At 72.4% G+C, this 56,169-nt stretch carries 55 protein-coding genes (1 of these 55 only partly in view); 24 read left to right on the top strand and 31 right to left on the bottom strand.

Features of this window, described 5'->3' with window-relative positions; all coding sequences use genetic code 11:
• The 3 genes from DQ384_RS37455 to DQ384_RS37445 all read left to right on the top strand — a co-directional run.
• Positions 1-106, top strand: the end of a protein-coding gene (locus tag DQ384_RS37455) for a Bcr/CflA family efflux MFS transporter (protein ID WP_114033622.1). 1,160 nt of this gene lie to the left of the window's left edge; 106 of the gene's 1,266 nt are visible here — the last part of the coding sequence; its start codon lies beyond the left edge, outside the window; it ends in the stop codon at positions 104-106.
• 112 nt (positions 107-218) lie between these two features.
• Positions 219-629, top strand: a complete 411-nt coding sequence (locus DQ384_RS37450; RefSeq protein WP_114033621.1) for a hypothetical protein — start codon at positions 219-221, stop codon at positions 627-629.
• A gap of 260 nt (positions 630-889) precedes the next feature.
• Entirely contained in the window at positions 890-1,735 is an 846-nt protein-coding gene (locus tag DQ384_RS37445) for a sirohydrochlorin chelatase (RefSeq protein ID WP_114033620.1), read from the top strand.
• A gap of 94 nt (positions 1,736-1,829) precedes the next feature.
• Here the strand turns inward: DQ384_RS37445 and DQ384_RS37440 are convergent, their stop codons facing one another.
• Entirely contained in the window at positions 1,830-3,344 is a 1,515-nt protein-coding gene (locus tag DQ384_RS37440) for a glutamate-cysteine ligase family protein (RefSeq protein WP_220183352.1), read from the bottom strand.
• 247 nt (positions 3,345-3,591) lie between these two features.
• Here DQ384_RS37440 and DQ384_RS37435 point away from each other — a divergent pair, with 247 nt between their 5' ends.
• On the top strand, positions 3,592-4,710 hold the full coding sequence (locus DQ384_RS37435) for a hypothetical protein (RefSeq protein ID WP_114033619.1): 1,119 nt from the start codon (positions 3,592-3,594) through the stop codon (positions 4,708-4,710).
• A gap of 128 nt (positions 4,711-4,838) precedes the next feature.
• Positions 4,839-6,563, top strand: coding sequence for an L-arabinonate dehydratase (araD, locus tag DQ384_RS37430; protein ID WP_114033618.1), 1,725 nt, complete (start codon positions 4,839-4,841; stop codon positions 6,561-6,563).
• 97 nt (positions 6,564-6,660) lie between these two features.
• On the opposite strand, the gene DQ384_RS37425 is transcribed toward araD, so the two are convergent.
• A complete protein-coding gene (locus DQ384_RS37425) occupies positions 6,661-8,127 on the bottom strand; it encodes an MFS transporter (protein ID WP_245967055.1) in 1,467 nt (488 codons plus the stop codon).
• A 127-nt stretch (positions 8,128-8,254) separates the two neighbouring features.
• Here DQ384_RS37425 and DQ384_RS37420 point away from each other — a divergent pair, with 127 nt between their 5' ends.
• Together DQ384_RS37420 and DQ384_RS37415 are read left to right on the top strand one after the other, a co-directional pair.
• Positions 8,255-8,701, top strand: a complete 447-nt coding sequence (locus DQ384_RS37420) for a winged helix-turn-helix transcriptional regulator (protein ID WP_114033616.1) — start codon at positions 8,255-8,257, stop codon at positions 8,699-8,701.
• A 54-nt stretch (positions 8,702-8,755) separates the two neighbouring features.
• Positions 8,756-9,430: a GntR family transcriptional regulator gene (locus DQ384_RS37415; protein ID WP_114033643.1), complete on the top strand. Its 675-nt coding sequence runs from the start codon at positions 8,756-8,758 to the stop codon at positions 9,428-9,430.
• 90 nt (positions 9,431-9,520) lie between these two features.
• Here the strand turns inward: DQ384_RS37415 and DQ384_RS37410 are convergent, their stop codons facing one another.
• Together DQ384_RS37410 and DQ384_RS37405 are read right to left on the bottom strand one after the other, a co-directional pair.
• Positions 9,521-10,255: a ribonuclease activity regulator RraA gene (locus DQ384_RS37410; protein ID WP_220183350.1), complete on the bottom strand. Its 735-nt coding sequence runs from the start codon at positions 10,253-10,255 to the stop codon at positions 9,521-9,523.
• On the bottom strand, positions 10,252-11,166 hold the full coding sequence (locus DQ384_RS37405) for a dihydrodipicolinate synthase family protein (RefSeq protein WP_114033615.1): 915 nt from the start codon (positions 11,164-11,166) through the stop codon (positions 10,252-10,254). Before DQ384_RS37405 ends, DQ384_RS37410 begins: the two co-directional genes overlap by 4 nt.
• Positions 11,167-11,396: 230 nt before the next feature.
• Here DQ384_RS37405 and DQ384_RS37400 point away from each other — a divergent pair, with 230 nt between their 5' ends.
• From DQ384_RS37400 to DQ384_RS37380, 6 genes are all read left to right on the top strand, one after another.
• Positions 11,397-12,611 (top strand): extracellular solute-binding protein, encoded by a 1,215-nt coding sequence (locus tag DQ384_RS37400; RefSeq protein ID WP_114033614.1) that lies wholly within the window; start codon positions 11,397-11,399, stop codon positions 12,609-12,611.
• 52 nt (positions 12,612-12,663) lie between these two features.
• Positions 12,664-13,641, top strand: coding sequence for an ABC transporter ATP-binding protein (locus DQ384_RS37395; RefSeq protein WP_220183349.1), 978 nt, complete (start codon positions 12,664-12,666; stop codon positions 13,639-13,641).
• Positions 13,638-13,772 carry a hypothetical protein gene (locus tag DQ384_RS43880; RefSeq protein WP_281274184.1) on the top strand — a complete coding sequence of 45 codons (135 nt, stop codon included), beginning with the start codon at positions 13,638-13,640 and terminating at the stop codon, positions 13,770-13,772. Before DQ384_RS37395 ends, DQ384_RS43880 begins: the two co-directional genes overlap by 4 nt.
• Entirely contained in the window at positions 13,772-14,671 is a 900-nt protein-coding gene (locus DQ384_RS37390; protein ID WP_114033613.1) for an ABC transporter permease, read from the top strand. The genes DQ384_RS43880 and DQ384_RS37390 overlap by 1 nt, the downstream gene beginning before the upstream one ends.
• Positions 14,668-15,519, top strand: coding sequence for an ABC transporter permease (locus DQ384_RS37385; RefSeq protein ID WP_114033612.1), 852 nt, complete (start codon positions 14,668-14,670; stop codon positions 15,517-15,519). The genes DQ384_RS37390 and DQ384_RS37385 overlap by 4 nt, the downstream gene beginning before the upstream one ends.
• Before the next feature lie 111 nt (positions 15,520-15,630).
• Positions 15,631-16,821, top strand: a complete 1,191-nt coding sequence (locus DQ384_RS37380) for a TIGR03118 family protein (RefSeq protein WP_114033611.1) — start codon at positions 15,631-15,633, stop codon at positions 16,819-16,821.
• A gap of 251 nt (positions 16,822-17,072) precedes the next feature.
• Here DQ384_RS37380 and DQ384_RS37375 read toward each other — a convergent pair whose 3' ends face one another.
• From DQ384_RS37375 to DQ384_RS37365, 3 genes are all read right to left on the bottom strand, one after another.
• A complete protein-coding gene (locus DQ384_RS37375; protein ID WP_114033610.1) occupies positions 17,073-18,398 on the bottom strand; it encodes an extracellular catalytic domain type 1 short-chain-length polyhydroxyalkanoate depolymerase in 1,326 nt (441 codons plus the stop codon).
• Between the two features lie 262 nt (positions 18,399-18,660).
• Entirely contained in the window at positions 18,661-19,404 is a 744-nt protein-coding gene (locus DQ384_RS41855; RefSeq protein ID WP_181871629.1) for a hypothetical protein, read from the bottom strand.
• Positions 19,401-20,180: a bestrophin-like domain gene (locus DQ384_RS37365; RefSeq protein WP_114033609.1), complete on the bottom strand. Its 780-nt coding sequence runs from the start codon at positions 20,178-20,180 to the stop codon at positions 19,401-19,403. The genes DQ384_RS41855 and DQ384_RS37365 overlap by 4 nt, the downstream gene beginning before the upstream one ends.
• A 247-nt stretch (positions 20,181-20,427) precedes the next feature.
• Here DQ384_RS37365 and DQ384_RS37360 point away from each other — a divergent pair, with 247 nt between their 5' ends.
• Genes DQ384_RS37360 through DQ384_RS37350 form a run of 3 tightly spaced genes read left to right on the top strand, consistent with a single transcriptional unit; the run spans position 20,428 to position 22,967 of the window.
• On the top strand, positions 20,428-21,666 hold the full coding sequence (locus tag DQ384_RS37360; RefSeq protein ID WP_114033608.1) for a sensor histidine kinase: 1,239 nt from the start codon (positions 20,428-20,430) through the stop codon (positions 21,664-21,666).
• Entirely contained in the window at positions 21,657-22,298 is a 642-nt protein-coding gene (locus DQ384_RS37355) for a response regulator (RefSeq protein WP_114033607.1), read from the top strand. Before DQ384_RS37360 ends, DQ384_RS37355 begins: the two co-directional genes overlap by 10 nt.
• Positions 22,299-22,313: 15 nt before the next feature.
• Positions 22,314-22,967 carry a hypothetical protein gene (locus DQ384_RS37350; RefSeq protein ID WP_220183348.1) on the top strand — a complete coding sequence of 218 codons (654 nt, stop codon included), beginning with the start codon at positions 22,314-22,316 and terminating at the stop codon, positions 22,965-22,967.
• A gap of 6 nt (positions 22,968-22,973) precedes the next feature.
• On the opposite strand, the gene DQ384_RS37345 is transcribed toward DQ384_RS37350, so the two are convergent.
• From DQ384_RS37345 to DQ384_RS37295, 10 genes are all read right to left on the bottom strand, one after another.
• Positions 22,974-23,828, bottom strand: coding sequence for a GntR family transcriptional regulator (locus DQ384_RS37345; protein WP_114033605.1), 855 nt, complete (start codon positions 23,826-23,828; stop codon positions 22,974-22,976).
• Positions 23,829-23,907: 79 nt separating this feature from the next.
• Positions 23,908-24,672 (bottom strand): 3-oxoacyl-ACP reductase FabG, encoded by a 765-nt coding sequence (gene fabG, locus DQ384_RS37340; RefSeq protein WP_114033604.1) that lies wholly within the window; start codon positions 24,670-24,672, stop codon positions 23,908-23,910.
• Positions 24,673-24,709: 37 nt separating this feature from the next.
• A complete protein-coding gene (locus tag DQ384_RS37335) occupies positions 24,710-25,711 on the bottom strand; it encodes a phosphotransferase enzyme family protein (protein WP_114033603.1) in 1,002 nt (333 codons plus the stop codon).
• A gap of 225 nt (positions 25,712-25,936) precedes the next feature.
• Entirely contained in the window at positions 25,937-26,653 is a 717-nt protein-coding gene (locus DQ384_RS41850; RefSeq protein ID WP_245967054.1) for a hypothetical protein, read from the bottom strand.
• A complete protein-coding gene (locus DQ384_RS37320) occupies positions 26,646-26,930 on the bottom strand; it encodes a BMC domain-containing protein (RefSeq protein ID WP_114033600.1) in 285 nt (94 codons plus the stop codon). The genes DQ384_RS41850 and DQ384_RS37320 overlap by 8 nt, the downstream gene beginning before the upstream one ends.
• Before the next feature lie 70 nt (positions 26,931-27,000).
• Positions 27,001-27,249: a EutN/CcmL family microcompartment protein gene (locus DQ384_RS37315; protein WP_114033599.1), complete on the bottom strand. Its 249-nt coding sequence runs from the start codon at positions 27,247-27,249 to the stop codon at positions 27,001-27,003.
• Positions 27,249-27,752 carry a hypothetical protein gene (locus DQ384_RS37310; RefSeq protein ID WP_114033598.1) on the bottom strand — a complete coding sequence of 168 codons (504 nt, stop codon included), beginning with the start codon at positions 27,750-27,752 and terminating at the stop codon, positions 27,249-27,251. Before DQ384_RS37310 ends, DQ384_RS37315 begins: the two co-directional genes overlap by 1 nt.
• Positions 27,749-28,372, bottom strand: a complete 624-nt coding sequence (locus DQ384_RS37305; RefSeq protein ID WP_114033597.1) for a BMC domain-containing protein — start codon at positions 28,370-28,372, stop codon at positions 27,749-27,751. The genes DQ384_RS37310 and DQ384_RS37305 overlap by 4 nt, the downstream gene beginning before the upstream one ends.
• Before the next feature lie 2 nt (positions 28,373-28,374).
• Positions 28,375-29,949, bottom strand: coding sequence for an aldehyde dehydrogenase family protein (locus DQ384_RS37300; protein ID WP_114033596.1), 1,575 nt, complete (start codon positions 29,947-29,949; stop codon positions 28,375-28,377).
• Positions 29,946-31,211, bottom strand: a complete 1,266-nt coding sequence (locus DQ384_RS37295; protein ID WP_114033595.1) for a class-III pyridoxal-phosphate-dependent aminotransferase — start codon at positions 31,209-31,211, stop codon at positions 29,946-29,948. The genes DQ384_RS37300 and DQ384_RS37295 overlap by 4 nt, the downstream gene beginning before the upstream one ends.
• A 400-nt stretch (positions 31,212-31,611) precedes the next feature.
• Between DQ384_RS37295 and DQ384_RS37290 the strand changes: the two genes are divergently transcribed.
• Complete coding sequence (locus DQ384_RS37290) at positions 31,612-33,135, top strand: APC family permease (protein ID WP_220183347.1); 1,524 nt, start codon at positions 31,612-31,614, stop codon at positions 33,133-33,135.
• A 59-nt stretch (positions 33,136-33,194) separates the two neighbouring features.
• Here DQ384_RS37290 and DQ384_RS37285 read toward each other — a convergent pair whose 3' ends face one another.
• Entirely contained in the window at positions 33,195-35,285 is a 2,091-nt protein-coding gene (locus DQ384_RS37285; protein ID WP_114033593.1) for a phosphocholine-specific phospholipase C, read from the bottom strand.
• Between the two features lie 269 nt (positions 35,286-35,554).
• On the opposite strand from DQ384_RS37285, the gene DQ384_RS37280 reads away from it, so the two are divergent.
• From DQ384_RS37280 to DQ384_RS37265, 4 genes are all read left to right on the top strand, one after another.
• Positions 35,555-36,283, top strand: a complete 729-nt coding sequence (locus DQ384_RS37280; protein ID WP_114033592.1) for a MerR family transcriptional regulator — start codon at positions 35,555-35,557, stop codon at positions 36,281-36,283.
• Complete coding sequence (locus DQ384_RS37275; protein WP_181871628.1) at positions 36,280-36,714, top strand: PIN-like domain-containing protein; 435 nt, start codon at positions 36,280-36,282, stop codon at positions 36,712-36,714. The genes DQ384_RS37280 and DQ384_RS37275 overlap by 4 nt, the downstream gene beginning before the upstream one ends.
• A gap of 208 nt (positions 36,715-36,922) precedes the next feature.
• The gene (locus DQ384_RS37270) at positions 36,923-38,191 is read left to right on the top strand and encodes a C39 family peptidase (protein ID WP_114033641.1); all 1,269 of its coding nucleotides are present in this window, start codon (positions 36,923-36,925) and stop codon (positions 38,189-38,191) included.
• Between the two features lie 312 nt (positions 38,192-38,503).
• Entirely contained in the window at positions 38,504-38,851 is a 348-nt protein-coding gene (locus DQ384_RS37265; RefSeq protein ID WP_181871627.1) for a hypothetical protein, read from the top strand.
• Positions 38,852-39,129: 278 nt separating this feature from the next.
• On the opposite strand, the gene DQ384_RS37260 is transcribed toward DQ384_RS37265, so the two are convergent.
• The 12 genes from DQ384_RS37260 to DQ384_RS37205 form a co-directional block, all read right to left on the bottom strand.
• The gene (locus DQ384_RS37260) at positions 39,130-39,999 is read right to left on the bottom strand and encodes an HpcH/HpaI aldolase/citrate lyase family protein (RefSeq protein ID WP_114033590.1); all 870 of its coding nucleotides are present in this window, start codon (positions 39,997-39,999) and stop codon (positions 39,130-39,132) included.
• A gap of 16 nt (positions 40,000-40,015) precedes the next feature.
• Positions 40,016-41,122, bottom strand: coding sequence for a CaiB/BaiF CoA transferase family protein (locus tag DQ384_RS37255; RefSeq protein WP_425451553.1), 1,107 nt, complete (start codon positions 41,120-41,122; stop codon positions 40,016-40,018).
• A 125-nt stretch (positions 41,123-41,247) separates the two neighbouring features.
• Complete coding sequence (locus DQ384_RS37250; protein ID WP_114033588.1) at positions 41,248-42,138, bottom strand: ribokinase; 891 nt, start codon at positions 42,136-42,138, stop codon at positions 41,248-41,250.
• Positions 42,139-42,157: 19 nt separating this feature from the next.
• Positions 42,158-43,591, bottom strand: coding sequence for an ADP-ribosylglycohydrolase family protein (locus tag DQ384_RS37245; RefSeq protein ID WP_245967053.1), 1,434 nt, complete (start codon positions 43,589-43,591; stop codon positions 42,158-42,160).
• A complete protein-coding gene (locus tag DQ384_RS37240) occupies positions 43,588-44,829 on the bottom strand; it encodes an ADP-ribosylglycohydrolase family protein (protein ID WP_114033587.1) in 1,242 nt (413 codons plus the stop codon). The genes DQ384_RS37245 and DQ384_RS37240 overlap by 4 nt, the downstream gene beginning before the upstream one ends.
• Complete coding sequence (locus tag DQ384_RS37235; RefSeq protein WP_114033586.1) at positions 44,826-45,797, bottom strand: ADP-ribosylglycohydrolase family protein; 972 nt, start codon at positions 45,795-45,797, stop codon at positions 44,826-44,828. Before DQ384_RS37235 ends, DQ384_RS37240 begins: the two co-directional genes overlap by 4 nt.
• A gap of 18 nt (positions 45,798-45,815) precedes the next feature.
• Positions 45,816-46,835, bottom strand: a complete 1,020-nt coding sequence (locus DQ384_RS37230) for an ADP-ribosylglycohydrolase family protein (RefSeq protein WP_114033585.1) — start codon at positions 46,833-46,835, stop codon at positions 45,816-45,818.
• Positions 46,832-48,157, bottom strand: coding sequence for an ABC transporter substrate-binding protein (locus tag DQ384_RS37225; RefSeq protein ID WP_114033584.1), 1,326 nt, complete (start codon positions 48,155-48,157; stop codon positions 46,832-46,834). The genes DQ384_RS37230 and DQ384_RS37225 overlap by 4 nt, the downstream gene beginning before the upstream one ends.
• A 49-nt stretch (positions 48,158-48,206) precedes the next feature.
• Positions 48,207-49,025, bottom strand: a complete 819-nt coding sequence (locus tag DQ384_RS37220) for a carbohydrate ABC transporter permease (protein ID WP_114033583.1) — start codon at positions 49,023-49,025, stop codon at positions 48,207-48,209.
• Between the two features lies 1 nt (position 49,026).
• Complete coding sequence (locus DQ384_RS37215) at positions 49,027-49,953, bottom strand: carbohydrate ABC transporter permease (RefSeq protein ID WP_114033582.1); 927 nt, start codon at positions 49,951-49,953, stop codon at positions 49,027-49,029.
• Positions 49,950-50,978 carry a LacI family DNA-binding transcriptional regulator gene (locus tag DQ384_RS37210; protein ID WP_114033581.1) on the bottom strand — a complete coding sequence of 343 codons (1,029 nt, stop codon included), beginning with the start codon at positions 50,976-50,978 and terminating at the stop codon, positions 49,950-49,952. The genes DQ384_RS37215 and DQ384_RS37210 overlap by 4 nt, the downstream gene beginning before the upstream one ends.
• 188 nt (positions 50,979-51,166) lie before the next feature.
• A complete protein-coding gene (locus DQ384_RS37205; protein WP_245967052.1) occupies positions 51,167-52,132 on the bottom strand; it encodes a GNAT family N-acetyltransferase in 966 nt (321 codons plus the stop codon).
• Positions 52,133-52,257: 125 nt separating this feature from the next.
• On the opposite strand from DQ384_RS37205, the gene DQ384_RS37200 reads away from it, so the two are divergent.
• The gene (locus DQ384_RS37200) at positions 52,258-52,650 is read left to right on the top strand and encodes a hypothetical protein (RefSeq protein WP_114033580.1); all 393 of its coding nucleotides are present in this window, start codon (positions 52,258-52,260) and stop codon (positions 52,648-52,650) included.
• Between the two features lie 141 nt (positions 52,651-52,791).
• On the opposite strand, the gene DQ384_RS37195 is transcribed toward DQ384_RS37200, so the two are convergent.
• The gene (locus DQ384_RS37195; protein WP_147269045.1) at positions 52,792-53,004 is read right to left on the bottom strand and encodes a hypothetical protein; all 213 of its coding nucleotides are present in this window, start codon (positions 53,002-53,004) and stop codon (positions 52,792-52,794) included.
• 371 nt (positions 53,005-53,375) lie between these two features.
• Between DQ384_RS37195 and DQ384_RS37190 the strand changes: the two genes are divergently transcribed.
• Positions 53,376-54,260 (top strand): aldo/keto reductase, encoded by an 885-nt coding sequence (locus DQ384_RS37190; RefSeq protein ID WP_245967051.1) that lies wholly within the window; start codon positions 53,376-53,378, stop codon positions 54,258-54,260.
• Between the two features lie 567 nt (positions 54,261-54,827).
• Positions 54,828-56,169: M28 family metallopeptidase (locus DQ384_RS37185; RefSeq protein WP_147269044.1), on the top strand; the 1,342-nt coding region annotated here is incomplete at its 3' end.

The following is a 56,169-nucleotide window of genomic DNA, read 5'->3' as shown; positions in this document are numbered from 1 at the left end:
GGCGCTCTTCGTCGTGGCGACGATGCGGACGACCTTGGACGTGACAAGGCGCGAACGCCTCGATACCGGACGTATCGGTATCGGGTCTTGCGATCAACCCCGGTGACGCACACACTCGAAGCGGGCGAGCCTACTCACGGCGCGTTCTGGGGGTGGTCCTCGTGCACGATGGCTACAGCACTCGCGAAACCTGGCCCTTCGAGTGCCCGCGTTGCCTCATGGTCTGGGAAGAGGATTACACCGTCCGGCATCTCACCGACCGCCACGGCAACGCGGTGGAGGTCTGGTCCCTCGCCGGGGTGCTGGTCCAGCCACCCTGGTCGGGCACGTGGTGCCCCGGCTGCGGCGACATCGACGTCAAGATCTTCCCCCGCGGCTATCTCTCCCGACATCCGGAGATCCGCCTCACCTCCACGCGTGCCACGCTGCCCCTCCCGGAGCCCGTGGCGGGCGGTGAGCCGATCATGGCGGCGCCCGAGCCGCCCGCGGTTCCTCCCGCGGCGGCCACGCGGCGCTCCCTCGTCCCTCCGAGGCATCCGGTGCTCTACGCGCTGGCCGGCCTCTCGGTGCTGCTCGTCGCGGGGCTTGAGTTGCTCCAGCTCCTCAGGGCGGCTCATCCCGTGCACTGACGACGCCACGCGGCGTGGCCGGCGGGGCAAAAACTTTCCCGTCGGCCACACGAGGCACTGTCAGCGGTACGGCGCGCCGCGCCACGCGGGGCGGGCTCACCGCCCCTGCGATGATCTCGAATGATTACGGTCCGTTGGTACCGTCTGGACGATCGAGCCCCAATATGTCAGTGATCTCGTGGGAGAAAGATCGATTGCCGCCCGCGCGTCGGCACGAATCAGACTTAACTTTTGCCTCATACCCCGTAAAATCCGCCGATGTGAACGATGGTCACCACGTCCCACAGGAGCTTCCGGTCCGCGAGCGCTCGTTCCGGACCAGCTCCGGCAGGCACCGGCGCCCGGTGCCCGCGCATCTGCCTCCGGACGCGCCCGCGCTCGTGCTGGCCGCGCCCGGCGCCGGCGGCGACGTCCCGGCGGCCGTCAAGACCATCGTCAGCGTCGACCACCCGCAGCTCGACGTGCGCCTGATCCATCTGGGCGACACCAAGACAAGCCTGGCCGAGACGCTCACCGAATGCGCCGCCAAACGGCCCGCCGGATCGCCAGCCGCCATCGTCGTCCCCCTGGTCACCGGCCCTCACCAGCAGGTGTACCGGGCCATCCGCGAGGCCGTCGCCGAAAGCGACGTCATGACCACCATCGCCGACCCTCTCGGGCCGCATCCGATGCTGGCCGAGGCGCTGCACGTCAAGCTCGCCGAGGGCGGGCTCGCCCGCGCCGACCGCATGCGCCTGTTCAACATCGCCGCCCCGGTGGACGGGATCATCGTGGCGACGGTCGGCGGCCAGGAGGCCGTGCGCGCGGCGGACGCGACGGTCGTCCTGCTGGCCGCGCGGCTCACCCTGCCCGTGGTCGCCGCATCGCTGGACGCCTCGCCCGGCGTCGGGGACGCGGCGCAGCGACTGCGCAACATCGGCGCCTCCCGCCTGGCGCTCGCTCCCTTCCTGATCGGGCCGGAGATCGACCCGCTGAAGATCACGAAAGCCGCCGAGTCGGTGGGCGCCGGATGCTCCGAGCCCATCGGCGCGCACAGCGCGGTCGCCCAGCTCGTCGCGCTCAGCTACGGAAGCTCGCTCACCGGCGTCGAACCCGACCAGCCCTAGGCGACCGGAGGGGACGTCCTCGCACCGGGGCTCGCGGCGGGCACCCCGGCCGCCGCCGTACCCGCGCCCCGGTCCACGCGGCCCCGCTCCCCCGTCACGCCACCGTCACGTCCGCCGCCTCGTCCCGCTTCTCGCCCTCCGGCAGGCCCGGCGTCACGTCCGGCCACGTGTGCACGGGCTCCTCGGTGAAGGCGAGCTCCTGGTAGCGCGCCAGCATGGCGGCACGGGCGCCCGGCTCGTCCCCCAGCGCCGCCAGCGCGCGGCGCTGCCAGGCCGCCCCGGTACGCCCCGTCCGCACCCGCTCGCGGACGACCGCCAGGCGCTCGTCCGCCTCGCCGCCGTCCACCCCCGCCGCGACGAGTCCCTCGCGGGCCACCGGCAGCAGGTCCAGGACCAGCTCGGCGGCCGGCACGGGCTCGGCGCGCCCCGGCCAGGCCAGCTCGGCCGAGAGCCCGGCGCGCGCGGCCCGGTAGAAGTTGCGGTAGGCGTCGGCGAAGGGGAAGCCGTCGATCCAGCCGGGCGCGGCCGCCGACGCCGCCACCAGCCCGAGCAGGAACGCCGCGTTGGCCACCATGTCGGCGCAGGTCGGTCCCGCGGGCAGGGCCCGCAGCTCGACGCGCAGGTGCCCGCCGTCCGCCGGGTCGTAGACGGGCCGGTTCCACTGCCACACCGTCCCCTGGTGGAGCCGTAGCTCGGCCAGCCGGGGCAGGCCGCCGGCGCGGACGGCCTCCAGCGGGTCCTCCTCGTCCATCACGGGCATGACCGGCTCGTACTCGCGGACGCTCTGCTCGAACAGCTCCTCGGCGCCGCCCTGCAACCAGCCGGAGCCGAAGCTGACCCGGCCGTCCACGCGCCAGGGCCGCTCCATGTCGCGGTCGTCGGCCGACGCCTCGAACAACGCGATCCGCGTCTCCTCCCACAGGTCGCGGCCGAGGAAGGACGGGGAGTTGCCGCTGACCGCGAGCACCGGGCCGATGGCGAGCTGCGCGGCGTTGTAGACGCGGGCGAAGTCGCCGGGCGGCGTGCGCAGGTGGATCTGCCAGGAGGTGTTCGCGCTTTCGAGGATCACGTCCTCGACCTCCAGCTCCAGCCGCTCGGCCCCGTCGATGCGCACGCGGAACGGCTCCGCGCGCACCCGGCGCATGCCCCGGCTGAGCGCGCGGTAGCGCACCTCGTCGCTCATGGCGTCCCGGGTGAAGTCGAACTCGTTGAGCGTCGGCAGGATGCCGATGGGCACGACGCGTCCGCCCACCGTGCGCGCGGCGTCGTCCACCAGCAGCGTCATCCGCCGCGCCTCGTCCTCCATCGCCGTGAACGGCCGCCCGGCCAGGGGCAGCGGGGTCAGGTTGACCTCCAGGTTGAAGCTGCCGAGCTCCAGGACGACCCGCTCGTCGCCCGCCGCGTCGCGCACCTCCTTGTTGCGCCGCAGCGGCCGCCCGTTCTCGCCGATCAGGAAGAACTCCAGCTCGGCTCCGACGCTCGCCGGCCCGGCGCCGAACCCGGGCCTGGCGAGCAGCTCGCGCAGCGCGACCAGGGAGTCCTCGAGGCGGCGGCCGAAGCGCGCGTACTCGGCCTCGGAGAACCGCTCCTTGGCTACCTGCTGTCCCATCGTTTCGTCCCCCACAAGTGACGGTCGGCGGTCGCCCCCCTAACTGTCCGGGCAGGTGGGTTTCATGCCTCACACCCGAGATGGAGCCCCACCCTTGACTCTACGTACGCGGCCCCCACGACCCGGACGGGTCTGCCGGGGGCCGCGCAACGAGATCACGCGAACCCATTGACGCCGCACCGTCCAGTCGGTATGCCTGAACAGCGCCATTGTGTTGGGTGAGGGCCCTGGTGGGGAGGCGGTGGCTATGCGCGTGCTCGTACACGCCTACCCGTGGGACGTGGTCGGCGATCCCCTGTTCGTCGGACGGGTACAAGCACTCGGCGTCGACGGGGTCAACCTCGCCGGCGCCTATCACACGGTGAGGGCGGCGACCCCCTGGCATCCGGAACACGCCTACGTGGACGCGAGGCACGCCGCGCTGTACCGGCCGGTGCGCGAGGAGGCCTGGGCCGGACGGCGCCTGGTGCCGGACGGCGCGGGCTGGATGGACGACCGCGACTCCTTCGGCACGGCCGCGCGCGTCCTGGCCGCCGCCGGGGTGCCGGTCACCGCGTGGATCGTCCTGACCCACAGCTCGCGCGTCGGCGAGGCCGCGCCGGACGTGAGCGTCGTCAACTGCTTCGGGCAGCACTACCCGTGGGCCCTGTGCCCCTCCCATGCCGAGGTGCGCGAGTACGCGGCCACGCTCGCGGCCGAGACCGTCCGCGACCTGCCCCTGGCGGGCGTGCTGCTGGAGGCGTGCGGCCAGCTCGGCACCGACCACGGCGGCCACCACGAGAAGACCGACGGCGCGTACGACCCGCGGGCGCGCCGCATGCTGTCGGTCTGCTGCTGCGCGGCCTGCCAGGCCGGCTGGGCGGCGCGCGGCGTCGACCCCGAGCGCGCCACGCGCGAGCTGCGCGCCGCCGTCCGCTCGCACGAGCACGACCTGGACCCCGGCACCGCCGCCGCGCTGCTGGCCGTACGCCACGAGGCGGCCGACGCGCTGCGCCGTCAGGTGATCGCCGCGCTGCCCGGACTGCGCGTCAGCCTGCACGGCAACCCGGACCCGTGGGCCACCGGCGCGAACCCCGGACTCACGCCGGACGCCGGCAAGGACGCCGAGACGGTCGTCGTGCAGGCCTGGCCGGTCACGGCCGAGGCCACCGAGCGGGTGCGGCTCGCGCGCCACGCGGTCCCGGCCGAGGTCGCGGTGGGCGCGTACGTCACCGTGCTGCCGCCGGTGCGCCACGAGGACATCGGCCCGCACGTGCGGCGGCTCGCCGAGGCGGGCGCCCAGGAGATCCACCTGTACCACGCGGGCCTGGCGGGCCCGGCCCGTCACGGCATGCTCGCCGACGCCGTGCGGGCGGCGAACGGCTAGGGAAGGACGCGAAGGAGCGTACAGAGCCGGAGAAGGCGCACGGATCGGAAAGGCGCACGGCCACCACGGTCCCACCCACGACGCCGGCCGGACGGTCACCCGTGATATATCAGGATACGAGGTGACCAATGCAGCGTCTGACCCCTGAGCAGTTGAGAAGCCACCGGTGGTACGGCACCGAAAGTCTCCGGTCCTTCAGCCACCGCGCGAGGACCCGCCAGCTCGGCCTGTCCGCCGAGGAGCACCTGGGCAAGCCCGTCATCGGCATCCTGAACACCTGGAGCGAGCTCAACCCCTGCCACCTCCACCTGCGCGAGCGCGCGCAGGACGTGAAGCGCGGGGTGTGGCAGGCGGGCGGCTACCCGGTGGAGCTGCCGGTCATGTCGCTCTCGGAGACGTTCCAGAAGCCGACGACCATGCTCTACCGCAACCTGCTGGCCATGGAGACCGAGGAGCTCCTGCGCTCGCACCCCGTGGACGCCGCCGTGCTCATGGGCGGGTGCGACAAGACCACCCCGGCCCTGCTCATGGGGGCCATCAGCATGGACCTTCCGGTGATCTACGTGCCGGCGGGGCCGATGATCCCCGGCAGCTTCCGGGGCCAGGTGCTCGGCAGCGGCAGCGACATGTGGCGGTACTGGGCCGACAAGCGGGCCGGGCTGGTCGGCGACGAGGTCATGAGCGGGGTCGAGGAGGGCATCGCCCGCTCCCCCGGCCACTGCATGACGATGGGCACCGCCTCCACCATGACCTCGGTGGCCGAGGTGCTCGGCATGACGCTCCCCGGCGCCGCCTCGATCCCCGCGGTGGCCTCCGCCCACAGCCGCATGGCCGCCGCGAGCGGCAGGCGCGCCGTCGACCTGGCCTGGGAGGACCTGCGCCCCTCCGCGATCCTCGGCGAGCAGGCGTACGCCGACGCCGTGACGGCCGTCCTCGCCCTCGGCGGGTCGACCAACGCGGTGATCCACCTGATCGCCATGGCCCGCCGCAGCGGCGTGCCGCTCACGCTGGACCACTTCGACGAGGCCTCGCGCCGCGTGCCCGTCCTGGCCGACCTGCGCCCGAGCGGCACCTACGTCATGGAGGACTTCTACCTGGCCGGCGGCCTGCCGGGGCTGCTGTCGCGCATCGCCGACCTGCTCCACCTCGACCGGCCCACGGTGACCGGCCGGCCCCTGCGCGAGGAGCTCGCCCGCGCGGAGGTCTACGACGACAAGGTGATCCGGACGCGGGACGACCCGCTGTCGGCCGAGGGCGGGCTCGCCGTCCTGCGCGGCAACCTGGCGCCGTCCGGGGCCGTGATCAAGCACGTCGCCGCCGACCCGCGGCTGCTGAGGCACACCGGCCCCGCCGTCGTCTTCGACGGTCACCGGGACCTGATGCGGCGCCTCGACGACGAGAGCCTGCCCATCACCGCCGACTCGGTCCTCGTCCTGCGCGGCGCGGGGCCGCGCGGCGGCCCCGGGATGCCCGAGCACGGCATGATGCCCATCCCCGAACGCCTGCTCAAGGCGGGCGTCCGCGACATGCTGCGCATCTCCGACGCGCGGATGAGCGGCACGAGCTACGGCGCCTGCGTGCTGCACGTCGCGCCCGAGTCCCACGTGGGCGGCCCGCTGGCCCTCGTCCGGGACGGCGACCCCGTCACGCTCGACGTCGAGGCCCGGCGCCTCTCCCTGGACGTCCCGGAGGAGGAGCTGGCCCGCCGCCGCGCCGCCTGGACGCCGCCGGAGACGGTCTACCGGCGCGGGTACGGCACGCTGTTCGACCGGCACATCCTGCAGGCGGACGAGGGCTGCGACTTCGACTTCCTGCTCGGCGCGGGAGGCGCCCCCGAACCCGACACCGAGTGACCCGCGCCCGGCGCCGGTGTCCTCCCGCGCGTGAGGTCTGGCCAACCCGCGCCCCGGTCCAGGCGGTCTCGCGGGTCGGGTCAGGCCCTCTCGCGGGTCAGGTCAGGCTCTCCGCGGGCGCGGGTTCCGGCGCGGGGACGGAACCGCGCGTGCGCAGGCCGAACGCGGTGACGACCGCCGCGACGACCGCTGCCGTCACCGGGACGACCAGCGCGGCCCGCAGCGCCCCGAGCGCGTCCTGCGGCGAGCCGCCCGCGAGCGCCCCGACGTTCACGGCCGTCACCGCCGACAGGCCGAGCGCGGTGCCGAACTGCATCGCGGTGTAGAGCAGGCCACCGGCCAGGCCCTGCTCGTGCTCGGCGACGCCGTCGGTGGCGGCCATGGTGAGCGGGCCGTAGGCCAGGGAGAAGGCCAGGCCGAGCAGCGCCATCGTGGGCAGCATGGCGGCGTAGGCCCAGTCCGGGCCGACCGGCAGGAACAGCGCGTAGGCCACGGCCGCGAGCACCAGCCCGCCGAACAGCACGCGCAGGTTGCCGAAGCGGGCCACCAGCCGGGGCGTCAGCGTGGGGGCGAGCACGGTGTCGACGCCGACGACCAGCATCGCCAGGCCCGTCTGCAGGGCGCTCCACCCGCGCAGCTCCTGCAGATACAGGGTGACCAGGAACTGGAACCCGGCGAAGGAGCCGATGAACAGCAGCGCCCCGGCGTTGGTACGGACGAGCGAACCCGAGCGCAGGATGCCGAGCCGGACCAGCGGGGCGGCCGAGCGGCGCTCGATCGCGGCGAACGCGCCCAGCGCCGCGAGCCCGCCCGCGAACGCGCCCGCCGTGCCGGCCCAGTCGTTGCCGGGGTGCTCCAGGCGGACCACTCCGTACACCAGCAGCAGCATCGCGCCGGTGACGACCAGCGCCCCCGCCAGGTCGAACCCGCCCGCCGGGCGCGGCGGGGCGTCCTCGCGCCCGATGAGCGGCACGGCGGCGGCGAGGATCAGCGCCGACAGGATGACCGGCGCGAAGAACACCCACCGCCAGCCCAGCGAGGCCAGCAGCCCGCCGGCGACCAGGCCGAGCGAGAACCCGCCCGCGGCCGTCCCGGCGTAGACGCCGAGGGCCTTGGTGCGCCGCGGTCCCTCGGGGAAGTGGGCGGTGACCAGCGACAACCCGGCGGGGGCCATGAAGGCCGCCGCGACCCCGGTGACGAACCGGGCGACCAGCAGCATCCACCCCTCGGTGGCCAGCCCGCCGAGGCCCGAGAAGACCAGGAAGACCGTCAGCCAGAGCAGGAACATGCGGCGGCGGCCCAGCAGGTCGGCGGCGCGGCCTCCCAGCAGCATGAAGCCGCCGTAGCCGAGCACGTAGGCGCTGACCACGCCGCTGAGCATCCCGGTCGACAGGCCGAGGTCGGCCCGGATCGACGGCAGCGCCACGTTCAGCATCGCCACGTCGATGCCCTCCAGGAAGATCGCACCGCACAGCACGTACAACACCCCCCAGGCACGCGCGCCCATACGGCCGTCCGTACCGAGGTCTCTGCCGCCGTCCGGATGGCCCCCGAATGTGGACATGAGCCGACTCCTCTCCCTGTGACGCGAAACGACGAAACCGTTCCAAGCACCGGACCGACGACGGTTACCGAAACGACCGTCGGTTCCCTCTTGTAACTGGCAGCATCATCAGGCACCATCGATGACCATGGAAGACGGCACTTCCAAGTCCCTCGGTCACTGCTGTGATACCGGCGACGACTTCGACGTCCTTCAGTGGGACACCCGCGAGGACTGCGAGGTCCGGCAGATCCTGGACCGGATCGCCGACAAGTGGTCACTGCTCGTGATCGCGCTGCTCGACCAGCGCAGCCTCCGCTTCACCGAGCTGCGCCGCAGGATCGACGGCGTCAGCCAGCGCATGCTGACCCGCACCCTGCGCCATCTCGAACGCGACGGCCTGGTGACCCGCACCGTGCACGCCACCGTGCCGCCCCGCGTCGACTACGCGCTCACACCCCTCGGCGCCACGCTGCACGAGACCATCAAGGCCCTGGTCACCTGGACCGAGGCCCACCAGACCGAGATCGCGGCCGCCCGCGCAGCCTACGACGCCCGCGCCGCCCTGGAGTCCGAGGCCCACGCGGACGCCTGACACCGCCAGGCCGCACCCGGGCTCCGGGTGCGCGACGATATACCCGTGTACGACATGTCAGAGGAGCCGGCGCTGCGGCCGGTGGCGCGGTCGACCACGCGCACCGACCTCGTCGCCGACTCGATCCGGGCCGCCATCCTGTCCGGCCGCATCAAGCCCGGCGAGACGCTGGTCGAACGCAGGCTCGCCGAGCAGCTCGGGGTGTCCAAGACCCCGGTGCGCGAGGCGCTGATCAGCCTCGCCTCGACCGGGCTCGTCGTCATCAGCCCGAACCGCGGGGTCAGCGTGCGCGTGCTGGACGCCGCCGACCTGCGCAAGGCGAACGAGGTGCGGCTGCTGCTCGAACCGTGGGCCGTCGCGGCGTCCACCCGGCTCGCGAACCCGGCGACCGTGCGGGAGGCGCGCGAGGCGCTCGCGGAGGCGGGCGGGCTGCTGTCGGGCGACGACCCGACGGCGCTCAGCCTGGCCAACCGGCGGTTCCACCACGCGCTGTACCACGCCTGTGACAACGAGCTGGTCACCGCCCAGCTGGACGACCTGCAGAACCTCGCCGCCCTCGGCACGGTGACGGTGCTGTGGCGGCACTGGCCGACGTGGCGCGAGGAGTTCACCGAGCACGAGAACATCCTGGCCGCCGTCGAGCGGGGCGACGCGCCCCTGGCCGAACGCCTGACCAGGGCGCACATCAAGCGCTCCGTCACCCACCTGTCCCGTACGCCGGCGAGCTGACAGGCCGGCGCGCGTGGCCGGCCATCCCGGCCACGGCGATCCGTCCCGCGGCGCCGTCCGGTGCCGGCTCCGCGGGAAGGGGCGCCCGGGTCAGCGAGAGGCGTCCGGGTCCTGGAGCCTGGCCTCGTAGCGGCGGAGGGTGACCTCGTCCGGGGGGTAGGTGCCGCGCAGGGGGGCGCCCGCGTCCACCTCCGACTGGATGAACTCCTCCAGCCGTTCCTGCGCCGACGCGTCGCGCGCGATCTCCGCCGCCAGGTGGCGGGGGACGCAGACCACGCCCTCGGCGTCCGCGACGATGACGTCGCCCGGGTAGACGGGCACCTCAGCGCAGCCGATCGGCACCTGCAGGTCGACGGCGTGGTGGCGGGCCAGGTTGGTGGTCGCGCACACCCCGGCGGCGAAGGCCGGCAGCGGCAGCTCGGCGAAGAACGGCGAGTCGCGCACCGCGCCGTCGGTGACCAGGCCCGCGACGCCGCGCCGCAGCAGGCGCGTGGCCAGGATGCCGCCGATCGAGGCCGCCCGGGTCTGCCCCCTGCAGTCCATGACGAGCACCTGACCCGGCCCCACCGACTCGACGGCGAGCCGCTGCGGGTGATCGTAGTCCTTGAAGACCGCCAGCACGTCGAGGTCCTCGCGCGCGGGAATGTGCCGCAGCGTGAAGGCCTCCCCCACCATGCGGGTGTGGCCGGGATTGAGCGGGCGAAGCCCTTGCATGAAGGTGTTGCGCAGCCCCCGGGCGAACAACTGTGTGGTGACCGTCGCCGTCGACACCCGGCGCAGCGCGTCCAGCACGTCCGCGTCCAGGGGTTCCCGCAGCTCGCTCACGCGGCCCTTCCCTTCCGCACTTCCAGGTCGAGGGACTTCAGGATCGCCGTGACCTCGTCGCGCTCGGCGTCGGTGAGCGGGGAGATCGGCGGGCGCACGTCCCTGCGGCAGACGCCGAGCTGGGCCAGCCCCTCCTTCAGGACCGAGACGTTGTTACCGTTGCCGTGCCGGGCGCGCAGGTCCTCGATCGGCTTGAGCCGCGCCCACAGCTCCATCGCCCCCTCCTGGTCGCCGTCCTGGAGACGGGCCAGCAGTTCCAGGGACCGCTCGGGGGCGATGACGGCCAGGCCGGAGGTGAAGCCGCGCGCGCCGCCCGTCCAGTAGAACGGCGCCCAGCTCTCGGCCAGCCCGCACACCCACGCCACCTCGGGGAGCTCCGCGGCGTTCTCGGCGAACCGCACCGGATCGGGAACGGCGTACTTCACGCCGACCACATTAGGGCAGGCGGACACGAGGGCCTTCAGCGCCCTCGCGGTCACCAGCGGCGAGCGCACGTAGCAGACCACGCCGAGCCCCGGGACGGCCTCGGCGACGGCCCGGTGGTAGTCGACCCAGCCGGTCTCGGTCTGGTAGGGATGCACGGGCTGGTGCACCATGACCCCGTGCGCCCCGAGGCCCGCCGCCTCGGTGGCGAGCTCGACGGCCCGCGCGGTGTCGTGGCCGACGCCCGCGATCACCGTGGCCTCCCCCGCCGCCGCGACCGTCATCGCGACCACGCGGCGCAACTCGGGGACCGACAGCGAGTAGAACTCGCCGGTGTTGCCGTTGGGCGTGACCGTCCCGATGCCCGCCGCGACCATGCGGGTCACCACGGCGGCGAAGGCGGGCTCGTCGATCGCGCCCCGCTCGTCGAACGGCGTGACCGGCACGGACACCACCGAGCCGAGCGCCCGCCTGACGTCATCCAGCATCCTGATCTCCCCTTCGTGGGTGGCTGCTGAGATCTGGTATATCAGTACATCGTCATGCCGACCTATTGACATCTCTCACAATCGTTTTCATTCTGGGGTGCGCACAGCCGAGCGGCTCGGTCACCAGCCGGACCGGGCCGCCCGGCCGCTCGTTCCCGGCAGGACGGCGACCCCCGGGCTGATCCTGTGCTCGCAGCGCCTCGCGGCGCGCCGAAGGAGGTTCACCCCCCATGAGATCTCCCCGATCGTCCGCCCTGGCGGGTCTTCTCGCACTGACGGTCCTCGGCGCCTGCGGGGCGCCGGACGCCGGCGCGGGCTTCGTCCCCGAACCCGCCGCCGGGGACGTGAAGATGCCGGGCGACGCGGTGACGCTCAACATCGTGGACGTCGCGGGCAACCTGCAGCTCACCCAGCAGATCTTCGACAACTACAAGGCCGCGCACCCCAAGACCGTCAGCAAGATCACGTACACGAAGGTGACCGCCCCCGAGCTGGCCGGCAAGGTCAAGGCCCAGCAGGACGCCGGACGCCTGGACATCGACCTCGTGCTCACCGGCACCGACGGCCTGGCCTCCGGCCTGGAGCAGAACCTGTGGGTCGACCTGGCGGGCAAGTACAAGGACAAGCTGCCGGGCACCGGCGGCTATCTCGACCCCGCGGCGAAGATGCTGGAGCTCGCGCGGGGCCGGGGCCTCATCGTCACGTACTACCCGTCGGGGCCGCTGATCGAGTACAACCCCGCCACCGTCCCGGACCCGCCGAGGACGGCCGCCGACCTGCTCGCCTGGGCCAAGGAGCACCCGAAGAAGCTGGAGTACGCGCGCCCGGCCAACTCAGGGCCCGGCCGCACGTTCCTCATGGGCCTGCCGTACATCCTGAAGGACAGCGACCCGAAGGACCCGGTCGCAGGCTGGGCCAACACCTGGAAGTACCTCAAGGACCTCGGGCGGTACATCGAGTACTACCCGACCGGCACCTCCCAGACCATGAAGGAGCTCGGCGAGGGCACCCGCGACATCATCCTGTCGACCACCGGCTGGGACATCAACCCGCGCGTGCTCGGCCAGGTGCCCAAGGACTTCAGGACCCAGACGCTGGAGGGCTTCACCTGGGTCACCGACGCGCACTACATGGTCGTCCCGAAGGGCATCACCGGCGAGAAGCTGGCCGTCGTGCTGGACCTGATGAAGTTCGCGCTCACACCGCAGCAGCAGGCCGTCACCTACGACAAGGGGTACTTCTACCCGGGCCCGGCGGTGAAGGGCGTGACCCTCGCCATGGCGCCGCCGGAGAGCCGGCAGGCGATCAAGGACTTCGGCCGGCCCGAGTACGACCGGCTGATCGAGCAGAACCCCAAGGCCGTGCCGCTCGACGCCAAGGCGCTGGTGGCTGCCTTCGACAAGTGGGACAAGGAGATCGGCGGCGACAAGGTGAAGAAGTCGTGACCCCCGGTCCCCGCCCCTCATACCGCACCCACGGCAGCGCTGCGAGGAACGCGTGACACACCAATCCGTACTCCCCGGAAAGATACGCGGCGGCTTCCGTGCCCTGCGGATGGACGGGGTGTCCCGGCGGTTCGGATCCACGACGGCTCTGGACCGGCTGGACCTCACGATCGAGGGCGGCGAGTTCATCGCCCTCCTCGGCCCGTCCGGCTGCGGCAAGTCGACCGCCCTGAACTGCCTCGCCGGGCTCCTCCCCCTGACCGGAGGCAGCATCTGGCTGGACGACGAGCGCATCGACCCGCTCCCTCCGGAGAAGCGCGGGTTCGGCATGGTCTTCCAGAACTACGCGCTCTTCCCCCACCTGCCGGTGCGCGGGAACGTCGGGTTCGGGCTCGCCGTCCGGGGGATCCCCAAGCCCGAGATGGCCAGGCGCGTGGACGAGGCCCTCGCGCTCGTCGAGCTCTCCGACCAGGCGGACAAGCTGCCCGGCCGGCTCTCCGGCGGCCAGCAGCAGCGGGTCGCCATCGCCCGGGCCATCGTGATCCGCCCGCGCCTAGTGCTCATGGACGAGCCGCTGTCGAACCTCGACGCCAAGCTGCGCCTGCAGATGCGCACCGAGATCCGCAGGCTCCACCAGTCGCTCGGCCTCACCACGGTGTACGTCACCCACGACCAGGAGGAGGCGCTCGCGCTGGCGGACCGCGTCGTCGTGCTGCGCCACGGCCTGGTCGAGCAGATCGGCTCGCCCGAGCAGGTCTACACGTACCCCGTCAACACCTACGTCGCGGGCTTCATGGGCTACCGCAACCTGCTGGAGCTGCCGGTGATCGCCCACGAGGGCGGCCGCGTGATCCTTGCCGAACCGGGGCTGCGGCTGATCGGCGTGGCGCAGGAGCCCTTCGGCGGGCCCACGGCGGTCGCAGCCATCCGCCCGGACGACTTCCGCGTCGGCGCGGGTCAGGCCAACGCGATCCGCGTCACGGTCGAGGTCGCCGAGTTCCACGGCCGCGAGATGGCCGTGGAGGGGTGACCGAGTCGGGCAGGGTGGTCCACTTCCGCGTCCCCGACCGGGTGCGGCCGGGCGAGAAGATCGAGCTGAGCGTCGCGGCCGACCGCGTCCTCGTCTTCGGCGCCGATGACGCCCCGGAGGCGGTCGCGTGATGGCCGCCACCGGGGCCGCGCGGGTCGTGCTGCGGCACCGGCTGGCCGAGCGCGGCATCGACCGGGTGCTCCTGCTGCTGGTGCCCGCCGTGCTGGTCCTCGTGCTGCTGTTCCTCTACCCCATGCTCTACGGCGTCGGCCTGTCGCTCCAGCCGCGCGCCGGGGGCGGGGTGCTCGCCAACTACCAGGCGTTCTTCCGCGACTCCTACCAGAGCTCCACCGTGTGGAAGACGATGCGGCTCGCGCTGCCCGCCGCGCTCGTCAACGTGGGCGCGTCGGTGCCGATCGCCTACCGGCTGCGCGGCCGCTTCCGGGGGCGGCGGCCGCTCACCGCGATCCTGGTGCTGCCGGTCACGCTCGGCACCGTCCTGGTGGCCGACGGCCTGCTGCGCTACCTCGGCCCCAAGGGCTGGTTCAACCGGGTGCTGCTGGACATCGGCCTCGTCCACGAGCCCATCCGGTTGATCTACAACTACTGGGGCGTGCTGTTCTCGCTGCTCATCACCGGCTTCCCGTTCGCGTTCCTGCTCGTCCTCTCGTACATGTCGGGCATAGACCCGACGCTGGAGCGCGCGGCCGCCACGCTCGGCGCGGGCCCCTGGCAGCGGGTCAGGCACATCACGCTGCCGCTGCTCACGCCCGGACTCGCGACGACGTTCATCCTGGCGTTCGTGCTGGCCTTCTCGGTGTTCCCGTCCGCCAACCTCGTCGGCGAGCCCGCGAACGAGACGCGCGTGATGGCCATCGCGGCCTACCAGGCGGCGTTCGAGAAGTACGACTACTCGATGGCCGCGACGATCGCCGTCCTCATGGGCGTCTTCGAGCTCCTCGTGATCGTCCTCGTGCTGCTGTGGTGCGGGCGTCTCTACACCGGTTCGACGGGAGGCAAGGGCGCGTGACGGTACCCACCCCCCGCCGCGCCGGATGGCGTGGCCCCTACGCGTGGATCGTCTGGGGCGGCGTGGCGTTCTTCCTGCTCAACCTGGCGGCGCTGATCCTCTCCGTCGTCGTGAACTCGTTCGCGGTGACCTGGTTCGGCTCCTGGCTGCCCTCGGCGTTCACCACCGCCTGGTACACCGACGCCTGGCGGGAGTTCGGGCTGGCCCAGGTGCTGACGGTGACCCTGCTCGTCGCCCTCGCCGTGGTCGGGCTCGCGCTACTGCTCGGCGTGCCGGCGGCGTACGCGCTGGCGCGGCGCGACTTCGCGGGCAAGCGGCCCGTCATGCTGCTGCTCCTGCTGCCCGTGCTGCTGCCGCCCATCACCTACGGCATCCCGCTGGCCACCGTCCTGTACAAGTTCCACCTCGCCGGCTCGATGTCCGGGGTGATCGCGGCCAACCTGGTGCCCGCGCTGCCGTTCGTCGTGTTGGTGCTGACGCCGTTTATCGAGCAGATCGACACCAACCTCGAGTCGGCGGCCCGCATGTGCGGCGCCGGCACGCGCCAGGTGTTCACGCGCGTCCTCGTCCCGCTGGTCGTCCCGGGCATCCTCGCCGCGGGGATCCTCGTGCTCGTCCGCACGGTCGCGATGTTCGAGCTGACCTTCCTGGTCTCCGGCCCCGACAGCCAGACGCTGATCGTCGCCCTGTACAGCGCGGCCTTCACCCCAGGAATCCGCGCCGCGCAGGCGATCGACGCGATGGCCGTCGTCTACACCCTGCTCTCCTCGGCCCTGCTCGTGCTCGCCCTCATGTTCGTCAACCCGACGCAGATCGTCGCCCAGGTGAAGGAGGTCACCCCGGAGTGAGCCCCACGGGCAGCCCGCGCGGACGAAGTCACCGCGAATTCGTTTGAACCGCTTCCGAAAGGGCCGCGTACCTCCGTCCGTACGCACATGCAGACGACATAGGAGGCCTTGATGCGGCCACGCATCGTCACATTCTGCGCTGCGGCACTCGTCCTGGGCCTGTCCACCGGCACGATCCCCGCGCACGCCACCTCGGAGTCTTCCCAGACCTCGAAGTCCCGCTCCAAGGAGACCGCCAAGACCACCACCACACACGCGGGCACGCGGTTCACCGAACTGCCGCTGATCTCGGACGTCGCGGGCAAGGCCGACGTGACCGACCCCAAGCTCGTCAACCCCTGGGGCCTGGCCATGGGCAAGACGCTGTGGGTCTCCAACGCCGGCACCGGCTCGGCCACCGTCTACTCGGGCGGCGCGAGCCAGCTCACCAAGGAGAAGACCGAGGTCGCGATCCCCGGCGGCACGCCGACCGGGCAGATCTTCAACGGCAGCGAGGACTTCGAGATCTCCAGTAAGGGCGTGAGCGGGCCCGCCACGTTCATCTTCGCGAGCCCGAGCGGCGCCATCACCGGCTGGAACGCCGAGGTCAACCCCGGTAGCGCGATCATCGCGGCCTTCACCAGGAACGCGGACTACAAGGGCCTGGCCATGATGCCCACCAACCGGGGCAACTTCCTGCTCGCCGCCGACTTCGCCCACAACCGGGTCGACGTCTTCGACGGCGACTTCCGCCGGGTGCGCACGTCGAGGTGGGCGTTCAAGGACCGCGGCCTGCCGTCCTCCTACTCGGCGTTCAACGTGGAGATCGTGGGGAACGCCGTCTACGTCGCCTTCGCCAAGCGGGACGCCGAGACCGGCAAGTCCATCGCCGGCAAGGGCTTCGGCTTCGTCAGCCGCTTCTCGGCCACGGGCCGCTTCCTCGGCCGCGTCGCCGCCCGGGGCGCGCTCAACGCGCCGTGGGCCATGATCAAGGCCCCGCAGGGCTTCGGCGCCTACGCCGGCGCGCTGCTCGTCGGCAACTTCGGCGACGGCTGGATCAACGCCTACCGCAACGGCCGCTACATCGGCGCGCTGCGCAAGTCCGACGGCAGGGCCATCGCGATCGAGGGCCTGTGGGACCTGGAGCCGGGCACCGCGGAGAGCGGCGGCGAGAACGCCCTGTGGTTCTCCGCCGGGATCCAGAAGGCCCAGCACGGCCTGGTCGGCCTGATCATGCCGTCCGACGCGGCGAACACCACGGCGACGCCGTCGGCCTCGCCCAGCGCGTCAGCCTCACCGACCTCCAACTCCAACTCCTACTGACGAAAGGAGGTGGGCGACCACCGAGCCGCTGACACCAGGGCTCCCGTGACCTGAGGAAACACCATCACAGCTCTCGAAGTACGGCACGACCCGCCCGAATGAGCGGAAGTCGGCTGCGGGGTGGCGCGCCCCGCAGCCGGCTTTCGGTCGTTCGGACGTCCCGGCCCCCTCGGCCGGGAGTCCGCCCACCACGCCGGGCGCCCGCAGGCCCCGGAGGACCGGCCGGCCCGGAGGACCGGCCGGCCGGTGCGTCATGCCACCGAGCAGTTGGTCCCGTTCAAAGTGAACGCGGAGGGCTTGCCGGTGTCGCCGGTGTGGCCGGCCTGGAAGCCGAAGTTGACCGAGGACCCCGGCGCGATGGCGCCGTTGTAGTTCACGTTCCTGGCGGTGACCTGCCCGCCGGCGGGCGAGATGGTCGCGTTCCAGGCCGAGGTGACGGTCTGCCCGCTCGGCAGGGTGAACGCCAGCGTCCAGCCGTTGACCGCGCTCGAACCGGTGTTGGCGATCGTCACCGAGGCGGTGAAGCCGGTGTTCCAGGTCTGCATCGTGTAGGTGACGCGGCAGGCGCCGGCCGGGGCCGTCGGGGTGACCGTCGGCGTCGGCGTGACGGTCGGTGTGACGGTCGGAGTCGGGGTGACGGTCGGGGTCGGCGTCGTGCCGTTCAGGCCGAAGAAGCGGATCGCCTCGGCGGCCATGCCGCTCAGCGGCAGGCTGTGCCCGACGCCCTGGATGCTGACCGCCTCGACCGGCGCCTGGCCGCCCGCGTCACCGTAGCGGGTGCGCGTCCAGTTCGCCTGCGGCTGGTCGGTGAACACGGGGGTCTGGCTCACGCCGTGGACGTTGGTCCACTGCTTGATCGACTCCTGGAAGTTCGGGTAGCGCAGCGTCGTGTCCTCGGTGCCGTGCCAGATCTGCATGCGCGGACGGGCTCCGGTGTAGCCCGGGTACGCGCCGCGGACCAGGTCGCCCCACTGCTGCGGGGTCTTGGTGACCTGGCCGTTGGCGCAGGCGCTGTTCCAGCTCGACCCGTCGGTGGTGGCGAAGCAGGCGAACGGAACGCCCATGAAGGCGGCGCCGGCCTTGAACACGTCCGGATAGTCGCCGAGCAGGACGTTCGTCATCATTCCGCCCGACGAGGCTCCGGTGACGTACGTCCGTGCCGTGTCGGCGTTGTAGCGCTGCTGGACGTACCTGACCATCGAGACGATGCCCACCGGGTCGCTGCCGCCGTCGTGCCGCAGCGCCTGGGGCGAGGACACGTCGAAGCAGCTCCCGCTCCTGGTCGCCGAGGGGTAGATGACGATGAACCCGTAGCGGTCGGCCAGGGAGGCGAACTCCGTGCCCGAGTAGAAGGCGGGGCCGGAGCCGGTGCAGTAGTGCACGGCCACCAGGATCGGCGGCCGTGCCGCCACGTTGTTCGGCACGTACAGGTGCATGCGCAGGTTGGTCGGGTTGGTACCGAAGCCGGTCACCTCGGTCAGCGACGCCGGCGCGGCCGGAGGCGCCAGCGTCAACCCCGCGACGACGAGCGCCGCGGCGGCCGCGAGGGCGCTCAGCAGCCTGGTTCTGATCCTCATGGTTGGTCCTTCAGCGTGGGAGGAAATCGACCCGCTGTTCGGTCCTGCGACTCCGGGTGCGTCGAAGCTCGGGCCGAAACATTCGGAGTATGGGCCGGAATGTTTCGGAGAACAAGACGACCTCCATCATCTCTGCGAGGGCCATACCATGACCTGGCCCGGGACGACTCCCCGGGCTCAGGACGATGAAACTTTCGGATCCCTCCCCTCGCCACCTCCCTCAGGGTCCGTCTCGCGGCCCGTCACGAGCCCGCCGGGCGCGCTACCGGATCGCCGCGAACGCGGCGCCCGCGACCAGCGCGATGATCAGTGACAGCACGATGACGACCATGATCGTGCCCAGCGGCTCGTGGCGGCGCGGCATCCGGCCGTGCGCCCGCGCCGCGCGGACCTGCCCCGAGGACGTGGCCGGCGAGGGCGTCGGCGCGGCGGACGGCAGGGACGGCGCGGGCGTGGGCTCGGGGGCCTGCCGCACCGGCGGCGGCACGACCCGCGGCAGCGCCAGCGGCGGCCGGACTGGCGGCCTCGGCGACGGGACCACCGGCGGCGCCGGGCCGCGCGTGGGCGTGACCGTGGGCGCGGGACGCGGCGTGGAGGTCGGTCGCGGGGCCGAAGCGGTCGGAGCCGGGGCGGAGGGTGCCGGGGCGGGCGGGGTCGGCCTGGGCGGCCGGGACGGCTCGGGGGTGGGGGCGAGCGTCGGCTCCGGGGTGGGCGGGGAGGACGGCGGGGGCTCGGGCGGCGGGGCCGGTTCCGGCGGCGGACGATGGCAGAGGGGCGGGCCGCCGACGCTGAGCCCGACCCGCAGGCTCACCACCACGTCGACGTCCAGGCAGACGGTGATCAGCCCGTCCCCGTCCCCCACGCCGACCTCGACGTCGGCCACCCGCCGGGCGTCCTCGGCCTGGGAGGGAATCGAGGGCTCCGGAGCGGAGGCGGAGATCGGGGCCAGAGGGGAGAGGGAGAGGGCGGTGAGCAGCGCGGTGGCGCGGAGGGCCGGCACGGTCACCCGCTCCAGGGCAGTCGCCGCACCTCGGACAGCGCGGCCTCGAACGCGTCGGGGCCGACCGCGAGGCCGCTGGCGAAGGTGTGCGAGATCTGCCAGGCGAGGAACACGCCGAGGCCGAGCAGCCCGGACATCACCATGAGCGGCACCAGCGTCCTGCCCCGAGGCCGTGCGCCCGCGAGGAAGGGGAAGACGATGACGATGAGGCCGGTCAGGACGGCGAGGGGAAGCACGCCCGCGGGGGGTTTGGCCGCGGCGTCGGCCGCTCGCTGGCGGCGGGCCGCGGACAGGTCGCGCATCTCGTCGAGCAGCTCGCCGCGGGCGGCCTTGGCGTCGTCGTCGCTCAGCACCAGGCCGTTCACCTGTGTGCGCAGCGCCTCCAGCCGCGTGGTGCCCTCCTCGCTCAGCTTGCCGGACGCCATGAGCGGCCACTCGCGGCGCACCACGAAGTCCAGGTAGTCGCGCACCTGCTGCCGCACCTGGGGCCCGGCGGGCGCGGGAAGACGGGCGGCGGACCAGTAGGACTCGACGGCCGCCTGGCTCTCGGCGTAGGTGTTCTGGCGCGCGGAGTCGGCCGTGGCCCACGGCACGACGATCGCGATGGCGAACACCAGCAGGAACAGCGAGGACAGCATCGACCCGGAGTGTCCGGCCGAGGGGCCGTTCGGGTCGAGGTCGTCGGCGCCGCCGCCGAACCGCCGGAACAGAAACGCGGCCACGGCCACCACGCCGACGGCCGCGAGGATCGCGAGTACGCTGACCAGGATCACCATCTGCATAGCCACTTTCTGCCAGGGACGCTGCGCCCGTTGCTGATCGCATGCCGTGACATAGGTATCACATTACGTAATGACTTCGGACGCCGATCGCGCAGATGTGCATAACTCGTGCCCTGTGCCCCGGCCCACCGCATCGCCGAGGGAAGCGATCCGCCATAGTGGACGGGCCGAGGGGAGGCTGGCACCACCGTGATCGGGGAGGCGTGGGCCATGTCGGCATCGGGGCGGGTGTCTCTACGGTGAGGACATGAGCGTCGCCGAGGTGACCACCCCCTGGGACCGGGTACGCGCCCACTGGTCGGCGCGGTCCTGGCTGCGCATGTTCCACCTGGTGGCGGGCGTCCCCCTGGGAGTGCTCGCCCTGTCGCTCATCTTGGGCGTCGGCGCGGTGTCGGTGATCTTCGTGTGGACGCTGGGGGTGCCGGTGGCGGGCTCGCTGCTGCTGATGTGGGTCCTGCCGCTGCTCACCCGCCTGCAACGCCTGAGGTTCGCCGCCTACCTCGGCGTCGAGATCCCTCCGCTGCCCCGGCGCCGCTGGGAGGGCAACATCGCTATGCGGCTGCTGCGCCGCGCCCGCTCGGCCACGCTGTGGCGTCAGGTCGCCTACCACCTGCTGTCCCCGCTGATCAGCGGGGTCGGGTTCGCCGGGGTCATCGCGACCTGGTCGGGAGGCCTGGTGATGGGCGCGGTCGCCGTGCATTTCTGGGGGCTCGGGGACCGCTGGCTCGCCGCGCTGTTCACCCTGGTCGCCGGGGCGCTGGCCGTGGCCGGGCCGTGGCTGGCGCAGGGCGTGACCTCGCTGGACGTGATCGCCGCCGAGGCGCTGCTCGGGCCGAGCATCAGCGACCAGCTCGCCGCGCGCGTGGAGTCGCTGCGCGAGAGCCGGGCCGAGGTGATCGACGCCGCGGACGCGGAGCGCCGCCGCATCGAGCGCGACCTGCACGACGGGGCGCAGCAGCGGCTGGTGTCGCTGGCGATGAAGCTCGGCATGGCGCGCGCGACGTCGGGCGACCTGCCGCAGGCGGCCCGGGACATGATCGCGCAGGCGCACGAGGAGGCCAAGCACGCGCTGAAGGAGCTGCGCGACCTGGTGCGGGGCCTGCATCCGGCCGTCCTGAGCGACGAGGGCCTGGACGCGGCGCTCTCCGGGCTCGCCGCACGCGCCTCGCTGCCCGTCCGGCTGCGCGTGGAGGTGCCCGAGCGGGTCTCCCCCACGATCGAGGCGGTGGCGTTCTTCGTGGTGTCCGAGGCGCTGGCCAACGTCGCCAAGCACGCCGGGGCGTCCGCCGCCGAAGTGACCGTGCTGCGGGAAGGGGAGTTCCTTCGCGTGGTGGTGTTCGACGACGGCCGGGGCGGCGCGGACCCGGATGCGGGCACGGGGCTGCGCGGGCTGGCGCAGCGCGTCGGCTCGGTGGACGGCACACTGAGGCTCGACAGCCCGCAGGGCGGGCCGACGACGATCAGCGTGGAGATGCCGTGCGCGTAGTGCTCGCCGAAGATTCCGTCCTGCTCAGGGAGGGCCTGGTCTGGATGCTCGGCTCGGCCGGCATGGAGGTCACGGCCGCCGTGGGCGACGCCGAGGCGCTGCTGCGCGCCTGCGAGGAGAACGTGCCCGACCTGGTCGTCACCGACGTTCGCATGCCGCCGGGCCACTCCGACGAGGGGCTGCGCGCGGCGCTGGTGCTGCGCCGCCGCTGGGCGGGGCTTCCCATCGTCGTCCTGTCGCAGTACGTCGAGGAGCGCTACGCGACCCAGTTGCTGTCGACGGAGACGAGCGGCATCGGCTACCTGCTGAAGGACCGCGTCGCCGACGTCGAGCAGTTCCTGGACGCGCTGCGCCGGGTGGCGGCGGGCGGCACCGCCCTGGACCCGGAGGTGGTGGCCCAGCTGCTCGTCCGCCGGCACAGCGACCCGCTGGACCGGCTCACCCGCCGTGAGTACGAGGTGCTGGCGCTGATCGCCGAGGGCCGGTCGAACACCGGCATCGCCGAGGCCCTCGTGATCTCGGAGGGCGCGGTCGGCAAGCACATCAACAACATCTTCGCCAAGCTCGACCTGTCCGGCGCGGACAAGGACCACCGGCGGGTGCTCGCCGTCCTGCGCTTCCTGAAGATCTGAGGGGCTCTGGAAGACGTGGCCATGCGCAGCGCCGTCCGCACCGGCTGGATCATCGTGGGAGGGGCGCTTTCCGCCCTCGCGGTGTTCGGCATCGCCTTCGCGATCTGGAACGACCTCCGCCTGCCCGGCGCGTACGGGCTGGGCGCGCGGTCGTACGACTCGGCGGACCTCGGCCGCGTGACGACCGAGATCTCGACGGTCGCCTACGCGATCACGGCCCCGCTGATCGTGGTCGACGCGGACGGGCCGGTGGAGGTGAGGGTCGCCCGGGGCGCCGAAGGCAGGCTCACGATCCGGCGGGAGGTGACCTGGCGCGAGACCGACCGCGAGTTCAGCGAGTCGTGGGGCGGCGGCACGACGCTGCGCGTCCGGCTGGCCTGCCGGCCCGGCCCGGACGGGCCCGCGTGCGGGGCCGTCTACACGTTGAGCGTGCCGCCCACGGTGCGGGTCAGGATGGTGGCGCCGGACGGCCTGGTCACCTGTCCCTTGCCGGCGGCCACGACGGCGCCCGTTCCGACGCCCTCCCCGAAGCCCTCCGCGTCCCGACGGCCCTCCCCCGCCGCCTCGGTTCCCCTCAGGCCGTCCGCCCCGCCGGCTCCGGCCGAGCCCTCCGCCTCGTCGTGTCGCGGCGGCGTCCAGGCGAGCCCCGGCGACGTCGCCGGGCCGTGAGGCCGGTCAGCCTGACATATCCGATACGCCGGGCATCACCGGAGGAACGGGGACGCCGCCCGAAGCCCGTCGGGGCATGTGGTTCAGATCGATCAGCCGTCCGCGCGCCCGCGCCGAGTCGGCCGTGCCCGCCGCGCCCTGGGTGCGGACCAGGATGCGGGTGCGGTCGGCACGGAAAAGGTCGTGGGAGAACTCGAAGGGCCGGCCGGAGGCGTCGAAGGTCGTCCTGGCGATGGCGAGCAGCGGGATGCCGAGCGCCACGTCCAGCACCGCCGCCTCGTGCGGCCCGGCGGGGACGGCCTCGATGCTCTCGATCGCCTCCACCGGCCGCACCCCGTACCGCTCGGCGAGCAGGTCGTAGATGGAGCCGCCGAGCGGGAACTCCAGCAGGTTGGGGAAGCGCAGCGAGGGAAAGCGCGCGTTCTCCAGCGACAACGGCTCACCGTCGGCCAGGCGGATGCGCACGATCTCGGTGACGAGGTCGCCCGGCTCCACGGCCAGGGCGGCGGCGGTGGGCTCGTCCGCGGCGACCATGCCGGCGCCGACCACCCGCGACCCGGCGGTGAACCCCTGCTCGCGCAGCAGCGCGGGCACGCCCACCACGCTGGACAGGTCACGCTCGACCTTCGGCTTGCTGACGAAGGTGCCGCCGCCGCGCCCGGGGACCCTGCGGACGGCGCCGAGGTCGGCGAGCGCGCCGAGCGCCTGGCGCAGGGTGGCCCGGCTCACCCCGAGCCGGGCGGACAGCTCCCGCTCCGACCCGAGCCGGCGCCCCGGCTCCAGCTCGCCGGTCGAGATGAGCGCGAGGATCGCCCGCCGGGCGGCGTCCACCGCGGTCTCGTCTCCCTGGTCGCGTGACACGTGGTTCCTTTCTCGCCTCGGCGCCGCATCGCGCCATGGGGTCGAACCAGGGCAGAATCCGAGGGATCGCCCGATTAGATCACATGAGCGCCAGCGCCTCCTGGGATTCGGGGAGGATCTGCCCGCCGTCCACGACCAGGGAGTGGCCGGTGATGTAGGACGCCTCGTCGGTGGCGAGGAACAGGCAGGCGTTGCCGATGTCCTCGGGCGCGCCGAGGCGGCGCATGGGGATCGCGGCCTCCATGCCACGCAGGTAGTCCTCCCCGTTGCCGACCAGTCCCTCGGTGAGGATGTTGCCGGGAAGGACCGCGTTGACGGTGATGCCCTTCGGCGCCAGCTCCATGGCGGCGGTGCGCATGAAGCCGAGCTGGCCGGCCTTGCTGGCGCCGTAGTGCGACCACCCGGGGTAGCCGGTGACCGGGCCGGTGATCGAGGAGGTCAGGATCACCCGGCCCCGCCCGGATGCCTCCAGCGCGGGCAGGCACGCCTGGACGCACAGAATGGTGCCCTTGAGGTTGACGCCGAGGACGTGGTCGATGTCGGCCTCGGTCATCTCGGCGAGCGGCTTGTCGGGGAAGACGCCGGCGTTGGCGCACAGCACGTCCACGCCGCCGTGGCGCTCGGCCGCCGTCGCGGCGATGCGCGCGCACTCCTCGGCTTTGGCGACGTCGGCGGCGAGGTGGGACACGCCGAGCTCGCGGGCCGCCGCCCTCGCGGCGTCCTCGTCCCTGCCGACGATCAGCACGTTGGCTCCGGCCGCCGCGAACACCCGCGCGATGCCCTTGCCGATGCCCTTGCTGCCGCCGGTGACGACGACGGACCGTCCGGCCACTGAGGTGAACATGGGTACTCCTTGGTGCTCTGCCCTGCTCGGCAGGGATCTAGAGGGAACCGCTCAGATAGCGCTCGGCCAGCTCGCAACTGCCCAGCGTGTAGCCGGTGCCGAGCTCGCGGGCGACGTCGACCGCCGAGTGCGAGCCGATCCAGGCGACGAGCAGGAGCCGGCGGAACATGACGAAGGTCCAGATCTCGCGCGCGTCCTCCTCGGGGAGAGCGTGGACGGCCCGGTAGCCGCGGACCCAGGCGTCGATCATCTCGGGGACCTTGGGGTGGTGCTCGATGAAGCTGACGGCGGCGCCGAGGTCGTACATGTACCAGCCGAGGCCGCAGTCGTCGAAGTCGATGACGGTGGTGCCGGCGGCGCCGTCGACCAGGAGGTTGGCCAGGCGCAGGTCGGCGTGGATGAGCCCGAACCGCTCGGGCCCCTTGCCGTACCGGGCGAGCCGGTCGCGCAGGGCCGACTCCAGCCGGGCCAGCACCTGGTGCGCCTCGCCGTCGACGCCCGCCCCGTCCTGCCACCTGCCCCAGCGCGGCGCCGGGCCGAACGCGGCGTCCTCGTCCCAGCGGAAGCGGGTGAACGCGTCCGGCCTCCGCCAGCGGCGGGCGTGCAGGTGCATGCGCGCGGTGATGGCGCCGAGCGGCTCGAAGTGCTCGACCAGGCGCTCCTCTGGCGGCTCCGCGCCGGGCACCCATTCGAACATGACGCAGTTGCGGGGCGCCGCGCCCGGGTCCTCGACGGTCACCACGCGCGAGCCGTCCAGGGCGGGCAGCACCGCGGGGGTGCGCACGCCGGCCTCGTCGCGCAGGGCCGACTGCCAGTCCAGCTCGGAGAGGATCGCCTGGGGCGAGTGGTAGGCGAGCCTGTGGACGCGCAGCACCGTGCGCGTGCCCGCGTCGTCCACGAGAAACGTCGCGTTCTCGGACACGTTGAGGAGCGTGACCGTCGCCTCGGGCGACAGGCCGTAGCTCGGCAGCGCCCGCCGGGCCACCAGCCCGACGCGGGACAGCACCTCGCCGCCCCCTGACAGATCGTGGACCTCCATCAGCCCCTCCTCATGCTCGCGGCTCTCTCGCGCGGCTCGCTTGGTCGGCCTCGCGGTCACGGCTCCCATGCTCACGGTTACGACGCCGCGCATCCAGAGGGTCGCCGCACAGCGGTCGCGCCGGCGGCCGCCCGTGGCCCGCGTCAATGATCGCGCCGGTCGTCGCGTCCGTGCTCGTGGATGATCGCGCCGGTCGTCACGTCGGTGGTCGTGTCCGCGGTCGCGTCAGTGGTCGCGGCCCTCCACCGCGGACAGGACGCCGACGATGGCGTCGCGCGCGGCGCGCACCGACTCCGCCCGCCCGCTGATGTAGAGCCGCCCGGCCGAGCCGATCATCTGCACGTCGACGAGCGTGGTGTCCGGCGCGGCCTTCTCCGCCTCGTTCGCCGCGACGGTCGCGAACAGGGCGGGGGTCATCTCGCAGACCAGCAGCGTCTCCCCCGGCAGCACCATGGACGCCTGCCGGTTGCGGTTGATCAGCACCGCGTGCTGGTCGGTGATGTCCTCGATGACGTCGGTGTACAGGATGCGCGGCTTGAGCTGGTCGGCCGGGGACGCGCCGATCCCGTCGAGGATCGCCTGGCCCGCGCGGCGCACGTCCTCCAGCGACGACCCGTGCACCTCCAGCACGCCGAACTGCCGCTCGACGAACAGGATGCCGGGCTCGACGGAGGGCACCGCGCGCAGCGCGAGGTCGATCACCCGCTCGATGGCGAGGCCCGGGGCGACCTCCACGATGAGGGCGTGCTGGCCCTCGTACGGGGGGTAGCCGCGGGCGCGGGTCGGCGCGGCCATCGCCGCGGTGAACTGGCGCCGCAGGTTCTCGACGAGCAGGTAGACCCGCAGCTCCGCCCCGCGCCGCGCCTCGGGGGCCGCGTCCGGGGAGGGCGCGGCGGCGGGCTTGGCGCGGGAGCGGGCACGAGGCGCCGGGGTGCTACTCACCGGTGGAGACGTTGAAGCCGCGGGCCAGGTCGGCGTGCGGGCGCGGGATGACGTGGACGGAGACGAGCTCGCCGACGTTGGAGGCGGTCTCGGCCCCGGCCTCGGTGGCGGCCTTGACCGCGCCGACGTCGCCGATGACGGTGACGGCCACCAGGCCGGCGCCGACCTGCTCGCGTCCGACGATGGTGACGTTGGCGGCCTTGACCATGGCGTCGGCGGCGGCGAGCGCCGCGACGTAGCCCTTGGTCTCGATGAGGCCGATCGCGTTGTTGGCCATTGGTACTCCTGTGTCGCTGTGCCGGATCGTGGGGGTCACGCCGGGGTGGTGGTCGTCGGGGTACTGCTGCTCAGTGGGGCACGTCGTCGATGGAGCCGATGATCAGTGCGTCGATCGGCGGGGATTTGCCGGCGGGGAACCAGGAGGCGGCCACCGACCCCTGGACGATCAGCACGCGCTCGCCGATGCCGCTGCCGAGCACGTCGAAGGCGATCAGGTGCGAGCCGCCGTCGAGCTCGACCTCCAGGAAGGCGCCGCCGGGGATGCCCTCGACGCGCCGGGTGGCCCAGACGCTGGCGGTGACGGTGCCGCGGACCATCAGCCCTCCCTCTCCACGACCACGCCGGTGGCGCGGGCGCGTTCCTTGGCGAGCGGGGTGAGGACGGCGCGGCGGCCGAGCACCAGCCGGGCGCCCGCCGAGGCCGCCGCCGCGACGTGCCGTTCGGTGACCGCGCCCTTCTCGTGCCGGTGCGCGGGTGGCGCGCCGGCGGCCTGAGGGACGCCCGGCGCGGTTTCGAGGCGGAAGCGCAGCCGTCCCTCGCGCAGCGCGGCGGCCCGGCGGACGTCGGAGGCCAGCTCCAGGACCCGCAGGGCGAAGGCGTTGAGGTCGTCGTCGTTCCGCATCGCGACGGGCTCGACGGCGGGCACGGCCGGCGGCCGGGGGGCGGCCACAGAGGTGGACGCCGATGTGGACGCGGACGTGGACGCGGCGGCCGGTTCGGCCGGAGCCGGTCCTGCCGCCGGGCCACCGGCCGGGAGCAGGTCGCGCAGCACCTCGCGGACCAGGGCGCGCAGCTCGGAGGCCTGGATCGGCGCGCTCACGACCGCCTGCCCGGGGTGGCGGCCGACGACTCCAGCGCCTGGCGGGCGGCGTCGGCGGCCTGGCGGACGTCCGACTCCCGGCCGGTGAGGTAGACCCGGCCGGTGGCGCCCATCATGCGGTAGTCCACGACCTTGATCTCGGCCGCCTTCTCCGCCTCGTTGACGGCGAGGATCGCGTACGAGGCGGGCTGGCACTCCAGGACGAACAGCGACTCGCCGGGCAGGGCGAGCGAGCCGACCCGGTTCCTGTTGATGAGGAAGGCGTGCTGGCCATCCAGGCTGGACACGATCTCCGAGGCCAGGATGCGCGGCGGCACCGCGTCGGCGGCGGTCGCGCCCAGTTCGTCCAGCACCGCGCCCGCGGCGGCGCGGACCTCGCCGATCGCGCCGTGGAACTCCAGGTACCCGAACTGCCGCTCCACGACCAGGACGCCGGCCTTCACGTCGGCGTGCTTGAGCGCGACGTCGGTGAGCGGTTCGATGTCGAGGCCCGGGGCGATCTCGATGATCTGGGCGGCCTGGTTGAGGCGGGGCAGCGCGCCGCGCATCCACGTGCCGAGGTAGCACATGGTCTGCGGCTGGAGCTGGTCGATGAAGATGAAGGAGCGCAGCTCTGCCATGGTCAGGACCTCACCAGCGACGCGAGCTCTTCGAGGATGAGCCGTCTGATCTCGTCACGCAGCTCGGCCGGGGGCGCGCCGGAGCGGTCGTCCCGGGGGACGGCGGGGGGCGCGGCGGGCGTGCGGGCGTTGGAGGCCTCGGGGTAGCGCGGGACCGGGCCGGCGGGGGCCGACCACGGGTCGAGCCGGTCGAAGTCGCCGAACGGGGCGTCCACGTGGTAGGCGACCCGCGTCCAGTTGACCAGGTCGTCCGGCCGCAGGTTGTGCCCGGCCGAGGAGCCGCCGACGAAGCCCGTGCCGATGGTCATGGATATCGGGAGGTTCGTATGGATTCCCGAGCTTCCGGTGCTGTTGCCCGCGTTGACCGAGACGCGCAGGACGGGCACGCTCGCGCCGTACTCCATGATGGTCGCGGGGTCGGTGCTGTGGATCGCGGCGGAGTGCCCGGCGCCGGTGATGCGCAGAACGGCGCGGGCGGCGTCGATGCCGCGCCGGGCGGAGTCGACGCGCGTGAAGCCGAGCACCGGGCACAGCTTCTCGTGGGCGAGCGGCTCCTCCGGGACGGCGAGGTCGAAGGGCGCGAGCAGCACCTTGGTGCCGGCGGGCACGCGGACGCCGGCCTCGCGGGCGATCCAGGCGGCGTCCTTGCCGACGAAGCGCGTGTCGAACGCGCCGCCGGGGAACAGCGCGGCGCGGACGCGGTCGCGCTCCTCGCCGGACAGCGGGTGGGCGCCGCGCATGAGCGAGACGAGCCGGTCGGCGACGGCGTCCTCGGCGATGAGGACGGACTCGTTGGTGCACAGGATCGAGTTGTCGAAGCTCTTGCTCTCGACGATCAGGCGCGCGGCGGACTCCAGGTCGGCGGTGCGGTCGACCAGGACGGGGACGTTGCCGGGGCCGACGCCGAGCGCGGGGTTGCCCGAGCGGTAGGCGGCGCGGACGACCGGGGTGCCTCCCGTGGCGACGATGACGCCCACGCGGGGGTCGGCCATCATGGCCTCGACGAGCGGCAGCGTCGGCTCCTCCACCACCTGGACGACGCCGTCGGGCGCGCCCGCGGCGACGGCGGCGTCCGCGAGGGTGCGGGCGGCGTCGGCGCAGCACTGCCGGGCCATCGGGTGGGGGCTGATGACGATCGCGTTGCGCGTCATCAGGGCCAGGAGGATCTTGAAGTAGACGGTGGCGACCGGGTTGGTGGACGGGGTCAGGGCGAAGACCACCCCTGCGGGGCGCGGGATCGACAGGAGCTTCTCGTCGGCGTCGGCGCGCGGGGACACGTAGTCGTGGGCGGCGTAGGCGTCGGCCAGCCCGGTCGAGCAGGCGAGGTTCTTGACGGTCTTGTGCTCGGCGACGCCGAACCCGGTCTCGCGCACGGCCCACTCGGCGTACCGCTCGGCGTTGTCCGCCGCCACGCGGGCGACCGCGGCGACGACGCGGTCCACGGACGCCTTGTCGTAGCGGGCGAACGCCCGCGCGGCCCAGCGGGCGCGTTCCAGCATGACCGGCCCCCGGTCGGACCGGCCCCATCCCGCCCGGCCGGTCGCCGTCGTCTCGGCCTGGCCGTTCGCCGGGCTCATTTGGCCTCCCTAGCGGCCCGCGCGATGGCGACGGCCGTCCGATCCAGTAGTTCCTCGGCCAGCGACGGGTCGAGCAGAATGCCGGGTTTGTACTGCAACACCCGGGGGTCGAGGGTCGAGAAGATCGCCCAGACGCCGTTCTCGTACAGGTGTCTCATGACGTACTTCGCGCCCTCGGGGTGGTCGAACTCCAGGCCGATGACCAGCCCGTTCTGCCGGATGCCGGTGAACCAGCCGGGGTTGTCGGCCCTGATGTCCTCTAGGCCCCGCCCGATGAGGTCGCTGACGTAGTGGACGATCGAGCGCGTCTCGGGCCGGTCGCAGATCTCCAGCGTCTTCATCGCGGCGACGCAGCCGAGCTCGGCGCCGCCGAAGGACGCCATGTGCGCGAAGCCGTCCTCGGTCAGCCACCCGGCGCAGCGCTCGCTGACCAGCACGGCCGCGATCGGGTAGAGGCCGCCGGAGATGCCCTTGCCGGTGACGAGGATGTCGGGGCGGATGCCGTGCTTGGTGATCGCCCACAGCTCGCCGGTGCGCATCAGCCCGGTCTGCACCTCGTCGGCGATGTACAGCGCGTCGTGGGTCTCGCACAGCCGTTTGACGGCCTCCAGGTAGCCGGGCGCGGGCAGCGGGAAGCCGTACGTCGCGGGGATGGTCTCCATGATGACCGCGGCGACGTCCCGGTCGCGCAGCGCGTCCTCCATGGCCACGAGGTCGTTGAACGGCACGTGGACGAACTCCTCGGGCCGGTCGGCGAGGAAGAGCTTGGAGAACCGGTCGTCGCCGGTGCCCACCGCGAGCCCGGTGTGCCCGTGGTACGCCTTCACGATCGACACGATCTTGCGCTTGCCGGTGGTGTGGCGGGCGGTCTTGAGCGCGATGTCGATGGCCTCGCCGCCGCCGCTGGCGTAGATGACCTTGCTCAGCCCCTCGGGGCCGGTGGTGATCAGCGCCTCGGCCAGGGCGGTGCGGGCCAGGGACGGGAAGTGGTGGTTGCCGATGTCGAAGCGGTCCATGGCCTGGCGCAGGGCGTCCATGACCTCGGGGTTGCGGTGGCCGACGTTGTAGGTGCCGCCGTTGAGGTGGACGTCGATCAGGCGCTTGCCCGAGACGTCGTACAGGTAGTAGCCCTCCCTGCGGTCGATGACCAGCGGCACCCCGGAGTCGACCCAGAACCGGGTCTTCCCCGGGTTCCAGTACGTGGAGGACTTCTCGAGAACCTCGTCCTTGGACGCGTAGGCGAACAAGCCGTAGTCCAGCATCCCGGTCCCATCGGTTCGGTCTACTAATCGGTAGGACCGAATACTCACCCACACAGACCGTAAGCGTCAATGGTCCAACTTGTGAGGATTCGTAAACATGAAGGGTATTGCTTGGATCAGGCCTTAAATGGCAGCATTTGCGCACCTCGACGTGTCTCGGCCCACGCCGAGGGCGTCCCACGCAGGAGGCCTACGGTGCGCATCGCCGATGGGAGACCACCGCCGTAGCGCCCTGGGATCGAATGGATCGGATCAAAGGCGATCGGGTCCAGGCCGATTCGGTCCGCTCCTGGTTCGTTCACGGCCGCCGCCGACCCGGCGCGCCCCGCTATCCCTGTACGACTCCGTACGGCGTCCGCATGATGTCCGTACGACGCTGTTTCCCCGGAAGGGCACGGTTGTGAGCACCACTGAACAGCCCGCGGCGACGACACGTCCGGCGGTAGAGGTCCAACGCCTGCGCAAGAACGCCGTCGGCCTGCTCGGGGTCATCTTCATGGCGGTCGCCACCGCCGCCCCGATCACGGCCATGACCGGCAACGTCCCGATGGCCCTCGGCTTCGGCAACGGCATCGGCGTCCCAGCCGGCTATCTCGTCGCGACCATCGTGCTCACCGTGTTCTCGGTGGGCTACGTGGCGATGGCCAAGCACATCACCGCCGCCGGCGCGTTCTACGGCTACATCTCGCACGGCCTCGGCCAGATCGCCGGCATGGTGGCCGGCCTGCTGGCGACGATGGCGTACGTCGTGTTCGAGGCGTCCATCATCGGCTTCTTCGCCTACTCGGCCAACGACACCTTCAAGTCGCTGGCCCACGTGGACATCCACTGGCTGTGGTTCGCCTTCTTCGGCCTCGCGCTGAACGCGGTGCTCACGTACTTCGACATCAACCTGACCGCCAAGGTCCTCGGCGTGTTCCTGGTGACCGAGATCCTCATGCTGGGCCTCACCTCGGTGGTGACGCTGTTCCACGGCGGCGGTCCCGACGGGCTGATGGCGGACACGCTGAACCCGGCCGGCGCCTTCAGCACCAACGGCCTGGTGGGCGGCGCGGTCGGGCTGGGGCTGTTCATGTGCTTCTGGTCGTGGGTCGGCTTCGAGTCCACCGCGATGTACGGCGAGGAGTCGCGCGACCCCAAGCGCATCGTCCCCCGCGCGACGCTGGTCTCCGTGGTCGGCATCGGCCTGTTCTACGTCTTCGTCTCCTGGATGACCGTCGCCGCCAACGGCGCCGGCGCGCCCGCCATCGCGGCCAAGGAGTTCGCCGGGGTGTTCTTCAACCCCACCGGCGAGCTCGTGGGCGCGTGGGCGGTCGACCTGTTCAAGATCCTCATCCTGACGGGGTCGTTCGCCTGCTCGATGGCTTTCCACAACTGCGCCTCGCGCTACCTGTACGCGCTCGGCCGCGAGAACCTGGTGCCCGGCACCGCCCGCACCCTCGGGCGCACCCACCCCAGTCACGGCTCGCCGCACATCGCCGGGTTCGTGCAGACGGCGATCTCGGTCGTGCTGGTCCTGGCGTTCTTCTTCACCGGCATGGACCCCTACGTCCACATGTACACGCTGCTGGCCGTCCTCGGCACGCTGGCGATCCTGATCGTGCAGTCGCTGTGCTCGTTCGCGGTCATCGGCTACTTCCACGTCAAGAAGAAGCATCCGGAGACGGCCAACGTGTGGCGCACGCTGGTCGCGCCGCTCGCCGGAGGGATCGCGATGCTGTACGTCGTGTTCCTGCTCTTCCAGAACCAGGAGGCCGCCGCGGGCGCCGCGTCCGACGCCCTGCTCTTCCGGCTGATCCCGTGGATCGTGCTCGCCTTCGCCGTGCTCGGCGTCGGCCTGGCCCTCTACCTGAAGACGAGGAACCCGGCGAAGTACGACATCATCGGCAGGATCGTCCTGGAGGAGACCGTCGAGCGCGACTGATCCCCGCGTCCGGGCAGGGTGCGCCGTCCGCCCCGGACGGCGCACCCTCGTGTCTCCGCTCAGCCTGTGACGCTGGCGCGGCCGTTCTCGATGTGGCCCATGAGGCGGCGGCCGTAGGAGGCGTCCTGCGCGCAGGTGACGCGCAGGTCGTACCAGCCCTCGTGGTCGTCGCAGTGCCAGGTCACGTGCTTGTCCTGGCCGGGCTTGAGGGTGAAGGCCCGCTCGTCCCGCCGGTCGCCGTACGCCAGCGGGGCGATCCCCACGTCCACCTTCGCCGCGCCGGTGTTGGTGACGGTCAGCGTCAGGCTGCGCTGCTTCCCGCGGATCTCCGGCTCGACGACGAGGCCGGACGCCGCGCCCGCCGGCGAGCCGGTGAACTCGCGGCGGAACCCGTTCGGGCCGGTCAGCGTGAAGTCGTAGGAGCCGTTCCTCACGGGCACGTCCAGCTCGGCCGAGCCGAGCACGTCCACGTGGACGGGCAGGTCGAACTCCCCCGCGTACGGGAACAGCGTCATGTGGACGCTCCGCTCGCCGGAGTTGGCCAGCCGCAGCCTCACCTTCCCGTCCACCACGCGGCCCCAGGCGTCCGGCTGGTACGGCAGCGAGCGGGCGGGGCGCGTGCCCGCCTCCTGGACCGGCATCTTCTGCCCGGCGGGAGGCGCGGGCCGCCAGCGGCCGGTGAAGGGCGGCACCGGGCCGGGGGCGGTGAGATCGGGCCGGTGACCGCCGGCTCCGAAGTCGAAGGCCGAGGTCAGGTCGCCGGCCACGGTACGGCGCCACGGGGTGATGTCGGGGAAGCGGACGCCCAGCCAGGTCTCAAGGAACCGCACCGTCGAGCTGTGGTCGAAGGTCTGCGAGCAGACGTAACCGCCGACCGTCCACGGCGAGACGATCGTCATCGGCACGCGCATGCCGAGGCCGATCGGGTGGCCGTCGTAGAAGTCCTCGACCCGGTCGGCGGGCGGCAGCGGCGGCGGGACGTGGTCGTAGAAGCCGTCGTTCTCGTCGAAGGTGAGGAACAGCACGGTCGAGCGCCAGACGTCCGGGTTGGAGGCGATGGCGTCGAGGATGTCGTAGGTGATCACGGCGCTCTGCGCGGGCGAGGACGCGCTCGGGTGCTCGGAGTCGGCCGCCGAGGGCACGATGTAGCTCACCTTGGGCAGCCGCCCGGCCTCGACGTCGGCGCGGAAGCTCTGGGCCAGCGTGCCCGGCAGGCCGCGCCGCAGGGCCTTCTCGTACAGCGACCGGTCGGCGGGGCTCAGCTTGGCCACGCCCTCCTCCAGCCGGGCCAGCATCCGCTGCTGCTCCTCCGGCGAGGACGCCCGTCCGAGGGCGGAGTAGAACGAGTCGAGGCTCTGGTAGTCGCCCTGGAGCGCGGCGCGCGCGATCCGCCGGAAGCGGGCGAAGAACTCCAGGTTGTTGTCCTCGTAGTTGTCCATCTCCTGGTAGACCTTCCAGGAGTGCCCGGCGGCCTCCAGGATCTCCCCGGCGTTGGACCAGTCGTATCCGGCGTGGGTGTCCTCGTTGTAGGCCGCGTTGTCGATGGCCCGCCTGGTCGTGCCGGGCTCGTAGCCGGTGTGGCCGCTGACGTGGTAGTTGCGGTTCGGGCTCGTGGAGGACAGCACCGAGCAGTGGTACTGGTCGCAGATCGTGAAGGTGTCGGCCAGCTCGTACTGAAGCGGGATGTCCTGCCGCTGGTAGTACGCCATGGTGGCCGGCGTCTTGGCGGCGATCCACCCGTCGTGCCAGCCCGCGGCGGCGGCCCGCTGGCCGTCGGTCCAGCCGTGCGGCAGTGCGTTGATCCACTGCAGGTCCTTGCCGACGAGGTCGGCGGCGTCCTTCACCGGGAACGGCAGCACGTGCCCCGCCGGGCCACCCGGCTGCTCGAACACCGTCCCTCCGCCGCGCAGGTCCACCGCGTTCCTGTCCCCGAACCCGCGCACGCCGCGCAGCGTGCCGAAGTAGTGGTCGAACGACCGGTTCTCCTGCATGAGGAAGACCACGTGCTTGACGGCGGACAGGCCGCCCCGGGGAGCGGGCATGGCCATCGCGGCGTGGACGGAGGGCGGCAGCAGCGACGCCACGGCGGCGCCGCCCACGGCTCCGGCGCCGAGCGCCAGGAACCTGCGGCGAGAGGGTCCGTCAGTCATGGGGTTCTCTTCCGGTCAGCGGAGCAGGACGCCACAGATCCTCCCAACCGTGATGATCCACCCGCTGAGCGCAAGGTTGCCCAAAGGTGACAGAATCGCTTATTACCCGGCCCCACCGAAGCGCCCGGCCCGCATCCCGGCCCGCGAACAGGCGCGACCCGCCATCCACGAGGGCGTACACATGCTTCCGGCGGCCCAGATCAGAACCCCCGCCGCAGCCGGTGACCGTTCCGCCGGGTGACGCGGGGCGGCTCCACTACGCTGAGCGCATGGCGACCGCCCAATCCGACGACGCCCGGTTCACCGTGCCGCTCTACACGACCGCGGAGGCGGCGCGCTATCTCGACGTGCGCGACACCACTTTGCGGCGATGGGTCAAGGGTTACCACCAGGAGTACCGCGACAGGCCACCGGTACGCGGAGAGCCGCTGATCACCGACCTTCCTCCGGAGAAACGCGGAGGACCCTCCATCCCCTTCATCGGCCTCGCCGAAGGCATGTTCCTGTCCGCGCTCCGCAAGGCACGCATGCCGCTCCAGCAGATCCGTCCGGCGCTCGAACTCGTCCGCGACAAGATCGGCGTCGAACACGCCCTGGCCTCCCGCAAGCTGTACCTGGCGGGCGCCCAGCTCCTGTGGGAGGTCAGCGCCAGAGGTGAGATCGACGACGAGGCCCGCCACGGCGCGCGTGACCTCATCGTGCTGAAGGACGGGCAGTACGTCTTCAGGCAGGTCATCGAGCAGTATCTGCAACAGATCACATACGACGAGGACTATGCCCGGTCCGTCCTGCTGCCCGGATACGAGGTCGCGCGGATCGCGGCCGACCTGCGCACCAACTTCGGGAAGCCCTATTTCACCGCCACCGGCACGCCGCTTTACGTGGTCCAGAACATGCTCAGGGCTCGCGAGACCATCGAAGACGTGGCCGGCGACTTCGGCCTTCCTGTAGACCAGGTGACCGAGGTCGCGCAGCGGGACGGGCTGCTGGCGGCGTGATCCATCCCCCACTTCCCCCTCTGAGACTTTTCCTCGACCGCAGCACCCAGGGCAGGCGCTTCACAGACGCTGTCAGGCAGTTGGTGAAGGACGTCCAGACCATCAACGACCGATACGGCGTCAAGCCCGCCGAGAGCGTCGCCGACACGACATGGATCGCGGAGGCCACGGCGGACGGCCGCATCCTCATCGGCGCGGATCGGAACATCCTTCGCAACGCACTCGAACGCCAAGCGGTGTGCCGCAACGCCGCGCGATACGTGGTGTTCGGTAACAACAACATGAGCATGCGCGTGATGATCCAGCTCTTCGAGCGGCATCTGCCGGAGATCCATGAACTGGTGACGGTCCCCGGTCCCTGGGTGCACCGCCTCGCACTTCACGGGCTGGACCGTCTGGTTCTCGACTGCGCCGAGCGGCCGCGCGAATGAGTTTCCATGAAACCGGATGTCCGCCCTGGAGAGCGGCGTGTCCCAGGCCGGGGCGGGCTCTGGCGGGTCTGAAGACCACGGCGATGGCCGGCGCCTGACAAGGGTTCGCACGGGCGGGCACCGCGATACGTAAAACTCCCGATGCGGGAACAGCGTGTAGCGCCTACGGTCGGCGGCGTCGAGAGCCCCCCGAGGCAAGGTGGAGTTCATGCGCGTGCTGGCCGTGTTCCTCTTCGCCGTACTTTCGAGCACCCTCATCCCCTCTCCCGTCGCCGCGGACGCCGTCGCGGCGCGCGGGAAACCGCGTCCCGCTCCGGTGGTGGACGTCGTCTACAAGCGCGAGTCGTTCCCCACGGGCACCGCCGAGGGCGTGTACGCCGGTGACCGCCTGACCTTCGGGTCCCCCGCCGGGACGACGACCTACACCGACGCGCTCGGCACCAAGACCTGGGAGTACGCCCGCTGGACCGGAAGGGAGCGTCCCGTCGGGTTCTCCGCCACCGAGCTGGTCGCCTCCTGGACGGCCGACACCCCGGCCGGGAGCTGGCTGCAGGTCGAGATGCGCGGGCGGCACACCGGCGGCCTGACCAAGTGGTACGTGCTGGGCCGCTGGGCGTACGGCGAGGGCGACATCCGCCGCACCTCGCTGCCCGGGCAGGGCGACGCCGACGGCACCGTCTACGTCGACACCTTCGCCGCGAAGTCCGGCAAGGCCATCTCCGCCTACCAGCTCCGCCTCACCCTGTACCGCACGCCCGGCTCGTCCGTGCGCCCGGTCGTGCGGACGCTCGGCGCGATGTCGTCGGCCGTCCCCGACCGGACGGAGGTCCCGGTCAGCCCCGGCGGCGGCGCGTGGGGGGTCGAGCTGCCGGTGCCCCGGCGTTCGCAGAGCATCCACCAGGGCCACTACCCCGAGTGGGACGGCGGCGGCGAGGCGTGGTGCAGCCCCACCTCGACCACCATGGTCCTCGGGTACTGGGGCAAGTGGCCGAGCGCCGCGGACACCTCCTGGGTGGACCCGTCCGACCCCAACCCCGAGGTCGACTACGCGGCCCGGTACACCTACGACCACGCCTACCAGGGCGCGGGCAACTGGCCGTTCAACACCGCGTACGCCGGCCGGTACGGGCTCGACGGGTTCGTCACCCGGCTGCGGTCGCTGACCGAGATGGAGCGCCTGATCGCCGCCGGCATTCCGGTGATCACCTCGCAGTCGTTCGAGGAGGCGGAGCTGCCCGGCGCGGGCTACGGCACGAACGGACACCTCATGGTGATCATCGGCTTCACCGCCACGGGCGACGTGATCGCCAACGACCCGGCGTCGCCGTCCAACGACGCCGTGCGCCGGGTCTACCCCCGCGCCAACTTCGAGAAGGTCTGGCTGCGCAGCACCGGCAGCGGCGGCATCGTGTACGTCATCCACCCGCCGAACCGTCCCCTGCCGGCGGTCCCCGTGCCGGGACAGCCCAACTGGTGACGTTCTGACGGTGCGGCGCATCCCGGCGATGCGCCGCACCGAGGACTGCCGGGAGGCCGCGGACGGCCGGGACGGGAGCCGCCCGCGGCCCATCGGATCGCGCTTTATATCAGGACAAAGCGGGAAATATCGAATCAAAAAGCATAATAGCGAGCTAAATGCATGCCAAGAGGAGGTTATCGCCGTTTGTCGCATCGAATGCCAGGAAAATAAGACATGTGGGCAGACTCTCCAGGAGTCACCCAGGCATTCGCGTCAATCCGGTGAATGCGCCTACTGGGATAAACCCAGTGTCCTCAAGGGGGAAATGCAATGCCCAAGATCAACAAGTACGCCGCGATGCTGACCGTTACGGCCGCGCTGACCGGGGGCCTGCTCGCCGCGGGCGCCACCGGCGCCGGCGCCTCCACGGTCTCCGGCGCCTCCATCGTCGCGGGGGGCGACGGCTGGGGCGAGGACGGCGGCCACGGCGGGGGCCACAAGTGGGGCGGCCACGGTGGCCACGGCGGGTACCACAAGTGGGGCGGGCACCACGGGCATCACCACAAGTGGGGGGGACACGGCGGCGGCTGGGGCCTCGACGGCCTCTGGCTGGTCGACGACTTCGCCTTCACGTCCTTCTTCCCCGGCGGGGGCTTCGGCACCGGCTTCGGTTTCTGACCGGCCTTCGTAGCACCGGTCCGCGACCGGGACCGCCCGGAACGCGTCAGCGGGAGCCGGCCTGTCACCTGGTCATGACAAGCCGATGACACCCGGAGGGGTCGTTTCCCCGGTGGAGACGACCCCTTTCACGTGCCGCCATGAGAAAGGCCGGATTTCGGGTTCTGTGGACGCCTCCGTGAAACCCGGCGCCTTCCGCCGGCCCCCGTGCCGGGCCGGCCGACTGGTGACGGTCTCCTGATATGAAAGGCCCGAGGGGACGGGAGCGCGCCGTCCTCTCACCCCTGCTCGGCGGACCGGGGCGCCGGGAGACGCGCGTCCCTGCGGCGGGTCGCCGGCTCCGGCGTGTGCCGCGCGTCGGCCAGGACCGTCCTGGCCTGGCGGACGACGGCCTCGTCCACGAAGCGGCCGTCCGGGAGGGCCACGGCCCCGGCTCCGGCGGCCGCCACGACCTCGCTCGCCGCCGTGACCTCCTGCTCCGTCGGGCGGTAGGCGGCCTCGATGACCGGGAGCTGCGCGGGGTGGATGGCGGCGCGGCCGCGGAAGCCCATCGCCCGTCCGGTGCGGCACGACTCGGCCAGGCCCGCGAGGTCGCGGAAGTCGGTGTAGACCGACTGGACGGGGGCGGGCAGCCCGGCGGCGCGTGCCGCCACGACGATCCGCGACCGCGCCCAGGCCAGCCCCGCCTCGTCCGCGACGCGCAGGTCTGCGCGCAGGTCCGCCTCCCCCAGCCCGACGCTCGCCACCGCCGGGTCGGCCGAGGCGATCTCGTAGAGGCGTTCGAGGCCGAGCGCGGACTCCACGAGCGGGTGGAGCACGACGCCGCCGGGCAGGGACGCCGCCACCTCGCGCAGTTCCCGGGCCGACTCGACCTTCGGGACGCGGATCCCCGCCGTGCGCGCGCTCAGGGCGCCGATCGCCCGCAGGTCCTCCTGGCCGTACGGCATGCGCACGTCGTTGATCCGGACCTCGACGCGCGGCTGCGGCCCGCCGGCGAGCAACGCCACCACCTGCGCGCGGGCGTACTCCTTGCGGTCCGGGGCGACCGCGTCCTCCAGATCGACGATGACGACGCCGGCGGGGCCGGCGAGTGCCTTGGCCACCAGGTCGGGCCGGTCGGCGGGGGCGTAGAGCCAGGTGAGCGTCACATCGTGCCTTTCATTCTCACACCACGCCCCTCTCGCGAAGCTTGTCGACGTCCGAGGGGGAGAAGCCGAGCTCGGTGAGGATCGCGGTGGTGTCGGCGCTGTGGGGGCGGCCGGGCCAGGAGATCCGGCCGGGGGTGTCCGAGAGGCGGAACATCACGTTCTGCATGCGCAGGGGGCCGAGGTCGGGGTCCTCCACGGTCGTGACGGCGTCCAGGGCCTTCAGCTGCGGGTCGGCGAGAACGTCGCGGACGTCGTAGATCGGGGCGATCGCGGCCTGCGCCTCCTCGAACGCGGACAGCACCTCGGCGCGGGTGCGCGCGCCGATCCACGCGGCGACGGCGGCGTCCAGCTCGTCGGCGTGCTCGACCCGGCCCGCCCCGGTGGCGAACCAGGGCTCGGCGATGTACTCGGGCCGCCCGACCAGGCGCATCACGCGCTCGGCGATGTTCTGCGCCGAGGTGGAAACGGCGACCCAGGTGCCGTCCGCGCAGCGGTAGGTGTTGCGGGGCGCGTTGTTGACGGACCGGTTGCCGGTGCGCGCCGGGACGATCCCGAGCCGGTCGTAGATCGTGGGCTGCGCGCCGAGGACCGTGAGGATCGGCTCGACGATGGACAGGTCGACCACCTGGCCCGCGCCGGTGGAGTCCCGGGCGCGCAGCGCCGCCATCACCGCGTACGCGGTCGCGAGGGCGCAGATGCCGTCCGCCAGCCCGAAGGGCGGCAGCGTCGGCGGCCCGTCCGGCTCGCCGGTCATCGCGGCGAACCCGCTCATCGCCTCGGCCAGCGTGCCGAATCCCGGGCGGGCGGCGTACGGGCCGAACTGGCCGAACCCGGTGACGCGGGCGAGGACCACGCGCGGGTTGGCCGCGCGGAGCCGGTCGTAGGAGAGGTTCCAGCGCTCCAGCGTGCCGGGGCGGAAGTTCTCGATCACCACGTCGGCGTCCCGGACGAGGGCGAGCAGGACGTCCTGTCCCTCGGGCATCGACAGGTCGAGGGTCATCGTCCTCTTGTTGCGGCCGAGTACCTTCCACCACAGGCCCCCGGGCCCGTGCCCGCGCGACGGGTCCGGCTTGGACGGGTGCTCGACCTTGACGACGTCGGCGCCGAAGTCGCCGAGCAGCATCGCCGCCATCGGCCCGGCGAACAGCGTGGCCAGGTCCAGCACCCGGATGCCTTCCAGGGCTTGCATCTCACTCCTCGTGCTCGCGGGCTCAGGCCTTGCGGGTTCAGGGGTCACGGGGTCAGGGGTCACGGGGTCACGGTCGTTCGCAGGGCCGCGTCGATCTCGGGCCGGGCGGGCATGGACGTGGTCGCCCCCTTCCGCTGGACGGACAGCGCGGCGGCCGCCGCGGCGAAGCGGAGGGCGCGCTCGACCGGCATGCCCTCGGCCCGGGCCACCGCGAGCGCGCCCGCGAAGGTGTCGCCCGCCGCCGTGGTGTCGACGGCGGTCACCGGAACGGCCGGGACGCGCAGCCGCGCCCCGGAGCGCGAGCCGTACAGCGAGCCCTCGGACCCGAGCGTGACGACCGCCTCGGGGACGAGGTCGAGCAGGGCCTTGAGCGACTCCTCGGGGTCGGAGAGGCCGGTGATGGCCGCCGCCTCGTGCTCGTTCGGGATGATCAGGCCGACGGCGGCGAGCAGTTCGGGCGGCAGTTCCCCGGCGGGAGCGGGGGTGAGCACGACGGGGACGCGCGCCCGGGTCGCGGCGGCCACCACGGCCTCCATGGGCAGCTCCAGTTGCAGCAGCAGCGCGTCGGAGCGGTCGATCACCTCCAGGTCGCCGTCGGTGGGGCCGGTCACGGTGCCGTTGGCCCCCGGGACGACGATGATCGAGTTGCCGCCCGCGTCGTCCACGACGATGTGCGCGATCCCGGACGAGCCGGGCGCGACGCGCAGGCGGGTGACGTCCACGCCCGCCGACGCGAGCGTCTCGCGCATGACCGGCCCGAAGGCGTCGTCGCCGACCGCCCCGATGAAGGCCACCTCGGCCCCGGCGCGGGCCGCCGCGATCGCCTGGTTGGCACCCTTACCTCCGGGGATCGTGGCGAAAGCCCGGCCGGTCACGGTCTCCCCGCGCTTGGGGGCCGTCGCGGTGTACGCGACCAGGTCCATGTTGGCGCTGCCGAAAACCGAGATCATGATCCGTCCTCTCTGCCCGTCACACCCGCGTCGTACCCTTCGGACCCGGTCCGGCCGCGAGGGTGCGGCGGGCGAGCTCGTCGAAGCCGACGCCGTCGAAGCCTCTCAGGGTGGTGCTCAGACGGTCACCCGCGATCCACTGGTCGGGCAGGCGCGCGGCTCCGAGCAGGCCGCCGGCGATCGAGCCGACCGTGGCCCCGGCCGAGTCGGTGTCCCAGCCCGCGGCCACGGCGCCCGCGACGGACGCGCCGAAGTCGCCGCGCCCGTGGACCAGCGCCGCCGCGACCAGCGCCGCGTTGTTGACGGTGTGCACCCAGTGCAGGCCGCCGTGCCGCGCGTACAGGCGGTCGACGACGCGCTCGAAGTCTGACTCCGCCTCGGCGTCGGCGACGGCCTCCCGGACGGCCCTGGCCAGCCGCGACCCTGTGGGGACGACCGACAGGCCAGCGTCCACGACGTCCCGGACGGCGCGCGCGGGGTCGCCCGCAGGGACGGCCAGGGAGCGCGCGCACATGGCGGCGACCATCATCGCGCCGTAGAGGCCGTTGGCGGTGTGGCTGAGCCGGGCGTCGCGCCAGGCGTGCGCGGCGGCGGTCCACGGGTCGCCGGGGTTCGCCCAGCCGTACACGTCGGCCCTGATCAGCGCGCCGATCCACTCGCGGAACGGGTTGCGCCAGGTCGCGGTGCCCGGCGGTTCGATCCCGGCCAGCAGGTTGCGGTACGCGACGCGCTCGGCGGTGAAGACCCGGCCGGCGGGGAGCTCGTCCAACCACGTCGTGGCGACGTCGGCCGTGGTGAAGCCGCGCCCGAAGCGCTCCAGCACGGACAGGGCGATCAGCGGGAAGTTGAGGTCGTCGTCCTCGGGCACGCCGGCGATGTTCTCGGCCAGCGAGTTGGCGGCGCTGCGCCGGTTCCAGGGCCAGCGGGCGGCCACCTCCGGCGGCAGGCCGACCGCGGTGAACCAGCCGCGGATCGGCCAGTTGCCGGTGGCCTCCGCGATCTCCCTGATGCCCTCACGGGGGATCTTCTCGACAGGCTTGCCGAGCACGCACCCGGCCGCCCGCCCCAGCCACGCGCCGAGCATCCGGTCGTCCAGCCCGTGGTGGCCGGCGTGCGGATCGGCCGGATCGGCGTCGAACCCGCCCGGGGCGCTCGCCCGGATCTCTTCCAGGCCGGACGGCTCGGGAAGCGGGGACGGGACCGCCGCCAGCTCGTCCAGCAGTTCCCCCGCCAGCGCGCGCAGCTCGGGCGCGACGGGACGGGGTGAGGCGCCGGCGCGGGGCGGCGCGTCGTGCCCGCCTGCGGCGTGCCAGCGGGCGGCGATCCGCGCGACCCGTCCGGGATCCCGCCCGTCCTCGGCCGCCTGCCGCAGCTCGTGCCCGACCAGGTCCTCCGGCTGCACCCAGGTGAGCCGGAGCGGGACGTCCGCCGGGGCATGGATCGCCCCGCTCACGCCCGCTCCCCGGTCAGCGCGGCGAAGGCGGATTCGTGGGTGCGGCGGCGGGTGAGGTCGGCGGTGTGGACGCGGCGCGCGACCTCGGCGATCGCGACGCCGGGGGACGTCAGGTCGAGCCTGCTGGCCGTGGCGATCGGGCCGAGCCAATCCCGCGGGACCGCCGCGGCGCCGCCCAGGGCGCCCGCGATGGCACCGCCCATGCTGGCGATCGAGTCGGCGTCGCGCCCGTAGTTGACGCCGCCGAGCACGGTGTCGCGGTAGCCGCCCTTGGCGATGACCAGGAAGGCGAGCGCGAGCGGCAGTTCCTCGATGCTGTGCAGGCGGCTGGGCCGCCGGGCGCCGAGCCCCTGGTCGCGGTAGGTGTCGGCGACGGTGTCGTACGGCGCGACGGCCGCGCGCAGCGCCGGGAACGACCCCTCCCAGTGGCCGAGGTCGCGGGCGCGGTCGCACACGGCCTCGATGGCGGCGCGCGTGCCGTCCCTGGCCAGCCGCAGGCAGGTGGCCACGACCGAGTCGGCGGTGGCGCCGGGACGCATGGCCTCGGCGACGGCGGCGGCCATCACCCCGGCCGCCTCCCGCCCGTAGCTGGACTGGTGGGCCCCGGCCAGGTCGATCGCCTCGGCGTACGCGCCGTCGGGGTCGGCCGCGTTGACGACGCCGACAGGCGCGACGTACATCGCGGCGCCGCAGTTGACGATGTTGCCGACACCGGCCTCGCGCGGGTCGACGTGGCCGTAGTGCAGGCGCAGGACCAGCCATTTCTCGGCGAGGAAGACGCGTTGCAGGGGCAGCGCGTCGGCCTCCAGCTCCGGAATCCAGCGCTTCTCGCCCATCATCTCCGGCACCAGGAGGTCTGCGGCGGCGTACGCGTCGAGGTGGCGGCCGGCCTTCTCGTACACGCGGATGAGCGCGTGGGTCATGAGGGTGTCGTCGGTGACGTGCCCGTCGCCCTTGTGGTACGGCGCGATGGGGCGGGCGTTGCGCCAGTCCTCGAACCACGGCGGGACGATGCCGGTGACGTACCCGCCGTAGCGTTCCTGGATCTGCTCGGGCGTCCAGCCTTCGGTGGCGCCGCCGAGCGCGTCGCCGACCGCCGCGCCGGTCACGCAGCCGACGGCCTTGTCCGTCAGCGGGTCGGTCACGAGGTCCGCCGGAAGGTCGCGCGGAAGATCCGTCCGTGGATCGGCCGGCGGGACCGTCGGCGGGGCGGTCGGACGGTCTTCGGGCGGCGTCATGCCAGTCCTCCAGCGATGTCGATGATGTCGGCGCCGGCCAGGTCGGGCAGACCGCAGCCGGCGAGTGTGCGGGTGGCGGCGCGCCAGCCGGGCGGCAGGGCGTCGTATCCGGTGGCCGCCCCGGTGAGGGCCCCGGTCAGGGCCGGGGCGGAGTCGGCGAGCGAGGGCAGGCACGCGGCGGCGGGCACGGCCAGGGCGAGCGCTCCCTCGGACACCTCGGCCAGGGCGAGGGCCACCGCGACGGTCTGCGCGGCGGCGACGCCGTAGCTGTACACGTGGTCGAGCAGGGCGGCGTCCAGGGCGGGGACCGCGGCGAACGGGTCCCCGGCGGCGCGCGCCACCGTGAGGGCGGTGCGCGTGGCGTGGCCGATGGCGGTCTCGTCGGGCAGCTCGGCCAGCGCCGCGGCGACGGCGGACGACATGGGCGCGCCGGAGACCAGTTCGGCGACGGCCGCCGCCATCGCCGCGGCGGCGAGCACGCCGTCGAGCGCGTTGGTGACCGAGGCGTCGGCGCGCGGGTCGACACCCGCGGCCCCGAACGCGACGGCCCGTACGGCGGCCGCGTCGTCGAAGTGGTGCGGGTTGTCGTGGCCGCTGGCCGGGGGCCGCTTCCCCGCGGCCAGGTTGGCCAGCGCGGTGCGCACCGAGATGCGGGTGCGCAGGTCGGAGCGTCCGGCGAGCCGCAGGAAGGCCGCCTCGCGGTCCTCGTGGACGGTGAGCGCCGTCCAGGCCAGCCATTCGGCGTCGTCGGACGGCCCGATGGCGAGCGGCCCGACCGGCTGGTTGAGCGCGAAGGGCACCGGCAGCGTCGTGAGCGCGTGCTCCTCGGCGAAGGCGTCCAGCTCGCGTTCGAGCCTGCGGCTCCAGGGTGCCAGCAGCGCCGAGCGGTGCCGCGCGGACGGCCATCCGGCCGCGTCGCCGATGGCGAGCCCGGCGAACGCGCCTCTGATCCTGTCCCCCGATGACATCGTCTTCCCTCCCTCTGCCTAGCCGGGTCCCAGCGCGGATCCCGGTTCGCGTCCCTCACCGCTCCTCGCCGTGCGGCCGGAGAACGCGCGGGCCGCCGCGGCGAGCTCGGTGGCGACGTCGAGCACATGACGCCCGGCGACGTCCGGCAGGCATCGCCCGTCGGCCGGGCCGATCAGCCGGGCCCACCGCGCGGGCACCGCCGCCTCGCCGCGCCCCGCCCCCGCGAGGGCGCCGGCGATGGCCGCGGTGGTGTCGGCGTCCCTGCCGAGGTTGGCCGCGGACACCACGGACTCCTCGACCTCCCCCGCGCCGAGCAGGTAGCCGGCGAAGGCGAGGGCGACCGCCTCGGGCGCGAGGTCGGTCCACGGGTAGTGCGGGACGACCACGGCGGCGTACAGGTCCTCGACGGAGCCGGACGCCGCCGCGGCGACGGCGGCGCGCAGGTCCCGCGAGGTCCAGGAGTCCTCGGGGACGGCGGCGAGACCCGCCTCCACCACCTCGGCGGGCGGCGCGCCCGTCATGGCCACGGCGACCGCCGCCGCGACCGCCTGCCCTCCGTACACGCCCTCGCCGCTGTTGCTCACCACGCCGTCGGCCGCGACGAGCCGGGCGGCCTCGGCCGGGTCGCCCGCGGCGAAGATCCCGTACGGCGCGGCGCGCATGGCCAGGCCGTCGGACCAGCCGTGCTGGTGCCAGAGCCCGGACATCGGCGGCTCTGCGCCGCGCAGCAGCGCCTGGACGGCCCCGCGCTCGGAGAAGCCCGCACCGCGCATCGGGCCGGCGGCGTGGGGAACGACGCGCTGGCGGTACTCGCGGGCGACGTCGGCGCTGGTCAGCGCGGATCCGTACCGGCACAGCAGGGACGCGGCGAAGATCGTGTACTCGGTGTCATCCGTGCCGCCCTTGCCGGGCTCGATCTCGGTGAGCCGTCCCCAGCGCCGCCGGATCTCCTCGCGGGTGAGGTTCTCTGCGGGCCGTCCGAGGGCGTCGCCGGCCGCGAGGCCGAGCAGGCACCCCCGGGCGCGGGTCTCGATCACTTGCCGTACCGCTCCAGGACCTTGTTGCCTTCGTCGACCAGCGTCGTGGCGAGCTGGTCCAGGGTCGTCTTGTTCGCGAAGTACTGCTGCAACGCGGGAGTGGCGACCTTGCTCTTCCACTCGTCGAACCCGTTGACCTTGAGGTACGGCGCGACGACGAGGTTCTGCGCCGAGGCGGTCGCGACGTCCCAGCCGTTGTCCTTGGTGGTCATGGACGGGTCGGACGCCGCCTTGACGCTGGTGGGCAGCAGCCAGTCGCCCTTGGCGAGCTTTGCCTGGTTGGCGCTGTTGAGGAAGTAGGCGATGAACTTGGCGGCCTCGTCCGGGTGCTTGCTGTCGGCGGAGACCGACAGCGTCTGGGAGAGCGCGCCCTGGTTGGAGCTGGTGCCCTTGAGCGGCGGCAGCGTCACCCACTCGAAGCCGTCCGGGGCCTGCTCGGCCACCTGCTGGCGCAGGTAGACACCGGCGGGCAGCAGCGCGTACTTGCCGGCGTAGAAGCCGGGCAACGGGTCGGCGGCGCCCATGCCGAGCGCCGACGGGTCGGCCGACTTGTCCTTGTAGAGCTGGTCGTGGATGCGCTGGAGCACCTCGCGCTCCTCGGGGCCGACCTTGACCGTCGACTTGGTGCCGTCGGTCTGGAAGAACGTGCCGCCGAAGTTGAGCCCGAGGTTGAGCACCCGGTTGACCGGGGACTTCAGCGGCCAGGCCACGCCGTAGGAGCCGTCCTTGGTGAGCTTCTTGCTGATGTCGGCGAACTCGTCCCAGGTCCAGGGGGCGTCCGGGGTCGGGACGCGCACCTTAGCGGCGTCCAGCAGCTTCTTGTTGGCGATGATGACCTGCGACTCCCGCAGGAACGGCACGCCGTACACGCCCTGGCCGCCCTTGCCGTCGCCGAAGGTCACGGTGTCCCAGGCGTCCTTGGGGATGTCGGAGGTGAGCTCGGCGGGCAGTTTGCCGGTGAGGTCCATCAGGTAGCCGCGCGAGGCGAAGCCGGCCAGCGCCGGGGAGTCGTCGTGGATGACGTCCGGCGGGTCGCCCGCCTCGAAGGAGGTGACGAGCTGGTCGTTGACGTTGTCCCAGCTTCCCTGGACGTACTCGACCTTGATGTTGGGGTTGGCCTTGTTCCACTCGCCGACGATCTCCTTGTTCGCGGCGATGGACTCCTTCTGCCAGGCGAGGCTCAGGAACTTCAGGCTGACCGGCTCGGCGGCCGTGCCGCCACCGGTGCCGCCGCTGCCGCCGGTGTCTCCGCCGGACGCGCATCCGGCCGTCAGCGCGACGACCGCGGCCGCCGCGACCGCGAGTGCGGTTCTGGTACGCAAGTGCTTCTCCTTACAAAGGTGCTTCAGGCCGTGGGGTGTGGGGCGGGCGTCATCCCTTGACGGCGCCGGCCATGAGGCCGGATCTCAGCCGCCGCTGGATGATCGCGAAGAAGGCCAGGCTCGGGATCGTGGCCAGCAGCGACGCGGCGGCGAGCGGTCCGAGGCGGACGACGCCCTCCGCGCCGGTGAACTTGACCAGGGTGAGCGGGAGGGTCGCCACGTCCGGGTCCTTCAGGACCACCAGGGCGAACAGGAACTCGTTCCAGGAGGAGATGAACGCGAACAGCAGCGTGGCCACCACTCCGGGGGCGAGCAGCGGGGCGACGACCCTGACCAGCGCGACGACCCGGCCCGCGCCATCGACGGCCGCGGCCTCCTCCAGCTCGCGCGGCACCGCCCGCACGTACCCCTGGAGCATCCACAGCGCGAACGGCATGACGAACGTGACGTGGACGAGGGTGAGGCCGGGCAGGGTGTTCACCAGGTCGAGACTCCGCAGCACCATGAACAGCGGGATGATGATCAGGATGAACGGGAAGATCTGGCTGACCAGCACCCATCCGACGGCCAGCTTGCTGAGCGCCGTGCGGTGGCGGGCCATGGCGTAGGACGCGGGCAGGGCCAGCACGACCGTCAGCAGCGAGCAGGCCGTCGCGACGACCAGGCTGCGCAGCGCGCCGCCGACGAGGTCCTGCTCGCCGAAGGCGTCGGCGAAGTTGGACAGCACGGGGTTGTGCGGGATCCACGTCGGGTGCAGGCTCGCCATCTCCCGCGGCGTCTTCAGCGCGGTGGACAGCAGCCAGACCAGCGGGAACCCGAGGAAGACGACGTACCCGAGCAGGGCGAGGTACTGAAGGGGCCTGCGCATGTCAGCTCGCCTCCCGCATCTGGCGTCCGATGTAGAGGCCGAGCACGGCCAGCACGACGATCACCATCGCGAGGCCGAGCGTGGCGGCGTAGCCGAAGAAGCCGTACCGGAACGCCTCCTCGTAGGCGAACAGCAGCGGCAGGCGCGTCTGCCCGCCGGGGCCGCCCTGCGTCAGCACGTACACCAGGCCGAACTGGTTGATGTTCCACACGAAGTCCAGGGAGGTGATCGTCACGATGACCGGGCGCAGCTGCGGGAGCGTGATGTTCCAGAAGCGGCGCCAGGCCGACGCGCCGTCCATCTGCCCGGCCTCGTACAGCTCGCCGGGGATGCCCTGGAGGCCGGCGAGCAGCACGACCGTTGTCTGCGGCATGCCGGTCCACACGCCGACGACGATCACGGCGGGCAGCGCCAGGCTGAAGTCGTTGAGCCAGTCGACGTTGTGGCCGAGCAGCCCGAGGTCCTGCAGGACGCTGTTGAGGATGCCGGCGTTCGGGTGGTAGACGAGCCGCCACATCAGGCCGATGACGACCGGCGGCATGGCCCAGGGCACCAGCGCCAGCACGCGGGCGAAGCCGCGGAACCGCAGGTTCTCGTTCAGCAGCAGCGCCAGGCCGAGCGAGGCGGTGAACTGCAGGACGGTCACCGACACCGCCCAGATCAGGCCGATCCGGAAGGACGCCCAGAAGTCGCCGTCGGTGAGCAGGTCGCCGAAGTTGGCCAGGCCCACGAAGGACGTCTCGGCGTTGCGCCCGGACCGGGCGTCGGTGAAGGCGAGGTACATGCCGTAGAGCAGCGGCCCGACGCTGAAGACCAGCACGGGGACGAGCGCGGGCAGCATCAGCAGGAGCGTCTCGCGCCCGCCGCTCGTCGGGCGGCCGCGGCGACGGGCGTCGGGCGGCCGGGTCCTTTCCGCGGTCAGGGTCATGGGGCCTCCTCTCCGGGGATGCGGGACGGGTCCGTCGAGGCGCGGACCACGAGCCGGGGTTCGACGGTGACCACGCGGGGCGCGCGCCGGGTGTTCTCCAGCTTGTCGAGCAGGAGCTCGGCGGCGGCGCGCCCGCGTTCGGCCGAGCCCAGCGAGACGCTGGTCAGCGGCGGCCAGGCGAGCGTGGCGAGGTCGGTGTCGTCCATGCCGGCCACGGCGACGTCCTGCGGCACCCGCCGTCCGGCGCGGCGCAGCACGTCCAGGGCGCCGAAGGCGATGAGGTCGTTGGCGCACAGCAGCGCGTCGAGGTCGGGGACGCGGTCCAGCAGGCGTGCCGCCGCGCGGGCGCCCTCCGCGCGGTAGAAGTCGCCGACCTGGGTCAGGCCGGGGTCGTAGGGCAGGCCGAGCGCGGCGAGGGCCTCGGCGTAGGCGGCGGAGCGGGCCGCGCCCGGGACGGTGTCGAGCGGGCCGTTGACGAAGCCGATGCGCCGACGTCCGAGCCCGTGCAGATGCTCGACGGCCAGCCGGACGCCGGCGCGCGAGTCGGTCCGCACGTTGTCGACGGGCGCGTCCTCGGGGACCGAGCCGATGACGACGATGGGCGCGCGGGCGGCGGCGAACATCGTCAGGTGCTCGCCGGTCAGGCGCAGCGGGATCATGATCAGCCCGTCGATGTAACGTTCGCCCAGGCCACGCAGCACGTCGATCTCGTCGGCGGTGTCGGCGTCGGTGGAGTGCAGCACGAGCCGGTACCCCGCCGCCTTGAAGATCGGCTGGATCTCGCGGATCATCGCCAGGTACACCGGGTTGCCGATGTCGGCCATGGCGAAGCCGATCTGGTTGCTGCGCCGGGACTTCAGCGAGCGGGCGGCCGAGTTGGGGACGTAGCCGAGCTCGCGGGCCGCGCTCATCACCTTGCGCTCGGTCTCCGCCTTGGTGGGGAGCCCGTTGAGCACCCGTGAGACGGAGGCGATCGACACGCCCGCGTGCTGGGCGATCGTCGTGATGGTCGGCTCCTCGGTCACATGTCACCTCGGTCGTCGGCTTACGGCGCGGGGGGCGCCGTTGTAAACGTTTACAGAACGCCTCGGTTCGGTCAGGGAACTGAAAACGTTTACGGAATGACGTTATGAAACATGCCCGAAACAGCCACCGTCAAGTCACGATCGGGTAAACCATCACATACCGGACAAACGTCCGCAGCGGCACCGGCTCAGAGTGTGCGACGCCACACGTCGATGACGAGCACCGGGCGCATCCCGACGGACCGGTACAAATCCAGCGCCGGGGAGGTGTTTCCCGAGTCGACGTGCAGATACGTGCCCACGCGGCCCCGGCGCGCGTCGGCGGCGAAGGCGTGCCTCAGCAGCAGCCGCCCGATGCCCCGTCCCCGGAACTCCGGCAGCACGGCCAGGATGCGGACGTACCCGTGGTTCTCGTCGGCGGCGAACATGTCGCTGCCGAGCAGCATCCCGGCCGGGTGGCCGTCCGCCTCTGCCAGCAGCAACTGCGACCAGTCGTGGGTGGCGGACGCCTCGAAGTCCTCCTTCCACCGGTCGTACTCCTTGGGGACGAAGCCGAAGTGCTCGGCGAAGCCCTCCTGGTGGATCCGGTGCGCGGCCCGCATGAGCTCCTCCAGGCCGGACGCCGGGTGGACGGTGACGCCGGGGATGCCGCCGGGGTCGGGCCGGGTGTGCTCGATCCTGAGCCGGTGGAAGCTCGTCGCCGGGGCGAACCCGTGCGCGCGCGCCGACGCCCGCTTGCCCTCGTCCTGCCGGTAGACGCCGATGTCCACGACGGCCGCGGGAAGGCCGAGCTCCGCGGCGATCTCCCGGGCGCGCCCGAGCACCGTCCGCCACAGCCAGGCGCCGGCCTCCGGGTCCCGGGCGTAGACCTCGATCTCCACTCCCCCGCCGGACCCCTGCCGCACGGCGTACCCCCAGCCCACGGGGTCCTCGCCGCCGTCGCTCCCGCGCAGCAGCCAGGCGTCGCGGGAGGGGTCCAGGCCGGGGTCGGCGAGCGCGTCGGCCACGTCGTCCTGGGTCATGTCGGGACGGCCGAGCACCTCGGTGTCACAGGCGGCGACCAGCCGGTGGATCGCCGGCACGTCGGCCGCGTCGGGGCGGCGGACGTCGTACGCGCTCACGCCGGCGTCGGCCGGGTTCTGATGTGCTTTCACGCCTGTTGTTCTAACCAGGGTGACTTGCCGGACGCTGAGTGGGGACTTGGCGCCGGCCACCGCGCCCGGCATTGCGTGCGGCATGATGGCCATATCAGGGTGGATCATCAAACGCGGAGGCCGGTATGGACGCGCGGCAGTTCTTCGAACACCTGTCCGGCGCTCGGCGGGTGTACGGGGATCCGTACGAGAAGGACGGCGTCACGGTCATCCCCGTCCTGACCGTCCGCACGGCCGGCGGCTTCGGCCGAGGCGAACGTCGCGGGACCGGCCCCGATGAGCGGGACGGCGGCACAGCAGGAACCGGCACGGAGGTCAGCACCGACTTCGCCACGGACGGCGGCGAGGGCGGCGGCGGAAGCGCGGTCGCGCGCCCGGTGGGCGCCTACGTCATCAAGGACGGCGAGGCCCGGTGGGAGCCGGTGATCGACGTCAACCGCATCGTCCTCGGCGGCCAGATCCTGCTCGGCCTCGCCCTCATCCTGTTCGCGCGCCACCTGCGGCGGCGCGACCGGTAGACATCACGCCGCCGCCCCCACCGTCGGGGTGCGCCCATGAACGGCCCGGCACGTTCCGCTTTCGGCCGGTTCGGCACGTTCCCTGGTCACCGATATCGCTGACAGGTGACGAGCCGCGGACCACCTGCCCGGCGCCCGCGGTCAGTCCCCTGTTCGTTCCAGCTCGGCCACCTGCCGGTTAGTGTCCTCGACGAACCGCGTGATCTCGGGGGCATTCCAGCCGAAGAAATAGTTGATCTCCTCCGGGGAGTTTCGCGTCAACGAGTCGATCAGGCTGCTGATGACCAGCGTCAACTCCCGATCCGAGATCTCCCACCGATACTTCGCGTCCTCTCCGCGGCTTAGGGTGGCCATCACCAATTCCCACCCCTGTTCCATTCGCACCGAGCGTCGAATTGCTCCTTGGTCATCTTTCCACCCGTCGCCATGTAGCCGTTCGCACGCGGCACCACGTAGCCACGGACCACATCGTAGAAGACGCCTTGCCGCCCTGAACCGCACGGCGAAGGCCTTCGACCGTGAGGTTGCGGACACGACGAGGGCATCATTGCCCGGCTACTCCGCCAGGTTCGCGAGGAAACCGGCCTCGACGCCGAGCCCGTGACTCAGGGCCGCCCACCGCAGAGCACCCCCGCCTACGGGGACGCGCCGTCGCACCGATGCGGCACGTCGATTGCGCGCGGCGGATTTGGCTTACGTCCGTTTCGAGCGCCATGCTCATGAAAGTGACATCTAGAGCGACGAACTCCGCAGCGAACAACTACGAGCTGGGCGGCACGCTGACGATCCCCCGGCTGGGCTTCGGCGCCATGCAGCTTCCAGGGCGCTGGAACAGGCCGCCGATCGACCTGGAGACGAGCGTGGCGGTCGCGCGCCGCGCCGTCGAGCTCGGGGCACGGCACATCGACACCGCCGCGTTCTACTTCTCCCCCACGGGCCGCGCCAACGACATCCTGCGCACGGCCCTGCACCCGTACCCGGCGGACGTGACCATCGCCACCAAGGTCGGCCCCCTGCGCGACGAGACCGGCCACATGTACGCCGAGGCCACGCCCGGGCAGTTGCGCGCCGAGGTCGAGCGGAACCTGCGCGACCTCGCCGTCGACGTGCTGGACCTGGTGTACCTGCGGGTGGGCCGCCTTCAGAGTGATGTGGCCGACCCGATCGGCGAGCGTTTCGCCGTACTCGCCGGGCTGCGGGACGAGGGCCTGATCCGCCACCTCGGCGTCAGCAACGTGACGCGTGCCCAGCTGGACGAGGCCCGCGCGATCGCCCCGGTCGCCGCGGTGCAGAACCGCTTCGGCGTGCTGGACCAGCGGGACGCGGCGCTGGCCGACGCGTGCGCGGACCTCGGCATCGCGTACATGCCGTTCTTCGCGCTCGGCGGCGGCCACGCCCCGCTGTCCGGCGAGAACCTGGACGCGGTGGCCGCGCGCCACGGCGCGACGCCCTTCCAGGTCGCCATCGCCTGGGGCCTGGCCCGCTCGCCCTCGATCGTCCAGATCCCCGGCACCGCGTCCCTCGCCCACCTGGAGGAGAACATGGCCGCGGGCCGCCTGGCCCTGGACGAGGAGGACATGGCGCTGCTCACAGCCCCGGAAGGGGCATAGGGACGAGCGGCTCGTAGCGGCCGCAGGCGCGCCGGACGGTGATCTCGCCACCGCGAGGAACGGCTTCACATCGTCCGGCGCCGCTCACCGAACCGCTCGGTGAACTCGGCGGAACGGCGGCCGTACGCCACCGCAAATCCGCGCTCCCCCGCTGATCCGGACCGCCCGGCGACGCCCGCCCGTGCCGTGCGAATCCGCGGGCCGCAAAGCGAGTCGAAATCCGATTTCATTTCCACTCGCGCGCTTTCTTATGGCCTCGTGTACGCGGTGCGGAATTTCGGGCGTGCCGGCGTTGAAGCCGCATCCGGCTTTCACTCGCCTGCTGGTGGCGGGGGGTGATGCCGCCTCGCCGGGCCGGTTCCGGGGCTTTTCCGTATGAATACGGATGCCGCTACGGATGTACGGCGCCTTCCCGTGGCCCTACCGTCACGCACAAGTCCTCCACCCCCCAGTCCCGCCCCATCACGCCGTCCGCCGATTCACCACCGATTCACGACGGCGCGATGAACGCTGCCCGCGTACACGGCGAACCACGCGGCAGCGGGATGCCGAGAAAGGAATTCGCGCATGAGGCGCAAGCTCGTCCTCGCGGTGACCGCCGCCCTGGCCCTGTCGGGCCTGGTGGCGTCCGCGACCCCCGCGATCGCCCAGGCTCCTCCGGGTGCCACCGGGAACAGCGCAACCCTCAGTGCCCCCCTCGGCCGCACGACGGCACTCGCGGCGGCGCCCGACATCAGCCTGACGAACATCAAGGCCCATCTGAGCCAGTTCCAGAGCATCGCCAACGCCAACGGCGGCACCCGCAGGTCCACGACCAGCGGCTACACCGCGTCGGTCGCCTACGTCGAGCAGAAGTTGCAGGCCGCCGGGTACACCACCGCGCGCGTCGCCTGCACGCCGGGCTGCACCAGCGGCGCCGGGCCGAACCTGATCGCCGACTGGCCCGGCGGCGACGCCAACCAGGTCATCATGTCCGGCGCCCACCTGGACAGCGTCTCGGCCGGCCCCGGCATCAACGACAACGGCTCGGGTTCGTCGATGCTGCTGGAGATCGCGCTGACCCTGGCGGCGCAGCGCCCGACGATGACCAAGCACGTGCGGTTCGGCTGGTGGAGCGACGAGGAGCAGGGCCTGCTCGGGTCGCGCGCCTACGTCAACTCGCTGAGCACGACCGAGCGCGCGAAGATCAAGCAGTACCTGAACTACGACATGGTGGGCTCGCCCAACGGCGGCTACTTCATCAACAACATCACCACCACGGCCGCCGCCGACCTGCGGGCGTTCTACACCAACCTCGGCCTGCAGCCTGAGGAGAACACCGAGGGCGCCAACCGCTCGGACGACGCCTCCTTCCGCAACGCGGGCATCGCCACCTCCGGCGTGGCGGCGGGCGCCAGCGCCGTGAAGACCGCGGCGCAGGCGAGCAAGTGGGGCGGCACGTCGGGACGCGCGTACGACTCGTGCTACCACCGGTCCTGCGACACCACGGCCAACATCAACGACACCGTCCTGGACCGGGCCGGCGACGCGGCGGCGTACGCGATCTGGACCCAGGCCGTCGGCACCCCCTCCAGCCGGGACTTCTCGATCTCGGCGACCCCCTCCTCGGGGACCGTGACCGCGGGCCAGTCCGTCTCGACGACGATCGGCACCACCACGACCGCGGGCACCGCGCAGACGGTGACGTTCTCGTCGGTGGCCGGCCTGCCGAGCGGCGCCACCGCGACCTTCAGCCCGACCTCGGTGACCTCGGGCGGCTCCTCGACGCTGAGCATCTCCACCTCCGCGTCCACCCCGGGCGGGACCTACGGCCTCACCGTCACCGGCACCGGTGAGACCGCCACGCACACCGCGTCGTACACGCTCACCGTGCAGGGCACCGGCGGTACCCGCACCTTCCGCAACGACA

Source organism: Sphaerisporangium album, assembly GCF_003323745.1.
GTDB classification, from domain to species: domain Bacteria; phylum Actinomycetota; class Actinomycetes; order Streptosporangiales; family Streptosporangiaceae; genus Sphaerisporangium; species Sphaerisporangium album.
This window is presented reverse-complemented; position numbering and strand designations above follow the sequence as displayed.

Bases quoted from the DNA above. Each gene is read 5' to 3' on its own strand.
- DQ384_RS37450 (WP_114033621.1), top strand. From the start codon at position 219: ATGGTCTGGGAAGAGGATTACACCGTCCGGCATCTCACCGACCGCCAC.
- DQ384_RS37440 (WP_220183352.1), bottom strand. From the start codon at position 3,344: ATGGGACAGCAGGTAGCCAAGGAGCGGTTCTCCGAGGCCGAGTACGCG.
- DQ384_RS37435 (WP_114033619.1), top strand. From the start codon at position 3,592: ATGCGCGTGCTCGTACACGCCTACCCGTGGGACGTGGTCGGCGATCCC.
- araD (WP_114033618.1), top strand. From the start codon at position 4,839: ATGCAGCGTCTGACCCCTGAGCAGTTGAGAAGCCACCGGTGGTACGGC.
- DQ384_RS37425 (WP_245967055.1), bottom strand. From the start codon at position 8,127: ATGTCCACATTCGGGGGCCATCCGGACGGCGGCAGAGACCTCGGTACG.
- DQ384_RS37420 (WP_114033616.1), top strand. From the start codon at position 8,255: ATGGAAGACGGCACTTCCAAGTCCCTCGGTCACTGCTGTGATACCGGC.
- DQ384_RS37415 (WP_114033643.1), top strand. From the start codon at position 8,756: ATGTCAGAGGAGCCGGCGCTGCGGCCGGTGGCGCGGTCGACCACGCGC.
- DQ384_RS37405 (WP_114033615.1), bottom strand. From the start codon at position 11,166: ATGCTGGATGACGTCAGGCGGGCGCTCGGCTCGGTGGTGTCCGTGCCG.
- DQ384_RS37400 (WP_114033614.1), top strand. From the start codon at position 11,397: ATGAGATCTCCCCGATCGTCCGCCCTGGCGGGTCTTCTCGCACTGACG.
- DQ384_RS37390 (WP_114033613.1), top strand. From the start codon at position 13,772: ATGGCCGCCACCGGGGCCGCGCGGGTCGTGCTGCGGCACCGGCTGGCC.
- DQ384_RS37380 (WP_114033611.1), top strand. From the start codon at position 15,631: ATGCGGCCACGCATCGTCACATTCTGCGCTGCGGCACTCGTCCTGGGC.
- DQ384_RS37375 (WP_114033610.1), bottom strand. From the start codon at position 18,398: ATGAGGATCAGAACCAGGCTGCTGAGCGCCCTCGCGGCCGCCGCGGCG.
- DQ384_RS37365 (WP_114033609.1), bottom strand. From the start codon at position 20,180: ATGCAGATGGTGATCCTGGTCAGCGTACTCGCGATCCTCGCGGCCGTC.
- DQ384_RS37360 (WP_114033608.1), top strand. From the start codon at position 20,428: ATGAGCGTCGCCGAGGTGACCACCCCCTGGGACCGGGTACGCGCCCAC.
- fabG (WP_114033604.1), bottom strand. From the start codon at position 24,672: ATGTTCACCTCAGTGGCCGGACGGTCCGTCGTCGTCACCGGCGGCAGC.
- DQ384_RS37335 (WP_114033603.1), bottom strand. From the start codon at position 25,711: ATGGAGGTCCACGATCTGTCAGGGGGCGGCGAGGTGCTGTCCCGCGTC.
- DQ384_RS37320 (WP_114033600.1), bottom strand. From the start codon at position 26,930: ATGGCCAACAACGCGATCGGCCTCATCGAGACCAAGGGCTACGTCGCG.
- DQ384_RS37315 (WP_114033599.1), bottom strand. From the start codon at position 27,249: ATGGTCCGCGGCACCGTCACCGCCAGCGTCTGGGCCACCCGGCGCGTC.
- DQ384_RS37305 (WP_114033597.1), bottom strand. From the start codon at position 28,372: ATGGCAGAGCTGCGCTCCTTCATCTTCATCGACCAGCTCCAGCCGCAG.
- DQ384_RS37300 (WP_114033596.1), bottom strand. From the start codon at position 29,949: ATGAGCCCGGCGAACGGCCAGGCCGAGACGACGGCGACCGGCCGGGCG.
- DQ384_RS37295 (WP_114033595.1), bottom strand. From the start codon at position 31,211: ATGCTGGACTACGGCTTGTTCGCCTACGCGTCCAAGGACGAGGTTCTC.
- DQ384_RS37285 (WP_114033593.1), bottom strand. From the start codon at position 35,285: ATGACTGACGGACCCTCTCGCCGCAGGTTCCTGGCGCTCGGCGCCGGA.
- DQ384_RS37280 (WP_114033592.1), top strand. From the start codon at position 35,555: ATGGCGACCGCCCAATCCGACGACGCCCGGTTCACCGTGCCGCTCTAC.
- DQ384_RS37270 (WP_114033641.1), top strand. From the start codon at position 36,923: ATGCGCGTGCTGGCCGTGTTCCTCTTCGCCGTACTTTCGAGCACCCTC.
- DQ384_RS37265 (WP_181871627.1), top strand. From the start codon at position 38,504: ATGCCCAAGATCAACAAGTACGCCGCGATGCTGACCGTTACGGCCGCG.
- DQ384_RS37255 (WP_425451553.1), bottom strand. From the start codon at position 41,122: ATGCTGCTCGGCGACTTCGGCGCCGACGTCGTCAAGGTCGAGCACCCG.
- DQ384_RS37250 (WP_114033588.1), bottom strand. From the start codon at position 42,138: ATGATCTCGGTTTTCGGCAGCGCCAACATGGACCTGGTCGCGTACACC.
- DQ384_RS37240 (WP_114033587.1), bottom strand. From the start codon at position 44,829: ATGACGCCGCCCGAAGACCGTCCGACCGCCCCGCCGACGGTCCCGCCG.
- DQ384_RS37235 (WP_114033586.1), bottom strand. From the start codon at position 45,797: ATGTCATCGGGGGACAGGATCAGAGGCGCGTTCGCCGGGCTCGCCATC.
- DQ384_RS37220 (WP_114033583.1), bottom strand. From the start codon at position 49,025: ATGCGCAGGCCCCTTCAGTACCTCGCCCTGCTCGGGTACGTCGTCTTC.
- DQ384_RS37215 (WP_114033582.1), bottom strand. From the start codon at position 49,953: ATGACCCTGACCGCGGAAAGGACCCGGCCGCCCGACGCCCGTCGCCGC.
- DQ384_RS37200 (WP_114033580.1), top strand. From the start codon at position 52,258: ATGGACGCGCGGCAGTTCTTCGAACACCTGTCCGGCGCTCGGCGGGTG.
- DQ384_RS37195 (WP_147269045.1), bottom strand. From the start codon at position 53,004: ATGGCCACCCTAAGCCGCGGAGAGGACGCGAAGTATCGGTGGGAGATC.